Origin of the sequence: Stutzerimonas frequens (genome assembly GCF_024448335.1) — a bacterium.
In the GTDB taxonomy this organism is placed as follows: domain Bacteria; phylum Pseudomonadota; class Gammaproteobacteria; order Pseudomonadales; family Pseudomonadaceae; genus Stutzerimonas; species Stutzerimonas frequens.
Genome location: NZ_JAMOHM010000004.1, coordinates 345,088 through 402,758 on the forward strand (window position 1 = coordinate 345,088; position 57,671 = coordinate 402,758).

The 57,671-nt window shown below is 64.9% G+C and carries 45 protein-coding genes and 3 tRNA genes (1 of these 48 running past the window's edge); 21 read left to right on the forward strand and 27 right to left on the reverse strand.

The window, feature by feature from the left end; translation table 11 throughout:
* The 3 genes from NAO55_RS08490 to NAO55_RS08500 form a co-directional block, all read left to right on the forward strand.
* Positions 1-1,022, forward strand: the final stretch of a protein-coding gene (locus NAO55_RS08490; RefSeq protein WP_102838665.1) for a heavy metal translocating P-type ATPase. 1,357 nt of this gene lie to the left of the window's left edge; the window shows 1,022 of its 2,379 coding nt (coding positions 1,358-2,379); its start codon lies off the left edge, out of view; its stop codon occupies positions 1,020-1,022.
* Positions 1,023-1,035: 13 nt separating this feature from the next.
* The gene (gene cueR, locus NAO55_RS08495; RefSeq protein WP_102838666.1) at positions 1,036-1,476 is read left to right on the forward strand and encodes a Cu(I)-responsive transcriptional regulator; all 441 of its coding nucleotides are present in this window, start codon (positions 1,036-1,038) and stop codon (positions 1,474-1,476) included.
* A gap of 167 nt (positions 1,477-1,643) precedes the next feature.
* On the forward strand, positions 1,644-3,566 hold the full coding sequence (locus NAO55_RS08500) for a methyl-accepting chemotaxis protein (protein WP_102838667.1): 1,923 nt from the start codon (positions 1,644-1,646) through the stop codon (positions 3,564-3,566).
* Between the two features lie 52 nt (positions 3,567-3,618).
* Here NAO55_RS08500 and bfr read toward each other — a convergent pair whose 3' ends face one another.
* A complete protein-coding gene (gene bfr / locus NAO55_RS08505) occupies positions 3,619-4,086 on the reverse strand; it encodes a bacterioferritin (protein WP_063541945.1) in 468 nt (155 codons plus the stop codon).
* A gap of 244 nt (positions 4,087-4,330) precedes the next feature.
* On the opposite strand from bfr, the gene NAO55_RS08510 reads away from it, so the two are divergent.
* The 3 genes from NAO55_RS08510 to NAO55_RS08520 are packed head-to-tail and all read left to right on the forward strand — an operon-like array spanning position 4,331 to position 9,928.
* Positions 4,331-5,410 carry an efflux RND transporter periplasmic adaptor subunit gene (locus NAO55_RS08510; RefSeq protein ID WP_102838668.1) on the forward strand — a complete coding sequence of 360 codons (1,080 nt, stop codon included), beginning with the start codon at positions 4,331-4,333 and terminating at the stop codon, positions 5,408-5,410.
* A gap of 4 nt (positions 5,411-5,414) precedes the next feature.
* Positions 5,415-8,459 carry an efflux RND transporter permease subunit gene (locus tag NAO55_RS08515; protein ID WP_102838669.1) on the forward strand — a complete coding sequence of 1,015 codons (3,045 nt, stop codon included), beginning with the start codon at positions 5,415-5,417 and terminating at the stop codon, positions 8,457-8,459.
* Positions 8,456-9,928, forward strand: coding sequence for an efflux transporter outer membrane subunit (locus tag NAO55_RS08520; RefSeq protein ID WP_102838670.1), 1,473 nt, complete (start codon positions 8,456-8,458; stop codon positions 9,926-9,928). Before NAO55_RS08515 ends, NAO55_RS08520 begins: the two co-directional genes overlap by 4 nt.
* Before the next feature lie 86 nt (positions 9,929-10,014).
* On the opposite strand, the gene NAO55_RS08525 is transcribed toward NAO55_RS08520, so the two are convergent.
* Entirely contained in the window at positions 10,015-10,905 is an 891-nt protein-coding gene (locus NAO55_RS08525; RefSeq protein ID WP_102838671.1) for a PA4780 family RIO1-like protein kinase, read from the reverse strand.
* Between the two features lie 157 nt (positions 10,906-11,062).
* On the opposite strand from NAO55_RS08525, the gene ada reads away from it, so the two are divergent.
* The 3 genes from ada to NAO55_RS08540 are packed head-to-tail and all read left to right on the forward strand — an operon-like array spanning position 11,063 to position 13,226.
* Positions 11,063-12,103: a bifunctional DNA-binding transcriptional regulator/O6-methylguanine-DNA methyltransferase Ada gene (gene ada / locus NAO55_RS08530; protein ID WP_102838672.1), complete on the forward strand. Its 1,041-nt coding sequence runs from the start codon at positions 11,063-11,065 to the stop codon at positions 12,101-12,103.
* Positions 12,104-12,152: 49 nt separating this feature from the next.
* Entirely contained in the window at positions 12,153-12,395 is a 243-nt protein-coding gene (locus NAO55_RS08535; RefSeq protein WP_102838673.1) for a hypothetical protein, read from the forward strand.
* 51 nt (positions 12,396-12,446) lie between these two features.
* Positions 12,447-13,226 (forward strand): TatD family hydrolase, encoded by a 780-nt coding sequence (locus tag NAO55_RS08540; protein WP_102838674.1) that lies wholly within the window; start codon positions 12,447-12,449, stop codon positions 13,224-13,226.
* A 9-nt stretch (positions 13,227-13,235) separates the two neighbouring features.
* Here NAO55_RS08540 and NAO55_RS08545 read toward each other — a convergent pair whose 3' ends face one another.
* From NAO55_RS08545 to nfi, 4 genes are all read right to left on the reverse strand, one after another.
* Positions 13,236-15,266, reverse strand: a complete 2,031-nt coding sequence (locus NAO55_RS08545; protein WP_102838675.1) for a methyl-accepting chemotaxis protein — start codon at positions 15,264-15,266, stop codon at positions 13,236-13,238.
* Between the two features lie 266 nt (positions 15,267-15,532).
* Positions 15,533-16,369 carry a regulatory signaling modulator protein AmpE gene (gene ampE / locus NAO55_RS08550; RefSeq protein ID WP_102838676.1) on the reverse strand — a complete coding sequence of 279 codons (837 nt, stop codon included), beginning with the start codon at positions 16,367-16,369 and terminating at the stop codon, positions 15,533-15,535.
* A 15-nt stretch (positions 16,370-16,384) separates the two neighbouring features.
* Positions 16,385-16,936 carry a 1,6-anhydro-N-acetylmuramyl-L-alanine amidase AmpD gene (ampD, locus tag NAO55_RS08555; protein ID WP_102838677.1) on the reverse strand — a complete coding sequence of 184 codons (552 nt, stop codon included), beginning with the start codon at positions 16,934-16,936 and terminating at the stop codon, positions 16,385-16,387.
* A 102-nt stretch (positions 16,937-17,038) separates the two neighbouring features.
* Positions 17,039-17,767 carry a deoxyribonuclease V gene (gene nfi, locus NAO55_RS08560; protein ID WP_102838678.1) on the reverse strand — a complete coding sequence of 243 codons (729 nt, stop codon included), beginning with the start codon at positions 17,765-17,767 and terminating at the stop codon, positions 17,039-17,041.
* Positions 17,768-17,926: 159 nt separating this feature from the next.
* Between nfi and NAO55_RS08565 the strand changes: the two genes are divergently transcribed.
* Entirely contained in the window at positions 17,927-18,916 is a 990-nt protein-coding gene (locus NAO55_RS08565) for a GlxA family transcriptional regulator (RefSeq protein ID WP_102838679.1), read from the forward strand.
* A 145-nt stretch (positions 18,917-19,061) separates the two neighbouring features.
* Here NAO55_RS08565 and zapE read toward each other — a convergent pair whose 3' ends face one another.
* The 3 genes from zapE to NAO55_RS08580 all read right to left on the reverse strand — a co-directional run bounded on the left by zapE (position 19,062) and on the right by NAO55_RS08580 (position 22,356).
* Positions 19,062-20,156, reverse strand: coding sequence for a cell division protein ZapE (zapE, locus tag NAO55_RS08570; protein WP_063541919.1), 1,095 nt, complete (start codon positions 20,154-20,156; stop codon positions 19,062-19,064).
* 163 nt (positions 20,157-20,319) lie between these two features.
* On the reverse strand, positions 20,320-21,678 hold the full coding sequence (locus NAO55_RS08575) for a tryptophan--tRNA ligase (RefSeq protein ID WP_013984065.1): 1,359 nt from the start codon (positions 21,676-21,678) through the stop codon (positions 20,320-20,322).
* Between the two features lie 51 nt (positions 21,679-21,729).
* Positions 21,730-22,356 carry an alpha/beta hydrolase gene (locus NAO55_RS08580; protein ID WP_043942266.1) on the reverse strand — a complete coding sequence of 209 codons (627 nt, stop codon included), beginning with the start codon at positions 22,354-22,356 and terminating at the stop codon, positions 21,730-21,732.
* A gap of 138 nt (positions 22,357-22,494) precedes the next feature.
* On the opposite strand from NAO55_RS08580, the gene NAO55_RS08585 reads away from it, so the two are divergent.
* Positions 22,495-22,923, forward strand: a complete 429-nt coding sequence (locus NAO55_RS08585) for a Z-ring associated ZapG family protein (RefSeq protein ID WP_063541913.1) — start codon at positions 22,495-22,497, stop codon at positions 22,921-22,923.
* Positions 22,924-22,964: 41 nt separating this feature from the next.
* On the opposite strand, the gene nadC is transcribed toward NAO55_RS08585, so the two are convergent.
* Positions 22,965-23,813 carry a carboxylating nicotinate-nucleotide diphosphorylase gene (gene nadC / locus NAO55_RS08590; protein WP_102838680.1) on the reverse strand — a complete coding sequence of 283 codons (849 nt, stop codon included), beginning with the start codon at positions 23,811-23,813 and terminating at the stop codon, positions 22,965-22,967.
* Positions 23,814-24,227: 414 nt separating this feature from the next.
* Here nadC and NAO55_RS08595 point away from each other — a divergent pair, with 414 nt between their 5' ends.
* The 3 genes from NAO55_RS08595 (at position 24,228) to NAO55_RS08605 (ending at position 28,127) form a co-directional block, all read left to right on the forward strand.
* Positions 24,228-26,486 carry a DUF1631 domain-containing protein gene (locus NAO55_RS08595; protein WP_102838681.1) on the forward strand — a complete coding sequence of 753 codons (2,259 nt, stop codon included), beginning with the start codon at positions 24,228-24,230 and terminating at the stop codon, positions 26,484-26,486.
* 121 nt (positions 26,487-26,607) lie between these two features.
* Entirely contained in the window at positions 26,608-26,781 is a 174-nt protein-coding gene (locus NAO55_RS08600) for a DUF3094 family protein (protein ID WP_073865939.1), read from the forward strand.
* A gap of 50 nt (positions 26,782-26,831) precedes the next feature.
* Positions 26,832-28,127 carry an NAD(P)/FAD-dependent oxidoreductase gene (locus NAO55_RS08605; RefSeq protein WP_102838682.1) on the forward strand — a complete coding sequence of 432 codons (1,296 nt, stop codon included), beginning with the start codon at positions 26,832-26,834 and terminating at the stop codon, positions 28,125-28,127.
* 117 nt (positions 28,128-28,244) lie between these two features.
* Here NAO55_RS08605 and NAO55_RS08610 read toward each other — a convergent pair.
* The 6 genes from NAO55_RS08610 to rluD all read right to left on the reverse strand — a co-directional run bounded on the left by NAO55_RS08610 (position 28,245) and on the right by rluD (position 33,119).
* Positions 28,245-28,320, reverse strand: a tRNA-Lys gene (locus NAO55_RS08610).
* A gap of 5 nt (positions 28,321-28,325) precedes the next feature.
* A tRNA-Pro gene (locus NAO55_RS08615) sits at positions 28,326-28,402 on the reverse strand.
* Positions 28,403-28,411: 9 nt separating this feature from the next.
* A tRNA-Asn gene (locus NAO55_RS08620) sits at positions 28,412-28,487 on the reverse strand.
* A 186-nt stretch (positions 28,488-28,673) separates the two neighbouring features.
* Positions 28,674-31,238 (reverse strand): ATP-dependent chaperone ClpB, encoded by a 2,565-nt coding sequence (gene clpB / locus NAO55_RS08625; protein ID WP_020305930.1) that lies wholly within the window; start codon positions 31,236-31,238, stop codon positions 28,674-28,676.
* Positions 31,239-31,410: 172 nt separating this feature from the next.
* Positions 31,411-32,148, reverse strand: a complete 738-nt coding sequence (pgeF, locus tag NAO55_RS08630; RefSeq protein WP_102838683.1) for a peptidoglycan editing factor PgeF — start codon at positions 32,146-32,148, stop codon at positions 31,411-31,413.
* Complete coding sequence (gene rluD, locus NAO55_RS08635; RefSeq protein ID WP_063541901.1) at positions 32,145-33,119, reverse strand: 23S rRNA pseudouridine(1911/1915/1917) synthase RluD; 975 nt, start codon at positions 33,117-33,119, stop codon at positions 32,145-32,147. The genes pgeF and rluD overlap by 4 nt, the downstream gene beginning before the upstream one ends.
* A gap of 203 nt (positions 33,120-33,322) precedes the next feature.
* On the opposite strand from rluD, the gene NAO55_RS08640 reads away from it, so the two are divergent.
* The 4 genes from NAO55_RS08640 to NAO55_RS08655 all read left to right on the forward strand — a co-directional run bounded on the left by NAO55_RS08640 (position 33,323) and on the right by NAO55_RS08655 (position 37,716).
* Complete coding sequence (locus NAO55_RS08640) at positions 33,323-34,312, forward strand: outer membrane protein assembly factor BamD (RefSeq protein ID WP_102838684.1); 990 nt, start codon at positions 33,323-33,325, stop codon at positions 34,310-34,312.
* 120 nt (positions 34,313-34,432) lie between these two features.
* The gene (locus tag NAO55_RS08645) at positions 34,433-34,666 is read left to right on the forward strand and encodes a PP0621 family protein (protein WP_102838685.1); all 234 of its coding nucleotides are present in this window, start codon (positions 34,433-34,435) and stop codon (positions 34,664-34,666) included.
* The gene (locus NAO55_RS08650; RefSeq protein ID WP_063541895.1) at positions 34,656-36,251 is read left to right on the forward strand and encodes a sensor histidine kinase; all 1,596 of its coding nucleotides are present in this window, start codon (positions 34,656-34,658) and stop codon (positions 36,249-36,251) included. The genes NAO55_RS08645 and NAO55_RS08650 overlap by 11 nt, the downstream gene beginning before the upstream one ends.
* Before the next feature lie 127 nt (positions 36,252-36,378).
* Positions 36,379-37,716, forward strand: a complete 1,338-nt coding sequence (locus tag NAO55_RS08655) for a sigma-54-dependent transcriptional regulator (RefSeq protein ID WP_102838686.1) — start codon at positions 36,379-36,381, stop codon at positions 37,714-37,716.
* An 85-nt stretch (positions 37,717-37,801) separates the two neighbouring features.
* On the opposite strand, the gene NAO55_RS08660 is transcribed toward NAO55_RS08655, so the two are convergent.
* Positions 37,802-38,857, reverse strand: coding sequence for a DUF2333 family protein (locus tag NAO55_RS08660; RefSeq protein ID WP_063541891.1), 1,056 nt, complete (start codon positions 38,855-38,857; stop codon positions 37,802-37,804).
* Between the two features lie 214 nt (positions 38,858-39,071).
* Between NAO55_RS08660 and NAO55_RS08665 the strand changes: the two genes are divergently transcribed.
* Both NAO55_RS08665 and NAO55_RS08670 read left to right on the forward strand, forming a co-directional pair.
* The gene (locus NAO55_RS08665) at positions 39,072-40,667 is read left to right on the forward strand and encodes a response regulator (protein WP_102838687.1); all 1,596 of its coding nucleotides are present in this window, start codon (positions 39,072-39,074) and stop codon (positions 40,665-40,667) included.
* Between the two features lie 110 nt (positions 40,668-40,777).
* Entirely contained in the window at positions 40,778-42,739 is a 1,962-nt protein-coding gene (locus NAO55_RS08670) for a methyl-accepting chemotaxis protein (protein WP_102838688.1), read from the forward strand.
* Between the two features lie 53 nt (positions 42,740-42,792).
* On the opposite strand, the gene NAO55_RS08675 is transcribed toward NAO55_RS08670, so the two are convergent.
* On the reverse strand, positions 42,793-45,072 hold the full coding sequence (locus NAO55_RS08675) for a YgiQ family radical SAM protein (protein ID WP_102838689.1): 2,280 nt from the start codon (positions 45,070-45,072) through the stop codon (positions 42,793-42,795).
* Positions 45,073-45,240: 168 nt separating this feature from the next.
* Here NAO55_RS08675 and NAO55_RS08680 point away from each other — a divergent pair, with 168 nt between their 5' ends.
* Positions 45,241-47,100 carry a diguanylate cyclase domain-containing protein gene (locus NAO55_RS08680; RefSeq protein WP_102838690.1) on the forward strand — a complete coding sequence of 620 codons (1,860 nt, stop codon included), beginning with the start codon at positions 45,241-45,243 and terminating at the stop codon, positions 47,098-47,100.
* On the opposite strand, the gene alr is transcribed toward NAO55_RS08680, so the two are convergent.
* From alr to rnr, 9 genes are all read right to left on the reverse strand, one after another.
* Complete coding sequence (gene alr / locus NAO55_RS08685) at positions 47,088-48,164, reverse strand: alanine racemase (protein WP_102838691.1); 1,077 nt, start codon at positions 48,162-48,164, stop codon at positions 47,088-47,090. The two genes, NAO55_RS08680 and alr, sit on opposite strands and share 13 nt — an antisense overlap.
* A 124-nt stretch (positions 48,165-48,288) precedes the next feature.
* Entirely contained in the window at positions 48,289-49,683 is a 1,395-nt protein-coding gene (gene dnaB, locus NAO55_RS08690) for a replicative DNA helicase (RefSeq protein WP_102838692.1), read from the reverse strand.
* 104 nt (positions 49,684-49,787) lie between these two features.
* Positions 49,788-50,234 (reverse strand): 50S ribosomal protein L9, encoded by a 447-nt coding sequence (gene rplI, locus NAO55_RS08695; protein ID WP_011914672.1) that lies wholly within the window; start codon positions 50,232-50,234, stop codon positions 49,788-49,790.
* Positions 50,235-50,255: 21 nt separating this feature from the next.
* Positions 50,256-51,149: a hypothetical protein gene (locus tag NAO55_RS08700; protein WP_102838693.1), complete on the reverse strand. Its 894-nt coding sequence runs from the start codon at positions 51,147-51,149 to the stop codon at positions 50,256-50,258.
* Positions 51,150-51,183: 34 nt separating this feature from the next.
* Positions 51,184-51,414, reverse strand: a complete 231-nt coding sequence (rpsR, locus tag NAO55_RS08705; protein WP_003283112.1) for a 30S ribosomal protein S18 — start codon at positions 51,412-51,414, stop codon at positions 51,184-51,186.
* Positions 51,415-51,442: 28 nt separating this feature from the next.
* On the reverse strand, positions 51,443-51,862 hold the full coding sequence (rpsF, locus tag NAO55_RS08710; RefSeq protein WP_063541875.1) for a 30S ribosomal protein S6: 420 nt from the start codon (positions 51,860-51,862) through the stop codon (positions 51,443-51,445).
* Between the two features lie 179 nt (positions 51,863-52,041).
* Positions 52,042-54,180, reverse strand: coding sequence for a PAS domain-containing protein (locus NAO55_RS08715; RefSeq protein WP_102838694.1), 2,139 nt, complete (start codon positions 54,178-54,180; stop codon positions 52,042-52,044).
* 166 nt (positions 54,181-54,346) lie between these two features.
* Positions 54,347-55,102, reverse strand: coding sequence for a 23S rRNA (guanosine(2251)-2'-O)-methyltransferase RlmB (gene rlmB, locus NAO55_RS08720; RefSeq protein ID WP_063541871.1), 756 nt, complete (start codon positions 55,100-55,102; stop codon positions 54,347-54,349).
* Positions 55,099-57,600 (reverse strand): ribonuclease R, encoded by a 2,502-nt coding sequence (gene rnr, locus NAO55_RS08725; RefSeq protein ID WP_102838695.1) that lies wholly within the window; start codon positions 57,598-57,600, stop codon positions 55,099-55,101. Before rnr ends, rlmB begins: the two co-directional genes overlap by 4 nt.
* Positions 57,601-57,671: the final 71 nt, after the last annotated feature.

The following is a 57,671-nucleotide window of genomic DNA, read 5'->3' on the forward strand; positions in this document are numbered from 1 at the left end:
TGGCCGGCACTGGCGTGGCGGCACGCCACGGCATCCTGATCAAGGACGCCGAGGCGCTGGAAGTCGCCCATGCTGTGAATGCCGTGGCCTTCGACAAGACCGGCACGCTTACCTCGGGCAAGCCGCAGATCATCCACCTGCATGCCGTGGACGGCGACGAAGCGCGGATCCTGCGCCTGGCCGGCGCCCTGCAGCGCGGCAGTGAACACCCGCTGGCGCGTGCCGTGCTGGAGCGCTGCGAAGCCGACGGCATCACGGTGCCGGATGTGCAGAAGAGCCAGGCCCTGAGCGGCCGCGGCATCGCCGGCACGCTGGATGGCCAGCAGCTGGCGCTGGGCAACCGGCGCATGCTCGAAGAGTACGGCCTGCAGCCGGGCGAGCTGCTGGACACCGCCCAGTGCTGGGAAGCCGAGGGCCGCACCCTCTCCTGGCTGGTGGAACAAGCGCCCGAGCCGCGCATCCTCGGTCTGTTCGCTTTCGGTGACAGCCTCAAGGACGGCGCCGCCGCGGCGATTGCCGGGCTTGCGGCGCGGCATATCCGCAGCCACCTGATCACCGGCGACAACCGTGGCAGCGCGCGAGTGGTGGCCGAAGCGCTGCACATCGATGACGTGCATGCCGAGGTGCTGCCGGCGGACAAAGCGGCCACCGTGGCCGAGCTGAAGAAGGGCGGCGCCGTGGTGGCGATGGTCGGCGACGGCATCAACGATGCCCCGGCCCTGGCCGCGGCGGATGTCGGCATCGCCATGGGCGGCGGCACCGACGTGGCCATGCACGCCGCCGGCATCACCCTGATGCGCGGCGATCCGCGCCTGGTGCCGGCCGCGCTGGAGATCAGCCGGCGCACCTACCGCAAGATCCAGCAGAACCTGTTCTGGGCCTTCATCTACAACCTGGTGGGCATTCCGCTCGCCGCCTTCGGCTTTCTCAGCCCGGTGGTGGCCGGTGCGGCGATGGCCCTGTCGAGCGTCAGCGTGCTGAGCAACGCCCTGCTGCTGCGTTCTTGGAAACCGGAAGAATGATCGGGAGCACGCCATGAACATCGGTCAGGCCGCCAAGCACAGCGGCCTCACGGCGAAGATGATCCGCTACTACGAATCCATCGGCCTGCTCACGCCCGCCGGGCGCGGCGCCAATGGCTACCGACATTACAACGAGCGCGACCTGCACCAGCTGGCGTTCATCCGCCGCGCCCGTGACCTGGGCTTCTCGCTGGAAGAGGTCGGCAAGCTGTTGGCGCTGTGGCAGGACCGCCAGCGCGCCAGTGCCGACGTGAAGGCCCTGGCCGGCGCGCATATCGACGAGCTGAACCGCAAGATCGCCGAACTGGTCGGCCTGCGCGACACGCTGCAGGAGCTGGTCGACCACTGCCAGGGCGATGATCGCCCGGACTGCCCGATTCTGCAGGGCATCGAGAGCGGCTGCTGCGTCCGCCCTGAGCAGGCGCCGTCACCGCTCACGCGCAACAAGACCTGACCGATCGGACAGGTCTGGTTCGGCGTTGGGAAGCGTTCATCCGGCGCTACGACCGTTCCTCGCTTTACATTCAAGTTCGTATGCATCCGGCCGAAAGCGCTGCGGTATACGAGCCTCGCCCTGCGGCGTCGACTCGGACCGACTACTTCGCTTTCGCTTGGAGTGCCATGAACAACTGGTTTGCAAACATCGGGGTCAGCAGGAAGCTCACGCTGGGCTTCGCCACCGTCCTGATACTCACCATCGTCCTCGCCTGGAACGGCTGGGGCAGCCTGGACAGCGTCATCCAGCGCAGCGGACTGATGACCGAAATATCCCAGCTGAACAAGACCCTCACCGACCTGCGCATCGCCCGCCTGCAATTCATGCTGGCCAGTGGCGACAACGAGTCCACCAAGCGGCTGGACAACAACCTGGGCATCTACCTCTCCCAGCAGACCAAGCTGCTGGAGACCTTCGAGCACCCGGACGACGTCGCCCAGCTGAAGGAACAGGCCGGCTACAACGCCCAGTACCAGAACTCGCTGGACGACATGCGCAAGGGCTACGCCCAGGCCAACGCCGCGCGCACCACCATCGACGGCGCCGCCGCGCGCCTGGCTGAGCTGAACGCTGGGGTAACCCGCCAGGTGCTGCAGCTGGCGGAGTATGACGAAGGGCGCTTCGCGCAATACCAGGCTATCACCCGCATCGAAGATGACGTGCAGCGCGCCCAATACCTGCTGCGCGTCTACATGGCGACTCCCGGTGCCGAGGCGGCCAAGGCCGTCTACGCACAACTGGATGCTGCCCAGGCCACGCTGGATCGCCATGCCGCCGCGCTCGATGCCGACCACGCGGCGACGCTGCAGCAGATCCGTGCCGTGCTCGGCGAGTACCGCGACGCCATCGAATCGCTGGAGAAGGCCACCCTGGCAATCGCCAAGGCGCGCCAGGAGATGACCGATCAGCAGAAGGAAATCGTCCGCATCAGCGACTCGCTCTACCAGCTTCAGCTCGACCTGCTCGCCGTGGAAAGCGCCGCCGCGCGTACACGCCTGATCGTCAGCGCCTTGCTGGCGCTGGTGCTGGGCATACTGGCCGCCTGGCTGATCACCCGGCAGATCATCCTGCCGCTGCGTGCCACCCTGGCCGACGTCGAGCGCATCGCCTCCGGCGACCTCAGCGCCACCGCACAGATTCAGCGCCGCGACGAGCTGGGCGTGCTGCAGCGCGGCATCCAGCAGATGGGCGCGACCCTGCGCGAACTGATCGGCGGCATCCGCGATGGCGTCAGCCAGATCAGCGCTGCCGCCGAGGAGCTTTCGGCGGTCACCCAGCAGACCAGCGCCGGCGTGAACAGCCAGAAGGAAGAAACCGACCAGGTCGCTACCGCCATGCACGAGATGTCGGCCACCGTTCAGGAGGTGGCGCGCAATGCCGAGCAGGCCGCGCTGGCCGCCACCGAAGCGGATGGCGAAGCCCGCGAAGGCGATCGCGTGGTCACCGAGGTGGTCACGCAGATCGAACGCATGGCCAGCGCCGTGGTGCGCTCCAGCGAGGCGATGACGGCGCTACAGGAAGAAAGCGACAAGATCGGCAGTGTGATGAACGTGATCCGCGCCGTGGCCGAGCAGACCAACCTGCTGGCACTCAACGCCGCCATCGAGGCTGCCCGCGCCGGCGAGGCCGGTCGCGGCTTCGCCGTGGTCGCCGACGAGGTGCGCGGCCTGGCGCAGCGCACGCAGAAGTCCACCGAGGAAATCGAAGGGCTGGTCGCCGCGCTACAGAACGGCACCCAGCAGGTCGCCGCGATCATGCATACCAGCCGCGACCTGACCGACAGTGGCGTCGAGCTGGCGCGCCGTGCCGGTGCGTCGCTGGGCAGCATCACCCGCACCGTGTCGAACATCCAGGCGATGAACCAGCAGATCGCCGCGGCCGCCGAGGAGCAGAGCGCGGTGGCCGAGGAGATCAGCCGCAGCGTGGTGAACGTGCGCGATGTGTCGGAACACACCGCCGCCGCCAGCGAGGAAACCGCGGCGTCGAGCACCGAGCTGGCCCGTCTGGGTGGTCAGTTGCAGTCGATGGTGAGCCGCTTCCGGCTCTGACGGAACGCCGAAGCGCCCCGCGAGGCAGGCCCTGCCTCGCGGGGTGGAAGGCTCAGCTGGCCTGGGATTGCAGGTAGTTCTGCAGACCGATGCGGTCGATCAGGCCGAGCTGCTGCTCGAGCCAGTAGGCGTGGTCTTCCTCGGTGTCGTGCAGCTGCAGCGCCAGCATGTCACGGGTCGGGTAGTCACCGTGCTGTTCGGCCAGCGCGATGCCCTGGGCCAGCGCGGCGCGCACCTTGTACTCCAGCGCCAGGTCGTTGCGCAGCATGTCCGGCACGCTGTGCCCCGGGTTGATCGGTTCCGGCGTCATGTCCGGGGTGCCTTCGAGAAAGAGGATGCGCTTGAGCAGGGCATCGGCGTGCTGCGTCTCCTCCTCCATCTCGTGGTTGATGCGCTCGTAGAGCTTGCTGAAGCCCCAGTCGGCATACATCCGCGAATGCAGGAAATACTGATCGCGCGCCGCCAGTTCGCCGCGCAACAGCTCCTTCAGATAGTCGATTACCGGTGCCTGGCCTTGCATTGCGTATTCCCCATGAGTGATGCGCCTTCAACAGCGGGCAAGCATCCCCGCTGAGTTCACGACGGTCAAGCGCTGCAAAGACGCAGCCGCTCATGCGTCAGTGTGGCAGAGCATTGGCGAAAATCGACCACCCGGTCACCCCGTTGGCAACAATTTGCCGCCGAACTCCTGCGCCGACGCAGGGCTCTACTGTCAGTCCCAACGGGCGTCAGCGCGCCCGCAACGCGAGCAGCCAGGAGCCCCGATGACGTCAACACGAGCATTTCCAGTGACCCTGGCCTGGTTGACGATCTTCGCCTGCGCACTGCCACTGCTCGGCGGCTGTTCCTCGGAAGCCGAGCCAGCACCCCAGCCACCACGGGTGGCGCTGGTCGAGCCGCTGCAGGCAGCCGAGCCGCAAGCCGAGGCGCTGCGCTTCTCCGGCGTGGTGCAGAGCGTGACGTCCACGCAGCTGTCATTCGAGGTGGCCGGGCGTATCGAGCGCATCCTCGTCGACGAAGGTACCCGCGTGATCCGAGGACAGCCGCTGGCGCAGCTGGATCGCACCGACTACCGCCTGCAGCTGCGCGAAGCCGAGGCGCGCCTGCGTCAACTGGAAGCGGATCTGGCGCGCAAACGCACCCTGCTCGCCGAAGGCATCCTCGCGCCGGCCGCCATCGAAGCGCTGCAAGCCAACACGGTGGCGGCACGGGTGGCACGCGACAGCGCCCAGCGCGATCTCGATCAAAGCACGCTGAATGCACCGTTCGACGGCGTGGTGGCGCGCCGTCTGGCCGAGCCGGACATGGTGGTCGCGGTGGGCACGCCGGTCTTCGAGATGCAGGACAACGGTCACATCGAGGTCAGCGTCGACCTGCCGGAAACCGCCGCCTTGAGCATTCCGCTCGGCCCCGGTCTGCAGGCCGAAGGCGAGCTGGTGATCGCCGATGTACGCCTGCCGCTGCGCTACAAGGAACACAGCACGCAACCGCGTGAAGGCGCGCGGACCTACCGCCTGGTGCTGCAGGGCGAGCCGCCGGAGGAGTACAACCTGCTGCCGGGCATGGCCATGCGCGTCAGCATCGAACGTCCGCCGCAGCCGCAGAGGACCCGCGACGCCTTCCGCCTGCCGCTGTCGGCGCTGCAGACCGGCAGCGACGGCCAGCACTTCATCTGGCAGGCGGACGATGGCCGCGCGCGGCGGCAGCCGGTGCAGCTCGAGCGGGTCGATGGCGATCAGGCACTGATTCGCGGTGACGGCCTGCAGGCGCAGATGCCGATCATCGTCGCTGGCGGCAGCAAGCTGCACGAGGACCAGCCGATCGAAGCGCAGGAGCGGAACTGAGCCGATGGATTTCGCCCGCTACGCCATCACCCGGCCGGTCAACATCTGGATTCTGGTACTGATCTGCCTGCTCGGCGGCACCCTCGCCTTCTTCGAGATCGGCCGCCTGGAAGACCCGGAATTCACCATCAAGCAGGCCATCGTCAACGTGCAGTACCCCGGCGCCACAGCGCTGGAGGTCGAGCAACAGGTGACCGAACCGCTGGAGAGCGCGATCCAGCAGATGTCGCAGATCAAGGAGATCCGCTCGCGCTCGATGCCGGGCATCGCCGAGATTCGCGTGGAGATGCAGGACCGCTACGACGGCGATGCGCTGCCGCAGATCTGGGACGAGCTGCGCAACAAGATCAACGATGCCCAGGGCGACCTGCCGCCGGGGATCGAACCGCCGCAGGTCAACGATGATTTCGGCGACGTCTACGGCATCTTCTACGCGCTGACCGGCGACGGCCTGACGCTCAAGGAGCTGCACGAGACGGCCAAGGATCTGCGCCGCGCGCTGGTGGCCGCCGACGGCGTCGGCAAGGTCGAGATCGCCGGCGTGCAGGAAGAACGCATCCTCGTGGAAGTCGACCAGGCGCAGCTGGCCGCGATGGGCATCGCCCCCGAGGAGATCGCGGCGGCGCTGGCCGACACCGATGCCGCAGTGGATGCCGGCGGCGTGCATGCCGGCGAGTTTTTCGTGCGCCTGCGCCCGAGCGGCGCCTTCGATTCGCTCGACGAGCTGCGCGCATTGCCGGTCGGCCAGGGCCCGCAGCGGGTCGAGCTGGGCGCCATCGCCAAGCTGTCGCGCGACTACGCCGAGCGGCCGCGGCAGATCATCCGCCACAACGGCCAGGCGGCGCTGACTCTGGGTGTCAGCGGTGTCTCGGGCGCGAACATCGTCGAGGTCGGCCACAGCGTCGAGGCGGCGTTGCAGGCCATCGAACACCGCATGCCACTGGGCGCCGAACTGCATCCGCTGTACGAGCAGCACCGGATCGTCGATGAGTCGGTCAACAGCTTCGCGCTCAACGTGTTCCTCTCGGTGGCCATCGTGGTCGGCGTGCTGTGCATCGCCATGGGACTGCGCGCCGGCGTCATCATCGGCGCGGTGCTGTTTCTCACCGTGCTCGGCACGCTGCTGGTGATGTGGCTGGCGGGCATTGAGCTGGAGCGGATTTCCCTCGGCGCGCTGATCATCGCCATGGGCATGCTGGTCGACAATGCGGTGGTGGTCTGCGACGGCATGCTGGTACGCCAGCGCCAGGGCAAGAGCATCCTCGAAGCCTCGCAGGAAACGCTGCAACAGACGCAGTGGCCGCTGCTCGGCGCCACCATCATCGGCATCCTCGCCTTCGCCGGCATCGGTCTGTCCCAGGACACCACCGGCGAATTCCTCTTCTCGCTGTTTTTCGTCATCGCCGTGTCGCTGCTGCTCAGCTGGCTGCTGGCGCTGCTGCTGGTGCCGCTGTTCGGTCATTACCTGCTGCGCAATGCCAAGACCGACGAAGACCCCGACGCGGCGTACGACGGCCCCTGGTACAACCGCTACCGGCGACTGGCCGGCGGCGTGCTGCATCGGCCCTGGCTGACCATCGGCGTGCTGGTCGTGCTGACGGTGGTCAGCGCGGTGATCTTCACTCGCCTGCCGCAGAGTTTCTTCCCGCCTTCGAGCACGCCGCTGTTCTACGTCAACCTGTTCCTGCCGCAGGGCACGCACATTCGCGACACCGCAAAGACCGCCTCTGACGTGGAGGCGTATCTGGCGGAGCTGGAGGGCGTCAGCGAGGTGTCCAGCTTCATCGGCGCCGGCGCCTCGCGCTTCATGCTGACCTATATGCCGGAGCAGCCGAATTCGGCGCTGATGCACTTTCTCGTGCGCACCGAAGATGCCGAGCTGATCGCCGGGCTGGTGCGGCAGATCAACCAGCAGCTACCGCAACGCTATCCCTCGGCCGACGTCTCGGCCGCGCAGTTCATGTTTGGCCCCAATGCCGAAGCCAAGCTGGAAGCGCGCATCAGCGGCCCGGACATCGAGGTGCTGCGGGCCATTTCCGCCGAGGGACGCAAGCGGCTGCAGGCCGAAGGCAAGGTGTTCAACGTGCGCGATGACTGGCGCCAGCAGGTGCTGGTGCTGCGCCCGCAACTGGCACTGGATCGCCTCGCCGATGCCGGCCTGACCCGCCAGGCCGTGGCGCGTGCCCTGGCCGCCGGCAGCGAGGGCCAGCGGGTCAGCCTGCTGCGCGAGCGCGACGAGCTGATCCCGGTATTGCTGCGCGCCGCGCCGGAGGACCGCATCGATAGCGGCGAGCTGCTGCAACGGCTGATCTGGAGCCCCGCCGGCACCGGCTACGTGCCACTGGCGCAGGTCGCCGATGGCATCGAGCCGGTCAGCGAGGACAGCATCATCGTGCGCTACGACCGCGAGCGCACCATCTCCATCCGCGCCGAACCACGCGACGGCGAGAACACCAACGCAGCGCACGAGCGCATACGCCCGCTGATCGAGGGCATCGAACTGCCGGTCAACTACAGCCTGAAATGGGGCGGCGACTACGAACAGTCTTCCGAGGCCCAGCAGGCGCTGGCCAGCACGCTGGCGGTGCCCTACCTGGCAATGGTGCTGGTCACCGTGCTGCTGTTCGCCCGGGTGCGCCAACCGCTGATGATCTGGGCGGTGGTGCCCATGGCCATCTGCGGGGTGAGTTTCGGCCTACTGCTCACTGGCCAGGCGTTCGGCTTCATGGCACTGCTCGGCCTGCTCAGTCTCACCGGCATGCTGATCAAGAATGCCGTGGTGCTGGTGGACGAGATCGACCGGCAGATCGACGACGAGGTGCCACGCCTGACCGCCATCATCGAAGCCTCGGCGTCGCGCCTGCGCCCGGTGATGATGGCCGCCGGCACCACCGTGCTGGGCATGGTGCCGCTGCTGTTCGACCCGTTCTTCGCCAACATGGCAGTGACCATCATGGGCGGCCTGGGCTTCGCCACCCTGCTGACCCTGCTCGCCGTGCCCTGTCTGTATCTGCTGTTGATGAAAGTGCGCCAGGAGGAAACCGCATGAGCGCCAAGCCTCTGGCCGTCCCACTGCTGCTCGTTCTGGCCCTGGGCGCCTGCTCCAGCGCACCGCAGCACGCCGAACCTCAGCTGCCGGAGGCCTGGTTCAGTGCCGCCGGCAGCCACGCGGCGGATGCCGAGACATTGGCTGCCTGGTGGCGCCAGTTCGACGACCCGCAGCTCACCGCGCTGGTCCACCGCGCCATGCAGCAGAACCACGATGTTCGCCTGGCCATGGCGCGGGTCGACAGCGCCCGCGCGCAGCTGCGCCAGTCGCGCGCCGGCCTGCTGCCGAGCTTCGACCTGCCGGGCTCGGCCAGCCGCCAGTGGATCGAGAACGACCAGGACGCCGAACCCGGCAGCCCGCTGGCCGATTTCATCCCCGACGACGACGTGATCAGCTTCGATACCTGGGAGCTAGCGCTGCAGGCGACCTGGGAACTCGACCTGTTCGGCGCCACCCGCGCGCGGCGTGACAGTGCGGCCCAGCAGCTGCGCTCGGCCGAGGCACAGACGATCGCCGCGCGCTTGGCCGTGGCCTCGAATACCGCCCAGGGCTATCTGCAGCTGCGCGCGTTGCAGGGCCAGCGCGCGTTGCTGGTCGAAGGCATCGAAGTGGCGCGCGAGCTGGAGCGTATCGCCGGGCTGCTGTTCTACGCCGGCGAAGTGACCCGGCTGGACGTGGAGGCCACATCCGCCGAACGCGCATCGCTGGAAGCCGATCTGGACGAGCTGGACATCCACCTGGCCGAAGCGCAGCTGGCGCTGGATACCCTGCTCGCCGAGCCGCCGGGCAGCACCGCCACGCGGCTCGCCGCCAGCGCGCCGGTCCCGCTGGCGGAGCAGCGCATCGCTCCCGGCCAGCCCATCGACCTGCTGCGCCGCCGCCCGGACCTGATCGCCGAAGCCGCACGGCTGGACGCTGCCGAGCTGCAATCACTGGCCGCGCGCCGTGACCTGTTCCCCAAGCTGGCGGTGCAGGCCGCGGTGGGCCGCTCCGGCTTCGCTCTGGGAGACGCGATATCCGGCGCCTCCAACTTCGCCCGGGTCGGCGCGACCTTCGGCCTGCCGCTGTTGGACTATCCACGCCGCGGCGCCGCCATCGACCTGGCCGATGCCGAGGGCGAGACGGCTTACATCGCCTTCGAGCAGGCGCTGGCCCGCGCGCTGGAGGAAGTCGAACGGGGCCTGACGAGGATGGCCGGTCAGCAGCGCAGGCACGCATCCCTCAGCCGTACCCGCGAGCACCGTGAACGGGCGCATCGGCTGGCGCAGCGCAGCTACGAGCTGGGTGAGGCGAACCTGAGCGAGGTGCTGGACGCCCAGCGCGGTGCGCTACAGGCCCGCCAGCGCGCACTGGAAGGGCGGACCGCGCTGGCGACGGCGCAGGTGGCGTTGTATGTGGCGCTGGGAGGCGGCTGGCATGCTGAGTCCGCACATGCTGCGGACTCGTCTTCAGAGACAGCGACGCACTGAATACCTTTTTGGGTACGGGCGAGCCTCAAACGACGCGGTGAGTAAAACAGAGCCCACAGTCTCCGGCCCTCGCCGGAGACTGCCAATCAGCCCTTCATCCACGGCGGCACCGGCGGTTCATCCTGCGGCGCATCGTCCGCGCCCCGCATGGCCTCCCGCCGCGCCTGCTCGGCCAACGTCGCCTTGATCTCGCGCATCACCGCATCGATATCCGCGGCATCCTCCGGCTCGGCGAACTCCCCGGTCAGCTCCGTCTCGGGCGTCAGTTTGCCCTGCTCATATAGCGCCCACATTTCCTTGGCGTAACGGGTGAACTTGAGTTCCGGCGCGAAGCGGCCGAAATAGGCGGCCATGTTGCCGACGTCCCGCTCGAGCATTTCGAAGGCATGGTTGTTGCCCGCTGCATCCACCGCCTGCGGCAGATCGATGATCACCGGGCCATGCTCGTCGAGCAGCACGTTGAACTCGGACAGGTCGCCATGCACCAGCCCGGCGCAGAGCATCTTCACCACTTCATGGATCATGAACGCATGGAACTCGCGGGCATCGTCCGGATGCAGGTCGACGTCGTTCAGTCGCGGCGCGGCATCGCCATCCTCGCCGGCGATCATCTCCATCAGCAGCACGCCGTCGAGGAAATCGTAGGGCTTGGGCACCCGCACGCCGGCGTCGGCCAGGCGGAACAGGGCCGCGACCTCAGCGTTCTGCCAGTTCTCTTCCTTCTCCTTGCGCCCGTGCTTGGAGCCCTTGGCCATGGCGCGCGCATCGCGACTGCTGCGCACCTTGCGCCCCTCCTGGTATTTCACGGCCTGCCTGAAGCTGCGCTTGTTGGCTTCCTTGTAGACCTTGGCGCAGCGCAGCTCGTCGCCACAGCGCACCACATACACCGCTGCTTCCTTGCCGCTCATCAGCGGCCGCAGCACCTCGTCGATCAGGCCATCCTCGATCAGCGGTTCGAGTCGTTTAGGCGTTTTCATCAGCGGCTTGCAGGTCCTTCAGTGCGGGGCGGGGCTGCAGGTTACGGCAATCGCATAGCGGCTTCCATGCCTCCCATCGAGTTTGAAAGCACGCTTTGGCTTGGCGCACAGCACGCGCAAAGCCGACAATCGGACCATCATCTCTTGGAGCACCGCCATGCTCGATGAAGACCGTTACTGGCAGGCGCTGTGCGAGCGCGACGCCGCCTTCGATGGGCGTTTCGTTTTCGCCGTGCGCTCGACCGGTATTTTCTGCCGCCCCAGCTGCCCGGCACGGCGCCCGGCGCGTGAACGGGTGGCGTTCTACGCCGATGGCGAAGCAGCGCGAGTCGCCGGCTTTCGCCCGTGTCGACGCTGTTCGCCGCTGGGGCCGAGTCCGAGCCAGCAGCTGGACGCGCTGGTCGTCGCCGCCTGCCGCCTGCTCGATGACGCCGTAACGCCGCTGACGCTGCCGCAGCTGGCCGCACGCATCGGTCTGTCACCGGCGCACCTGTCACGCGCGTTCAAGGCGCGCACCGGCCTGACGCCGCATGCCTGGGCCGCCGCGCGCCGGCGTGAACGCCTCGACGCCCAGCTGCCGAAAGCCGATTCGGTACTCGATGCCGCCCTTGCCGTCGGCTACTCCGGCACCCGTGGGCCCTATGCCGAGGCGCAGGCGCTGAGCCCGGCGCAGCGGCGTCGAAAGGGCGCTGGCGAAACCCTGCGTTACGCTATGGCCTCCTGCCCGCTCGGCCTGCTGCTGATCGCCGCCAGCGACAAGGGTCTCTGCGCGCTGTTGTTCGGCGATGACGAGGCCGCGCTGGAACAGGAGCTGCGCTCACGCTTCGCCGCCGCCACGCTGCAGCGCGATCAGGCCGGGCTGGGCAATTGGTTGCAGGCGATCATCGGCCAGCTGGAGGAACCGCAGCGCGCCGCCCAGCTGCCCCTCGACCTGCGCGGCACGGCCTTCCAGCAGCGCGTCTGGCAGGCGTTGCAGCAGATTCCAGCAGGCCAGACACGCCGCTACGGCGAGCTGGCTGCAAGCCTCGGCAGCCACGCCCGAGCGGTGGCGCGCGCCTGCGCCAGCAACCCGGTCGGCCTGCTGGTGCCCTGTCACCGCGTGGTTGGTAGCCAGAACGCGCTGACCGGCTACCGCTGGGGGCTGGCGCGCAAGGCGGCATTGCTCGAGCGCGAAGGGCAAGGCGAATCGGGAGCCTGAGCGGATTTCGGCGGTCGGATACTGCAGTACCGACCGCAGGAAGCCTGCCATGACCGAACTGAAGCGTTACCGCATCCACTACCGCATCAACGGCGAGCCCGCTTCGCTGCTGATGAGCTCGTTCGAACTGCCCAGCCTGGAACAGGCCGAACTGGAGATTCTCCTGCACCATGTCCGCGAGCCGCGCGCCGCGGTCGATGCGCCCTGGGAGAACCCGGTGCACCCCAGCGAAGCCAGCCGACTGAGCGAACTGGGCGTCAGCGATGTTCAGATCGAAGAGGAAAACCGCTGACGAGGCTGTAGCATTGCCGCCCGTTCACCGCCGACCGTACGGAGTCTGCTCGTGCAGCTGATCGACACCCACACCCATCTCGATTTCGATCCGTTCGATGAGGACCGCGCCGCGGTGATCGCCCGCAGCCAGGCCGGCGGCGTCGAGCGCATCGTGGTACTCGGCGTACATGCCGCCAACTGGCAACGGGTTTGGCAGCTGGCCGGTGAGGAGCCATCGATATATGCGGCGCTGGGCCTGCACCCGGTGTTCCTCGACGAACATCAGGACGCCCATGTCGAACAGCTGCGCGACTGGCTGGAGCGCTTGCGCGGCGAGCCGAAGCTCTGCGCCATCGGTGAGATCGGCCTGGATTACTACATCGACAATCCGGACGTCGAGCGCCAACAGCAGCTGCTCGAAGCGCAGCTGGCGCTGGCCGCGGAGTTCTCGTTGCCGGTGTTGCTGCACGTGCGTCGTGCCCATGCGCCGATGATCGCCACGCTCAAGCGCTACAGGCTCGAACGTGCCGGCGTCGTGCACGCGTTCAGCGGCAGCTGGGAAGAGGCACAGGAGTATCTGCGGCTGGGCTTCAGACTCGGCCTCGGCGGCGCCGGCACCTGGCCACAGGCACAGCGGATGCATCGGGTCCTGCGACAGCTGCCGCTGGAGGCTATCGTACTGGAAACCGATGCGCCGGACATCCCGCCGGCCGGGCATGCCGGCGAGCGCAACAGCCCGGAATTGCTGCCGGAAATCTGCCAACGCCTGGCCGACCTCAAGGGCATCGCCCCCGAAGCGCTGGCCGCGGCCAGCTATCGCAACAGCTGCGAGCTGTTCGGCTGGCGCTGAACCGCCCCGTCAGACGCGGAAGGCGGCGATCAGCTGCTGCAGCTGGCCGACCAGCTGGCTCAGTTCGCGGCTCGCCTGCTCGGTATGCCCGGCGCCTTCGGCGGTTCGCTGCCCGGCCTCGTTGATGGCGACGATGTTGCGATCGATGTCATGCGCCACCGCCGTCTGCTGCTCGGCAGCCGCGGCGATCTGCTGGTTCTGATCGACGATCAGCCCCACCGCGCCAAGGATATTCTCCAGCGCCTGCTCCACCTGTGCCGACTGCCCGACCGTTTCCTCGGCCAGGGCATGACTGGCATGCATGGTCTTCACCGCCGCACCGACGCCGTTCTGCAGGCGCGAGATCATCTGCTCGATTTCTGCGGTGGACTTCTGCGTGCGTTGCGCCAGGCCACGCACCTCGTCGGCGACCACGGCGAACCCGCGGCCCTGCTCGCCGGCCCGCGCCGCTTCGATCGCGGCATTGAGGGCCAGCAGGTTGGTCTGTTCGGCGATCGCCTTGATCACGTCAAGGACCTGGCTGATCGCCTTGCTGTCGCCAGCCAGCTGGTTGATCACCTCTACCGATTGTTCGATCTCACTGGCCAACCGCTGGATGCCGCCGACCTGCGCGACCACCAGGGAACGGCCGCTGACGGTTTCCTCGTTAACGCTCTGCGCGCTGCCGACTGCGGCCTCGGCGCTGGTGGCGACCGCCTGGGCGGTGGCCGACATCTCGTTCATCGCGGTGGCCACCTGTTCGATCTGGCCACGCTGTTCGGATACCGTCTGGTTGCTCTCGCCGGATACGCTCTCCACCCGCCCGGCCTGGCGCTCCACCTCGGCAACGGTATGGCCGACGCGCTCGATCAGTTCACGGATCTGCGCCACTGTAGTGTTGAACACCTGGCCCAGCTCGCCGAGCTCATCGCGGCTCTGTACCTGATAGCGCGCGGTCATGTCGCCGGCGGCGACCTTGTCCATGATCCTGCCGAGACTGTGCAACGAGGCGCGCGTCGAAGCGTAGAAGCCGGCATACAGGTAGGCCACCAGACACAACACCACCGCCAGGGCCGAGAGCAGCAGCGTCATCAGCAGGCGCTTCTGTTCCAACCGTTCGGCGAGTTCCACATCGAGAAATGTCAGGATGGCGTCGTTCAGCTCGTAGGTCTTGGCCATCTCGGCGCTGATGCGCTCGTAGAACTGTTCCCATGGCTGGTCCAGCGCGTCGGCCATGATCACCTCGTCCTGCAGGATGTCGCTGCTCGCCTGCAGGGACTCGCGGCTGGCCGTAGCGAAAGCGTCGAGCCGGGCTCGCGCGGCCTGGCTCGCGCCGAGAGCGTCCTGCAACTGTGCGGCGTACTGCGCCTGCTGCTTTTCCAGTTCCAGCACGAGGTTGTCCAGCGTATTGCTGGCATCGGAGTTCAGGTAGCCCTGGCCGAAGGTGTAGGAGCCCACCGCACGTCCTTCGCCGAGCGATGCGCTGATGGCCGGGGTTACCGTGGTCAGCAGCTCGGCCAGCTGACGCACCTCACGCTCGAGATCCTGGCTGAGGCCGGACTGACCGGCGACGAGCTTGATCATCACCTGCGACTGACCCAGCAGCGTCTCGGCCATGGCCGCCTTGGACTGCAGCGATTGCTCGGCCTGGGCAGCCCGCAGACCAGCCACCAGTTCGTCGCGCCGGGCATTGAATTCGGCCACTTGCTCGGGCGCATCGCCAACAGGGGCCAGCGCCTGCAGCTGCGCCGTCAGCTCGCTTTCGACACGGTTCAGACGCGTCTGCAACGCCTCGACATTGCCGGTCTGGCCGATGATCGACTCGATGTGCACGAGGTCTTTCCAATCCTCCATGCTGCGCCGCACCTGCAGTGTCGAGCCGAGCAGCTCGAGACTCTGCAACTCGTTGCGGGTACCGACATACGCTCGGTACGAATCGCGCACCAGGTAGTAGTTGCTCAGCAGCATGGGAACGAAGAACAAGACGCTGACCAGGCTGAACTTCATGCCGAAGCTCAGGCGGTTCATGAACGCGATGGCGGGATACAACAGGCTATTCACACGACGTCTCCCAATTTTATTGGTATTGGCTTGCACGCAATTGCAACGCGCAGCAGGGCTCGTCAGAGAGTGGCATCTGCCCGGGTTATACGGGATATCGGTAGGGGCTTTTGTAACTTAAGGTAATGGCCAAATCATGGCCAGCAGTTCTGTATTGGATAGGCACCCGGCGAGGCGTCTGGCTCAAGGGTTCCAGCGATTCGACAGGCAAACCTCATACAGCGGCGTTATGGAGGTCCATCAGCGCCGCCGCTGGCGGATAAGGCTCAGACAAGGATCGTCCAGACCGCGATCACCGCGTACCAGAACACGCGTGTGCGCACCAGCAACGCCGCGATCCCGTCGAGCCGCGCGATGCCCGCCTCACCCTCGGTCGCAGGCGGCAGATCGGCGGCCAGCGGACCGGCATCGGCCAGCAGGCGCCGGGCCGACACATCCCAGCTCAACAGCTCATGCAGCAGCGCCCGGTTGACCGCAACGAAGTTGCCGACCAGGGCGAAACTGCCGAGCAATACGCGTACCGGCAACCAGTCGAAGGCATGCCGCAGCTGCTCGGCCCGCTCGCGCAGCCCTTCGAGTTCGGCGTGCTCGGCGCACAGCGCCAGCAGCCGATAGGCCAGTGCCGCCATCGGCCCGAGCAGCAGGTACCAGAAGATCACCGCAAAGAAACCCTCGTAGCTGCGCCACAGCAGCCAGGTTTGTACTGCCGATAACAGGCTCGGCGGGTCCTGCGCTTGCAGGCCGGCGTCACGCTCCGCCGCCAGCGCAGCGGCCTCCTCATCACCACGACGCCAGGCATCGCGGAACGCGCCGAGTTCAGCCTTGGCATGGCCGCGGCCGAGGCTGTAGAGCAGCACCAGCAAGTGCAGTGGCAGGCTCAACCAGCCGTAGGCCAATGGTTCCAGTGCGACCAACAGCAGGCCAAGCAGCAGCACGGGAATCAATACCAGCAAGGCCAGCGCCAGCCAGGGAGCGCCGCGCAAGCGCGGGCTGGCCTCGGCCTGGCGCAGGCGCGCCAGCCAGGGGCGGTCGTACTGCAGCCGTGGTCGCCAATCGGAGAATTTCTCCACCAGCAGCACGAGCAGAATCACCAGAAAGCTCATCGCCGTTTCCTTTCGTCAGCAGGTAATTGAGGCGGCACGCAAGCGCTGCCAGTCGAAGGCCGGTCCGGGATCGGTCTTGCGCCCCGGCGCGATGTCGCTGTGGCCGCAAACCCGCTCGGGGGTAATCGCTGGAAACGCGCTTTGCAGTGCCCGGCACAATCCGATCAGCGCCTGGTATTGCGCCTCGCTGAACGGCTGGTCGTCGGTCCCCTCCAGCTCGATGCCGATGGAGAAATCGTTGCAGCCCTCGCGACCGTCGAAGCAGGCCACCCCGGCATGCCAGGCCCGGTCCAGACAGGAGACGAACTGGGTAATCGAGCCATCACGCTCGATGAGAAAATGTGCCGAGACCTGCAGTTCGGCGATTTCCTCGAAGAAGGGGTGTTCGTCGCGCTGTAGGCAGTTCTGGAAGAACTTTTGGACCCTGCCGGTACCGAACTGGCCTGGCGGCAGGCTGATGTTGTGGATCACCAGCAGCGAAATCTCGCCGGCTGGCCGCTGGTTGAAGTTGGGTGACGGGCAATGGTGGACGCCATGGCACCAGCCGGTGGCGGTATCCAGATGCATCGTGAAGGTCCATGCTGACGGCAGGTCCGCAGGCTAGCGCTTGCGAGACAGGCGCTGCAAGCGCTGCCGCTGTCACCGGCATTCGCCGTTACAAACCATTCGTTACCCGGCCGTACCGCCCAGGCGCCGTGCCGCGGCTTTCTCTTCGCGACGGGAGGCAAGGCGGTCGGCCAGCCGTGTCGGTTCCGGCAGGCGGTAGCGGGTCACGTAGCGCATGACCAGCTCCGGTGCCGTGGCGATGCTGATCCGGTTGCCCGGCGAGACGATCAATGGGCGCACCTTGTCCTTGCTGCGCAGCACACAGCCAATCACCTCGCCGGTCTTCTTGTCGCGCAGCGCTACCCGGGCGCCGCGCTGCAGGTCGAGTTCGTGGTGTTCACCGGTGAGCAGCTTCTTCGCTACACCGATGGTCGGCAGCCCGGTTACCACGCCCAGGTGAGCAGCGATGCCCAGGCGCCGCGGATGGGCGATACCGTGCCCGTCGGAGAAGATCAGGTCGGGAACCGCCGGCAGCTCAGCCAACGCCTGCAGCACCGCCGGCAACTCGCGGAACGACAGCAGGCCGGGCACATAGGGCATGTTGGTCGGGATTCGCGCCAGGCTGCTGCCGACCAGCTCCAGTGTCTCGGCATCCAGCAGCACCGCCGCCGCCCGGGTGATGCTGCCGCCGTCCTCGAAGCCGACATCCACCCCGGCGATCAGGCGCAGCGCTGGGAAATCGTCCTGCAGCCGCACCTGCGCGGCCAGCGTCAGTTGCAGCGCTCGCGCCGCGGCCGGGCTGCCGTCCCAATCGCCAAAAGGATTCGCTGGAAAGTGGCTGGATTCGTTCATGCATGGCTCCATCGGTTTCTGCGTTTCGACGTGCTGTCGAACCCGGGGTTCAGCCGTCTCGACTCTTCGAGGGCTGGACAACACGGCACAAAACTAGGACGCTCCAGCCGCAAGACGGCAGTTTCGCCTTGTTCAGCCGCAACAATAATTAGAACGCTCATGCCCAACCTCGCCTCGATACAGCACATCAGCATACTGGCCACCGAAGGGGTTTTCGCCTCGACGCTCATGCAGGCCAAGGACTTCTTTCACATGGCCAGCCTGCGCTACGGCCGACAGCTCGGGATGGATCTGACGCCGGCGTTCGAAACTCGCCTGGTCAGCCCCGGCGGCCAGGCGGTGAGCACGTTCAGCGGAACCTCCATCGCGGTGGATGCCGCGCTGGACGCTGCCGACATGGTCATTCTGCCGGCGTTCTGGGGCGACTTCGACGCGCTCTGCGCACGGTACCCCGAAGTTGCGCCCTGGTTACGCGAACGGCACGCCGCCGGCGCAGTTATCTGCGGTGAAGCCACAGGGGCGTTCTGGATGGCTCAGGCGGGACTGCTGGATGGCCGGGAAGCGACCACCCATTGGCGCTTCGCAAACGAGTTCGTCGAGCGGTTTCCGGACGTACAGTTCAGCGCCGACAAGCATCTGACCGACAGCGACAACCTGTACTGCGCCGGTGGCACGACATCGGCCTGCGACCTCTACATGTATCTGGTGGAACGCTTCTGCGGTGCGCAGGTGGCGCAGGGCATGGCGCGTGATGTGCTGTTCGAGTTGCAGCGTAGCTACAGCCCCGGCCGGCTGGGCTTCGGCGGGCAGAAACTGCATCTGGATACCCGCATCCTGCAGATCCAGGAATGGCTGGAGACCAACTACGCGGAGAAATTTCGCTTCGAAGACGTGGCCCGCCAGCACGGCATGAGCATTCGCAACTTCATGCGGCGCTTTCAGGCCGCCACCGGCGACAAGCCGCTGCATTACCTGCAACGCCTGCGCATCGAGACGGCCAAGAGCCTGCTCGCCACAACCGGCAAGAGCATCAAGACGATCAGCTATGAAGTGGGCTACGACGATGCCAGCTTCTTCGCCCGGCTGTTCCGCCAGCACACGGAGCTATCGCCGAACCACTATCGGCAGAAGTACCGGCCGGCATCCTAGGGCAAACAGGGAAACAGCCATGGCGTGCTGAAGCGGGCAGCCGACTGCAGCGCGCGGCCTGGCAGGGAGACCGCTCCGACAACAGCGCAGTAATCGTGCGGGCGCCACCGGCCGCGAAGAACGGGTCTTCGCGACCGGTTCACGGTCAGGGCTTGTGCGGACGCGCCAGATACTCGTGGGACTGCATCTCCAGCAGCCGGCTCAGGGTGCGCTGGAATTCGAACTCCAGGCGGCCGCCGGTGTAGAGATCCTTCAGTTCCACTTCGGCGGAAATGATGAGCTTGACGTTGCGGTCGTAGAACTCGTCCACCAGGTTGATGAAGCGACGCGCCATGTCATCCTTGGCGACGTTCATCTGCTCGACGTTGGCCAGCAGGATGGCGCCGAAGATCTTGCCCAGCTCGATGTAGTCGTTCTGGCTGCGCGGTCCGTCGCAGAGCTCGCGGAACTCGAACCAGGCCACGTCGTTGCCGGTCTTCACCGCGCGGATTTCACGGTTTTCGATCATCAGTGCGTCGTTGTTCACGACCCGGCAGTTCTCCGGCAGCAGGCTCTTGAAGCTGCGTTCCAGGCTCTGTTCGGCCTCGGCATCGAGGGGGAAGTGGAACAGCTCGGCCTGCTCCAGCGCACGCAGGCGGTAGTCGATGCCGCTGTCGACGTTGACGATCTCGGTGTGCTTCTTCAGCAGGTCGATCGCCGGCAGGAAGCGCGCGCGCTGCAGACCGTCCTTGTACAGGCCGTCCGGCACGATGTTGGACGTCGCCACCAGGCTCACGCCGTTCTTGAACAGCTCGTCGAGCAGCGTGGCGAGGATCATCGCGTCGGTGATATCGGAGACGAAGAACTCGTCGAAGCAGATCACCCGGGCCTCGTCGGCGAAGCGCTTGCCGATGATGGTCAGCGGGTTCTTCTCGCCCTTGAGGGTCTTCATTTCCTCGTGCACGCGTTTCATGAAGCGGTGGAAGTGCGTGCGCATCTTCTGCTCGAAGGGCAGCGCGTCGAAGAAGGTATCCACCAGGTAGGTCTTGCCGCGGCCGACGCCGCCCCAGAAGTAGATGCCCTTGATGGGGCCCTGCTGCTTCTTGCCGAACAGCTTGCCGAGCAGGCCGCTCTTGTTGCGATCGTCGGCGACCAGGTCGTCGTACAGACGCTGCAGGTGACGCACCGCGTTTTCCTGGGCGGCATCGTGGAAGAAGTCAGGACGTTTCAGGTCGGCCTGATAGCGCTCAAGAGGAGTCATGGCGGAGTCTGGGTAGTGAAACGGGGCCGACACTTTAGCGGCGCCCTCGGTGGTTGGCAATTTACTCAGGTCGTTCAAGCGTCAGCCCTCCTGGGACAGCCGTACTTGGAAATCACCGCGTCGCCGAGCGCACCCATCGGCTGCGCCCGGCCTGCCAGCAGCGTTACTCGACAAGCGTGGCCAGCGCCTCGCGCACCCGCAACATGGCGGCGTCGAGCGCTTCGGCGCTCTCGTAGTGCGGGCTGTCGGCGATGCATTCGTCGTCCAGCCACAGGGTGAATTGATCGCCTTCGTCCTCGCGAAGTTCCAGGGCGTCGGGCCCGCCGGCGATCAGGCGCTGGGTCAGGCTGCCGATGGCCTTCGGATTGCTCAGCGGGCGGGACAGCAGCAGTTCCTCGCCGTCGGCGGCGAAGAAGCGGAAACGGAAGGCGCCATCGGCCTCGCGGAAGCTGGCAAAACGAGCGGTCTTGCTGGACTTCTTCTTGGTCGGCGCCGCGCTTTTCACTTCGCTGCTGAAGTTGCGCAGCCCCACCGCCTCGCGCAACTCGCCGAGGAATGGTGTGGCAATCCGGCGTGCCTTGGCCGCTCCCGCCTGCAGAATGTCTTCCAGCTCGGCCGGCTTGGCGATGAGCTGGTGATACAGCTCGCGCGCCTGGCCCAGTTCGTTGTCGAGCAGCTCGAACAGACGTTGCTTGGCATCGCCCCAGGCCAGGCCATCGAGCAGCTCCTGGCGGAAGTCAGCCTGCTGCTGCGCGGTGGCAAAGGCCTGGTAAAGCGTGAACAGGTGGGAGTTGTCCGGATCCTTCGGTTCGCCCGGCAGGCGCGAGTCGGTGACGATGCGTGCGATCGCTGCCTTCAGCTCCTTGGCACTGCCAAACAGCGGGATGGTGTTGTCGTAACTCTTGGACATCTTGCGCCCATCGAGCCCGGGCAGCGTGGCGACGCTCTCCTCGATCACCGCTTCGGGCAGGGTGAAGAACTCGCGGCCGTTGCCGAACAGATGATTGAAGCGCTGGGCAATGTCACGGGCCATTTCCACATGCTGGATCTGGTCGCGCCCCACCGGCACCTTGTGCGCGTTGAACATCAGGATGTCCGCCGCCATCAGCACCGGATAGCTGTACAGGCCCATGGTGACTCCGGCATCCGGGTCTTCGCCGTTCTCCACGTTCTTGTCCACCGACGCCTTGTAGGCATGGGCGCGGTTGAGCAGGCCCTTGGCGGTGACGCAGGTCAGCAGCCAGGTCAGTTCGGGAATCTCAGGCACATCCGACTGGCGGTAGAAGGTCACGCGCTCGGCATCAAGGCCGCAGGCCAGCCAGGTCGCGGCGATTTCCAGACGCGAGCGCTGGATGCGTAGCGGATCGTCGCACTTGATCAGCGCATGGTAGTCCGCGAGGAAGTAGAACGAATCGGCGGCCGCGTCGCGGCTGGCGAGGATGGCCGGGCGGATCGCTCCGGCGTAGTTGCCCAGATGCGGCGTACCGGTAGTGGTGATACCGGTCAGGATGCGGGTAGTCATGCAGTCATTCTCGAATCGTTGCAGCGCGACGGAGGGGATTGGCACGCAGCATCAAAGCCGCGGGACGACCAGTTCCTTCAGCTCCACCAGCTTGCCGTGAAAAAAGTGGCCGCATTCTGCCACTTTCAGCAGCTCGTGGGGGTGCTGCAGCTGCGCAGAAAAGGCATACACGGACTCGGCATCGATCACCTCGTCCTGCTCCGGCTGGATGATCGTCAGCTGGCAATCTTCAGCCAACGACAGCGCCGCAAGACGCGACACCGCCGGAGCCACCATCATCAACCGCTGCACCGTCACGCCCTCGGCGTTCAATCGGCCGGCGAGATTGCCGGCAACGAACCCACCGAAGGAGAACCCCAGCAGCATCAGCGGCAGCTCGGGGTTCTGCTGGCGCAGCCAGCGCAGCGCGGCCTCGGCATCATCCACCTCACCCTCGACCATGTCATGCGCGCCGGCACTGCCGCCGACGCCCCGGTAATTGAAGCGCAGCGTGCTATAGCCGGCATCCCGCGCGGTGCGCTGCAGAGTCGAGACCACCTTGTTCAGCATGGTGCCGCCCTTGACCGGGTTCGGATGGCAGATCAGCGCCAGGCCGCGGGCCTGCGGCTGATCGAAATACAGCGCTTCCAGCACCCCGCAGGGGCCGTCGATAGACAGGGGCTCTTCGCGTTTCAACAAAACAGGAACTCCGTGACCTTGGGACGAGTCGACTCGTCTTGCTAACTAGCTGCCGATAACCGCCGCCTCGCGTTGCGGTATACAGAGCAGGTACGAGACGTTAACGTAAGCACAGCCGTTTATATAGAGGAAGGACTCGTGGAACAGACCCTCGCGACCTGGTTGCTCCCGATCGTCGGCCTGATCGCCGGCATCGCCATCGGTTATCTGGTGGCGCGCAGCAGCGCACCCAACCGCACACAGCGTCAGGTCGACGACCTGCAAGAGCGCTTCGACACCTATCAGAGCGAAGTGGTCACCCACTTCAACACCACTGCCAGCCTGCTGCGCAAGCTCACCCAGAACTACCAGGACATCCAGGAACACCTGTCCGACGGCGCCAACCGCCTGGCCCTCGACGAGCCGACCCGCCAGCGCCTGATGGCCGCGCTGCACGAGGAGAACCATGGTTCGCGCGAGCGGCTGTCCTCACCGGCCTTCACCGAACCGCCGAAGGACTATGCCCCCAAAGGCGACGATACCCCTGGCACTCTGCACGAAAACTTCGGCCTTAAGAGCCGTCACTGATCCATCGCCTGGCGCAGCCGCTGCGCCAGGCTCTCCCCCTCTTACTGACGCAAGCGCATCGACAGGTCCACCGCCTGTATATGCTTGGTCAGCGCGCCGATCGAGATGTAGTCGACGCCCGTCTCCGCAACACTGCGCAACGTGTCGTCACTGATGCCGCCCGATGCCTCGAGCTTGGCCCGGCCCGCCGTGATCGCCACAGCCGTGCGCATGTCATCGAGCGTCAGCTCGTCGAGCATGACGATATCCGCGCCCGCATCCAGCGCCTGCTCGAGCTCTTCGAGGCTTTCCACTTCGATCTCCACCGGCTTGCCCGGCGCGATGCGATGCGCAGCGGCCACCGCTTCGGCGATCCCGCCACAGGCAGCAATGTGGTTTTCCTTGATCAGAAAGGCGTCGTACAGGCCGATCCGGTGGTTGTGGCAGCCGCCGCAGGTAACCGCGTACTTCTGCGCCAGGCGCAGCCCCGGAATGGTCTTGCGCGTATCCAGCAAGCGAACGCCGGTGCCCTCGACCATGTCGGCGTAGTGCCGGCAACGGCTGGCCACCCCAGAGAGCATCTGCAGAAAGTTCAGCGCGCTACGCTCGCCGGTCAGCAGCGCCCGTGCCGGCCCTTCGAGGTGGAAAAGGACCTTATCCGCCCCCACCCTGTCCCCGTCGGCAACCTGCCAGTGGACCGCGACACGCGGGTCCACCTGACGGAACACGGCATCGACCCAGGCGGTTCCGCTGATCACCGCATCCTCGCGGGTTATCACCGAGGCATGAGCCAGGCGCTCAGCAGGGATCAACTGGGCAGTAATGTCACCACTGCCGACATCTTCGGCGAGCGCGCGGCGTGCGTTGGCGTCGATTTCCGCCGACAGATCGGCAAGCGTGAGATTGGGCATGACGGGCTCCTCTGAATTGCCGGATTATAAAGACTCGGACCGCTGCACAGCGACAAGCGCACCCTCGATGACCGCCCCTCATCGAGCTTTCCTTACCTCCTGGCGGAAAAGCCGCGAGTATCTGTGAGCCAGATCATGTCCAACAAAATACCGGCCTTGGCATCGGCCTTAGATGCTTATAATGCCCCTGAAAATTGACGTCACGTAAATGGCGACATCCAGCTGACGGGACGTCGTTGTAAAACCGAAGCGCTCGGCTATGCTGCGGCTGGAATCCGGCTCGATACAAAAGTCTGCCCTAATGCGGGCTCACCGGTACCTTCGCCTTGCCCTGCCAACCTGGTTACCTTTATAAGACGCTGCTCAACATCTGGCGTGTGACCGCCTCAAACAGGCGACCGCAGGAGAGTCTCGATGCGAACCGATGCGAAAGTGGTGCACCTGAACAAGGCCGCCCCTGAGCACAAGCCTTCCTCGCCAGCCGGCCGCCTGCCGGTGGCGCTCATCAGCGTGCGCGACAAGGCCGCCCAGCAGCTGCGCCAGGCTCTGCAATCGCTGTTCGACAATGCCGACGACTCGCTCTTCGAAATTGCCGATCGCGCGACCAGCAACTCCGAACAGAACGCTTTCTTCGAGGCCATGCGCGACCTGCGCATGAAGCGCCGCAACATCGAGCGCGGCTTCCTGCAGCAGCTGTTCGAGGCTTTCTCCAAGCTGAACCAGTACGAGATCGGCAAGCCACCGGCGCCGGAAACCGTCTCCTTCGACAGCCTGTCGCTGGTACAGAATGACGAGCTGGAGGAGTCGGTCGCCGTCGACACCATGGTAGCGAAGGTCATGAGCCGGGCAGCGCAGCCGCTAGGCCATCTGACCACCCGCATGAATGCGCTGATCAGCAAGAAGCTCGACGACAAGAGCAACCCGCTCGGCCCGCACGCGCTTTGCGACTACTTCATCGAGGCGAGCAGCAGCCTGGGCGTCGAAATCAAGGTCAAGCTGATCATCTTCAAGCTATTCGAAAAATACGTACTCGGCGATCTCGACCAGCTCTACGCAGAAGCCAACCAGACACTGGTGGCAGCCGGTATCCTGCCCGAACTCCAATCGGCTCTGCCGCGACGCCAGCCGCGGCCAGGCGTCCCGGCCGGCAGCCATGCACCGGCCGCCCCGTCCGGACAGGCTGTCCAGGTCGACGAGGGCCTGCAGGAGGCCGCGTTCAGCGCCCTGCACAATCTACTTTCCGAGCTGCGTGGCAGCAGCATGCTGCCGGCTCGCAACGTTCCCAGCGATGCCATCCCGATCTCCAGCAGTGATCTGCTTCGCCTGCTGTCGCATATGCAGGCCCGCGCACCACAGACGGTCGATGATTTCGATCTGCAGGAGCAGCTCGGCAGCCTGCTGAGCCGGGTAAGCGCCAAGACCGGAAAATCGCGCGTGGTCGGCGAGATCGATGACGATGTCATCAACCTCGTCTCCATGCTCTTCGAGTTCATTCTCGACGATCGAACCCTGCCGGATTCGCTCAAGGCACTGATTGGCCGCCTGCAGATCCCGCTGCTGAAGGTCGCGGTACTGGACAAGACATTCTTCAGCCGCGGCAGCCACCCGGCACGCCGCCTGCTCAACGAGATCGCTTCGGCAGCGATGGGCTGGGGCGACCAGGACGAAGCCCAGCGCGACAGCCTGTATCAGAAGATCGAGCAGATCGTGGCTCGCCTGCTCAACGATTTCGTCGACGATCCAGCGATCTTCTCCGAGTTGCTGGCCGACTTCCTGGCATTCGTGGGCGACGAGCGCCGCCGCAGCGAGCTACTCGAGCAGCGCACCCGTGACGCTGAGGAAGGCCGCGCCAAGGCGGAGATTGCACGCCAGGAAGTGGAGTACGCGCTGAACCAGCGCCTGCTCGGCAAGACGCTTCCGGAAGTCGTGGTACGCCTGCTGCAAGAGGCCTGGAGCAAGGTGCTGCTGCTCACCTGCCTGAAGCATGGCACCCAGTCCGAGGAATGGCAGGCAGCGTTGGACACCATGGACGATCTGGTCTGGAGCGTGACCCCACACGAGGACGATGAGTCGCGGGCACGCCTGCTGGAACTGGTCCCCAGCCTTCTCAAGGCCTTGCGCGAGGGCCTGGTTAGCGCAGCATTCGACCCGTTCTCCACCGGAGACTTCTTCACCCAGCTCGAAGCGCTGCATGTCCAGACCCTACAGCGCATCCAGCAGCCGCAGCCTTCCCCGGACAACGCCGGGGCGGCGAGTGATGTTCCAGCGGAGCCTGCCGCGGCCGCGGTCGAAGACCGCGCACCGGCCATGGTCGAGGTGGTCGATGAGATCGTTCTGCTGGCACCTGGCGAAAGCCGCGAGCAGGAGCCCGAGGTCAGCCTTCCGGACAACGATGAAGCGCTGATCAAGGTCGACAATCTTCGGGTCGGCAGCTGGGTCGAGTTCCAGGAGGACGAAGAGCACAAGCTGCGCTGCAAGCTGGCCGCGGTGATCAAGCCCACCGGCAAGTACATCTTCGTCAACCGTACTGGCATGAAGGTCCTGGAAAAGACCCGCATGGGGCTGGCGAGCGAGTTTCAGCGCGGCGCCATTCGCCTGCTCAATGACACCCTGCTCTTCGACCGCGCCCTCGAATCGGTTATCGGCAACCTGCGCAAGCTGAAGAACACCTGATCGTTCCAACGGGCATGCCGCCCGGCATGCCTGCGATCCCTCCGCGCGGCAAAGCGCCGCACTTCGCGCTTGGCTTTTGACCCTGCACAGCTAGAATGCCTGCATTCTATTCGAGGTGCCCATGCCCAGCCGCCTTAACCCCGAAGACCAGCAGCGCGTCGATGACTACCTCCGCGCACCGCAGCATCAGGTCGAACGCCGGCCGTTTCGCCCCTGGCTCCTGTTGCTCGTCGTGCTGGCCATCGTAATAGGCCTTGGGCTGTTGAGCCGCCTCCTGAGTCGCCTGGTGCTTTGAGCACACACCGGCGCACCGCCCCGATTTCCTTGCAGCTATGAGTCATTCCCATGTCACATCGAATCGTAATCGTCGGCGGCGGTGCCGGCGGGCTAGAGCTTGCTACCCGCCTGGGCAGGACCCTGGGCAAGCGCGGCAAAGCCCGGGTCACCCTGGTCGACGCGAATCTCACCCACATCTGGAAGCCGCTGCTGCATGAAGTGGCAGCCGGCTCGCTGAACTCATCGGCCGACGAGCTCAACTATGTGGCGCAAGCCAAGTGGAATCACTTCGAATTCCAGATGGGTCGCATGGCCGGTCTGGATCGCGCAAACAAGTGCATTCGCCTGGAAGCCACGCGCGACGAATTCGGCGTGGAGTTGGTGCCCTCGCGCGCACTGAACTACGACACCCTGGTGATCGCGGTCGGCAGCACGACCAATGATTTCGGCACGCCGGGGGCCGCGGAGCACTGCATCTTCCTCGATACCCGCGAACAGGCCGAGCGCTTCCACCGTCAGTTGCTCAGCCACTACATGAAGGCGCATGCCGGCGAAAGCGGGCCGCGCGGCATCAACATGGCAATCGTCGGCGCCGGCGCCACCGGCGTCGAACTCGCCGCCGAGTTGCTGCATGCGGCCAAGGAACTGGCCGCCTACGGCCTCGATGGAATCAAGCCGGAAGACGTGAAGATCACCCTGATCGAGGCCGGACCGAAAGTTCTGCCGGCGCTGCCCGAGCGGATCAGCCAGCCCGTGCACCAGACGCTGCTGGACCTGGGCGTCACGGTGCTTACCGGCGCAGCGGTCAGCGAAGTCACCGCCGACGGCCTGCACACCAAGCAGGGCGAGTTCGTTCCAGCCAGCCTGAAGGTGTGGGCAGCCGGCATCAAGGCACCGGCCTTCCTGCACGAGCTCGATGGCCTGGAAACCAACCGCATCAATCAGCTGGTGGTCGACCCGACCCTGCAGAGCACCCGCGACGAGAACATCTTCGCCTTTGGCGACTGCGCCGCCTGCCCGCAGCCGGACAGCGACCGCAATGTGCCGCCTCGCGCGCAGGCGGCTCACCAGCAGGCTTCAATGCTGGCGCGATCGATCCGCAATCGACTGGAAGGCAAGCCGCTACCGAGCTACCGCTACAAGGATTACGGTTCGCTGATATCGCTCTCGACCTTCTCGGCCGTGGGCAATCTGATGGGCAATCTGACGGGCAACGTCATGCTCGAGGGCTGGCTGGCAAGGATGTTCTACATCTCGCTGTACCGCATGCACCAGATCGCGCTGTACGGTATGCCTCGTACGCTGCTGATGATGCTGGGCGACAAGCTCAGCCGCAGTACCGAACCTCGTCTGAAACTCCATTGACGCATTGATGGCGCACCCGCGTGGTGCGCCATCTGGCGAGCTTTAAACTGCAGGCAATAAAAAAGCCGGATGCCCGTGCGGACATCCAGCTTTTCATGCTTGCCAGGCAAGCTCGTATGGTGGGTCGTGTAGGATTCGAACCTACGACCAATTGGTTAAAAGCCAACTGCTCTACCAACTGAGCTAACGACCCAAAAATGGTCGGGGTAGGGGGATTCGAACTCCCGACATCCTGCTCCCAAAGCAGGCGCGCTACCGGACTGCGCTATACCCCGATTGGAATTTGGCTCCGCGACCTGGACTCGAACCAGGGACCCAATGATTAACAGTCATTTGCTCTACCGACTGAGCTATCGCGGAACAACTACATTCCAGCTCCTTGGCGTTACGTTCCCGCCTCAGAGGCGCGCCATTTTACGGTTCCATACCCAGCTGTCAACCCTAAAAATGCGATTCATGACAACAGTTTGCGTCCGGCTAGCGGGCGCGATCGGCTGAGTGGACAACCGCATGGCATTCGCGATGCCATGCGGATTGCCCTTGGCCTCAATCGAAGACGATCTGCTCGCCCTCTACCCGCGCCTTGACGCTGCTGCCCGGAGCGAACTGCCCGGCCAGGATCTGCTGCGCCAGCGGGTTCTCGATCCAGCGCTGAATGGCGCGCTTGAGCGGCCGCGCGCCGTAAACCGGGTCGTAGCCGACGGCGATCAGCTTGTCCATCGCCTCCTGGCTCAGTTCCAGGCTCAGCTCGCGCTCGGCCAGACGCTTGCGCAACCGGCCCAACTGGATCTCGGCAATGCCGGCGATCTGCTCGCGACCGAGCGGATCGAATACCACCACCTCGTCGATACGGTTGATGAACTCCGGACGGAAATGGTGCGCCACCGCATCCATCACCGCGGCCCGCTGCGCATCGGGATCGCCGACCAGCTCCTGGATCTGCGCCGAGCCCAGGTTCGAGGTCATCACGATCACGGTGTTCTTGAAGTCCACGGTCCGCCCATGGCTGTCGGTCAGACGACCATCCTCGAGTACCTGCAGCAGCACGTTGAACACGTCCGGATGGGCCTTCTCCACCTCGTCCATCAGCACCACGGAATAGGGCTTGCGACGCACCGCTTCGGTCAGGTAGCCGCCCTCCTCGTAGCCGACGTAGCCCGGCGGTGCTCCGATCAGGCGCGCGACCGAATGTTTCTCCATGAACTCGGACATGTCGATGCGGATCATCGCCTCCTCGGTATCGAAGAGGAATTCGGCCAGCGCCTTGCACAGCTCGGTCTTGCCTACCCCGGTCGGACCGAGGAAGAGGAAGGAGCCGCTCGGCCGGTTCGGGTCAGCCAATCCGGCGCGCGAGCGGCGCACGGCGTTGGCCACCGCCACAACCGCCTCGTGCTGGCCGATGACACGGGTGTGCAGCATGTCTTCCATGCGCAGCAGCTTGTCGCGCTCGCCTTCGAGCATCTTCGACACAGGAATGCCGGTCCACTTGGAGACCACCTCGGCGATCTCCTCGTCGGTCACCTTGTTGCGCAGCAGCTGGTTTTCCTTCTTGCCGTGCTGGTCGACCATTTCCAGGCTGCGCTCGAGGTCTGGGATGATGCCGTACTGCAGCTCGGCCATGCGCGCCAGGTCGCCCTTGCGCCGCGCCGCCTCGAGGTCGGCCTTGGCCTGCTCGATCTTCTGCTGGATCTGCGCGGAGCCCTGGACCTCAGCCTTTTCCGACTTCCAGATCTCCTCCAGATCCGAGTATTCCTTCTCCAGCTTGGCGATATCGTCCTCGAGCTTGGCCAGGCGCTTCTTGGTGGCCTCGTCGTCCTCCTTCTTCAGCGCCTCGCGCTCGATCTTCAGCTGGATCAGCCGGCGGTCGAGACGATCCAGCTCTTCCGGCTTGGAATCGATCTCCATGCGGATGCGGCTGGCGGCCTCGTCGATCAGGTCGATGGCCTTGTCCGGCAGCTGACGATCCGTGATGTAGCGATGGCTGAGCTTGGCCGCGGCGATGATGGCGCCATCGGTGATGGTCACGCCGTGGTGCACCTCGTAGCGCTCCTTGAGGCCGCGCAGGATGGCAATGGTGTCCTCCTCGCTCGGCTCGTCCACCAGAACCTTCTGGAAGCGGCGCTCCAGCGCGGCATCCTTCTCGATGTACTGACGATACTCGTCGAGGGTGGTGGCGCCGACACAGTGCAACTCACCCCGGGCAAGAGCGGGCTTGAGCATGTTGCCGGCATCCATGGCGCCCTCGGCCTTGCCGGCACCGACCATCGTGTGCAGCTCGTCGATGAACAGGATGACTCGGCCTTCCTGCTTGGACAGCTCGTTGAGCACGGCCTTGAGACGCTCCTCGAACTCGCCGCGGAACTTGGCACCGGCGATCAGCGAGCCCATGTCCAGCGCCAGCAGACGCTTGTCCTTCAGGCCATCCGGCACCTCGCCATTGACGATGCGCTGGGCCAGCCCTTCGACGATGGCGGTCTTGCCGACACCGGGCTCGCCGATCAGCACCGGGTTGTTCTTGGTGCGCCGTTGCAGGACCTGAATGGTGCGGCGGATCTCGTCGTCACGGCCGATCACCGGATCGAGCTTGCCCTCCTCGGCACGCTTGGTCATGTCGACGGTGTACTTGTCCAGCGCCTGACGCGACTCCTCGGCATTGGGGTCGTTGACCGCCGCGCCACCGCGCAGGTTGCTGATGGCGTTCTCCAGGGCCTTCTTGCTCACGCCCTGGGCCAGCAGCAGCTTGCCCAAACGGGTGTTGTTGTCCAGCGCGGCAAGCAGTACCAGTTCGCTGGAGATGTACTGGTCGCCCTTCTGCTGGGCGAGGCGATCGGCCTGGTTGAGCAGACGCGCCAGATCCTGCGACAGGTTCATGTCACCGGTGGGGTTCTGCAGCTTGGGCAGCTGGTCCAGCTCCTTGGTCAGGGCCTGGCGCAGCGCGTTGATGTCGAAGCCGACCTGCATCAACAAGGGCTTGATCGAACCGCCCTGCTGCTCCAGCAGGGCCTGCATCAGGTGCAACGGCTCGATGGAGGGGTGATCCAGGCCAACGGCAATGGATTGGGCATCGGAGAGCGCAAGCTGAAGCTTGCTGGTCAATCGATCGATACGCATGGATGTTCATCCTCAGGTAAAGCGGGCCGGCACCATGAATCGCGCCTTACAAATAGCCCGCGAGATGGAGCATAGATGAGGATGATTGTTGGAGATTCAAGGCGGATGACATTGATGCAGGTCATGCCGGGACCGCGGAGTCACGCCCCCTGTCGAACCACCAAGCGCAGGCTTAAGGCTCCAGCCAGATCAGGCTGGCGAAGCGCCCCGTGCGTGAGGCGCGACGATAGGAATAGAAACGCGGATCGCTGAAGGTGCACAAGCCACCGCCATAGACGGCTTCGACTCCGACCGCGGCCAGGCGAATGCGCGCGAGCTGATACAGATCGGCCATGAAGCGCCCCTCGTTGCGGCTCGGCAGGAATGCCACCGCAGCCGCGGGATGCTGCGCGATGAATGCCTCGCGCACCTCGACGCCCACTTCGAAGGCAGCGGGCCCGATCGCCGGCCCCAGCCAGACCAGTACCTCTTCAGGGCGAAGCGCCAGCGCCTCGAGTGTTGCTTCCAGCACGCCACCAGCCAGCCCGCGCCAGCCCGCGTGCGCCGCCGCGACACGACTGGCGGCGCGGTCGCAGAACAGCACCGGCAGACAGTCTGCGGTGAGCACCGCGCACGCCTCGCCAGGCGCCTCGCTCCAGCTGGCATCGGCGGTGGCGCAAGCACCAGGCGCAGCCCTGACCGCCACGCTGGAATGCACCTGCTCCAGCCAGAGCGGCTGACAGCCCAGCGCATCGCGCAGGTGCTGGCGATTCCAGGCCACCGCCGCCGGGTCATCGCCGACATGATCGCCGAGATTGAAACTGTCGAACGGCGCCGCGCTGACGCCACCCTGGCGCGTCGTCACGCAGGCGCGAACGCGGGCCGGTGCCGGCCAGTCAGGCAGCAGCCAATCCGCGTTCCAGCTGGTCACCCGACGAAGGCCTCGCGATCCTGCTGCAGCAGCGTCAGCAGCCAGACGAAGTCGTCCGGCAATGGCGACTCCCACTTCATGCGCTGCCCGGTTACCGGATGATCCAGCTCGAGGAAACGGGCATGCAGCGCCTGCCGCGGGAACTCGCGCAGCGTCTGCACCAGCGTCGGATTGGCCGCCGGCGGAATACGGAAACGCCCGGCGTACAGCGGATCGCCAACCAGCGGATAGCCGAGGTGGGTCATGTGCACACGAATCTGGTGGGTGCGTCCGGTTTCCAGCTTGACCCGCACATGAGTGTGCGAACGGAAGCGCTCAAGTACGCGATAGTGACTGATCGCCGGCTTGCCCCCCTCCACCACCGCCATGCGCTGGCGCTGCTGGCCGTGACGACCTATCGGCGCATCGACCGTGCCGCCGGTGATGATCACGCCGATGACGATGGCCTCGTAGATTCGACTCACACTGCGCGCCTGCAGCTGCTCAACCAGTCGGGTCTGTGCCTGCAGCGTCTTGGCCACCACCATCAGCCCGGTGGTGTCCTTGTCCAGACGATGCACGATGCCGGCGCGCGGCACGTTGATCAGATCTGGCACGTGATGCAGCAGCGCATTGAGCAGCGTGCCGTCGGCATGCCCGGCTGCGGGGTGCACCACCAGCCCGGCCGGCTTGTCGATCACCAGAATTTGGTCGTCTTCATAGACGATGTCGAGCGGAATGTCCTGCGCCACCCATTCGCCCTGCGCCTGCTGTTCGGCGCTCAGCTCGAGCACCGCACCGGCATGCACGGTGTCGCGGGGGCGCAGCACGGCGCCATCCACCGTCAGCAGGCCGTCCTTGATCCAGGCCGCAAGGCGTGAACGCGAATGTTCGGAAAAGAGCTGCGCCGCGACCTGATCGAGACGTTGTCCGCCCAGGTCGAACGGCACCTCGGCGCGGAGTTGGATGGCCTGTTTGGAGATCGTGGACATACGGCGAGATAGATTCGTCAGAGAGAGGCGAGCGGCATCCGCTGCTGATGGATGCCTGGGGACCGCCGATGGCGGCGCGGCCTTTGGTTTCGGCTACACGCTTGTGTTTAAATACGGCGTCTTTGTCCCGGCGCACCGGGGCGCCCATCATAACAGGACGGCTCCGCGCGAGACAGCCAGCCGTCACAGGGACGCAAGCCGCCATGCAAGTGAAACACCTGCTGCTGATCGCCATTTTCGCCCTTACCGCCGCCTGTTCATCCAACGAAACCGTCGACGAAAACCTGGGCGAGGTCGAGCTGTACCAGCAAGCACAGGCCGACCTGGACAACAAGAGCTATACCAGCGCAATCAGCAAGCTCAAGGCGTTGGAGTCGCGCTATCCCTTCGGCCGCTTCGCCGAGCAGGCACAGCTCGAGCTTATCTACGCCTACTACCGCAACGTCGAGCCGGAGGCCGCGCGCTCGGCAGCAGAGCGCTTCATCCGCCTGCACCCGCAGCATCCGAATGTGGATTACGCCTACTACCTCAAGGGCCTGGCCTCATTCGATCAGGATCGTGGCCTGCTAGCCCGCTTCCTGCCGCTGGACATGACCAAGCGCGACCCAGGTGCTGCGCGTGATTCGTTCAACGAGTTCGCCCAGCTCACCAGCCGCTACCCCAACAGTCGCTACTCCCCCGACGCTAAGGCGCGCATGGTCTATCTGCGCAACCTGCTGGCGGCCAATGAAATCCATGTCGCGCATTACTACCTCAAGCGTCAGGCTTATGTAGCGGCGGCCAACCGCGGCCGCTACGTAGTGGAGAACTTCCAGGGGACGCCCGCGGTGGCCGACGGCCTGGCAGTGATGACCGAGGCGTACCAGCGCCTGGGCCTGGATGACCTCGCCGAGTCCAGCCTGAAAACCCTGCAACTTAATTACCCCGATCACGCCACTCTGGAAGACGGCAAGTTCACTCCCGTCGAGCGCGAAGAAGACACTCGCAGCTGGCTGAGCAAGGCCACACTCGGCCTGATCGAAGGCGAAGCGCCGCGCCCCGACACTTCCCGCGCCAACCGCGACGTGTTGCGCCAGTACGAGAACGCCGCACGTGACCTGCCCGATGAGCTGCGTCCCGTGCTCAAGGAAGTGGAGCAGCAGGAGCCGAAGCGCTCCTGGCGGAGCCGCCTGACTTTCGGCCTGTTCGACTGACTGGACTGACCTGGCGCCGCCCCGACGAGCCCCGCGCACGTCACCGGCGGCGCAAAGGGCCTGGATCGGCCCTGGCTCGAACGATCGCCGGTCGTCACGCTTAAAGGGGAAGGAAACGATATGGGGCTGTTTCGACTGCTGTTCTGGATCGCACTGATCGCCGCCGCCTTCTGGCTCTGGCGGCGCCTGACCCAGAAGAAGGCATCCACCACACAGCAACAGGGCAGCCTGCCAATGGTCCGCTGCGCCCAGTGCGGCGTGCACGTACCGCAGGATCAGGCGCTGCAGTCCCAGGGACGCTGGTACTGCAGCCAGGCCCACCTGGAGCAGGACAGCACGCCTGGTGGGCACTGAGAACCTCGCTTTTCTCGGCGATCAGGGGCGACGCATCCTCCGCCTGTATCACCTCTATCGCCTGACAATCGGCCTGGCACTGGTGCTGCTGATAAGCAGTGACCTGCACAACGACCTGCTGCAGATGAGCAATCCGCAGCTGTTCCAGTACGGTGCCTGGCTTTATCTGATCCTGAACATCGTGGTCGCCGTGCTGGTGCAGAACCCTGCGCGTGACCTGCCTGTGCTCGGCCTGGCACTGATGGACGTGATCCTGCTGTCCGGCCTGTTCTATTTCGGTGGAGGCACGCCGAGTGGAATCGGCAATCTGCTGATCATTGCCGTCGCCATCGCCAACATCCTGCTGCGCGGGCGCATCGGGTTCTTCGTTGCCGCCGTGGCAGCGATTGGCCTGATCTACCTGACCTTCTATCTCAGCATCAGCCGGCCTGAAGCCAGCAGTCAGTATGTCCAGGCCGCCGCGCTCGGCACCCTCTGTTTCGCTGCCGCGTTTCTCGTGCAAGGCCTCACGCGGCGCCTGCAGGCGAGCGAAAATCTGGCACGCCAGCGCGCCGAGGACGTCGCCAACCTCGAAGCACTCAACGCGCTTATCCTGCAGCGCATGCGCACCGGCATCATGGTGCTGGGCCCCCAGGAACGCGTGCTGCTGGCCAACCAGGGCGCGCTGCAGCTACTCGGCCAGGACGAGTCGCTGACCGGCGAGCGTCTTGCCCCGCGCTGCCCGGAGTTGCTCAAAGCCCTGCAACAATGGCGCGGCAATCCCACCCTGCGCCCGCAGAATCTCAAGGCAACGCCGGGGGGCCCGACGCTCCAGCCGAGCTTCGCCGCCCTGCAACACGGCAACAAGCTCGACACCCTGGTCTTTCTCGAGGACATCTCGCAGATCGCGCAGAAAGCGCAGCAGCTCAAGCTCGCATCTCTCGGACGACTCACCGCCAGCATTGCCCACGAGATACGCAACCCGCTGGGCGCCATCAGCCATGCCGCACAGCTGCTTCAGGAGTCCGAGGAGCTGGACGGCCCGGACCGCCGCCTGGCGCAGATCATTCAGGACCACTCTCGGCGCATGAACCTGGTCATCGAGAACGTCCTGCAACTCTCGCGACGCCGACAGGCCGAGCCACAGTTGCTGGACCTCAAGTACTGGCTGCATCGCTTCGCGAGCGAGTTCCGCCAAGGCCTGACCCCACAACAGACGGTGCATGTGGAAACGATCGGCAGTTCGCTGCAGACCCGCATGGACCCCAATCAGCTGACCCAGGTGCTGACCAACCTGGTGCAGAACGGCCTGCGCTACAGTGGGCAGCAGCATTCGCAGGCGCAGGTCTGGCTGCGACTTTTCCGCGACGAGCAGAGCGATCTGCCGATCGTCGAGGTGCTCGATGACGGTCCCGGCATTGCTGCCGACCAACTGCACAACGTGTTCGAGCCGTTCTTCACCACCGAGAGCAAGGGCACCGGCCTGGGGCTTTACATCTCGCGAGAACTTTGCGAAAGCAATCAGGCTCGACTGGATTATCGCGAACGGCCCGAAGGCGGTAGCTGCTTCCGCATCGTCTTCGCCCACCCGCGTAAGCTGAGTTGAGCTCGCCGCTTGCCGGCAGCGCATCACACATCGACCAAAGCGACAGCCACGGCGACCCTCGCGGGGTTAACATGCTGCCCTGCCCCTTAGCCGGGGGATACCCGCTTCACGAATCAAGAGCAAGACCATGACCGCGCGCCAGAAAGCACTGATCATCGATGACGAGCCCGATATCCGCGAGTTGCTGGAGATCACCCTCGGGCGCATGAAGCTCGATACCCGCAGCGCCCGCAACCTCAAGGAAGCGCGCGAGTGCCTGGCACGCGAGCACTATGATCTGTGCCTGACCGACATGCGCCTGCCCGACGGCAGCGGCTTGGATCTGGTGCAGTACATCCAGCAGCAGCATCCACAACTGCCGGTCGCGATGATCACCGCCTATGGCAGTCTCGACACAGCCATTGGCGCCCTGAAGGCCGGCGCTTTCGATTTTCTGACCAAGCCTGTGGACCTCAACCGCCTTCGCGAACTCGTCAGCACCGCCTTACGGCTGCGCGCACCGGCGGCCGAATCGCCAGTGGACAATCGCCTGCTCGGCAGTTCGCCGCCGATGAAGGTCCTGCGCAAGCAGATCGGCAAGCTCGCCCGCAGCCAGGCACCGGTCTATATCAGCGGCGAATCGGGCAGCGGCAAGGAACTGGTGGCCCGCCTGATCCACGAACAGGGCCCACGCAGCGACAAGCCCTTCGTCCCGGTCAACTGCGGCGCGATCCCTTCGGAACTGATGGAAAGCGAATTCTTCGGCCACAAGAAGGGCAGCTTCAGTGGCGCCATCGAGGACAAACCCGGACTGTTCCAGGCGGCCAATGGCGGCACGCTGTTCCTCGACGAAGTGGCCGACCTGCCGCTGCCGATGCAGGTCAAGCTGCTGCGCGCCATCCAGGAAAAGGCCGTACGCGCGGTCGGCGGTGCGCAGGAAGTAATGGTAGACGTCCGCATCCTCTGTGCCACCCACAAGGATCTGGCCAGCGAAGTGGCCGCAGGCCGCTTCCGCCAGGACCTGTATTACCGACTGAACGTCATCGAACTGCGTGTGCCGCCACTACGCGAGCGCCGTGAAGACATCGGCCTGCTCGCCGATGCCATGCTGCGCCGGCTGGCACAGGAATGCGGCGACAGCAGTGCCCGGCTGCATCCTGATGCCCTGGCGAAGCTGGAAAACTATCGTTTCCCGGGCAACGTGCGCGAACTGGAGAACATGCTCGAGCGGGCTTACACGCTCTGTGAAGACGACGAGATCAAGGCCGGCGACCTGCGTCTAGCCGACAGCCCGGGTCTGTCGGAGAACGGCGAAGCCAGTCTGGCGCAGATCGCTAACCTGGAAGACCACCTGGAAGAGATCGAGCGCAAGCTGATCATGCAGGCCCTTGAGGAAACCCGCTGGAACCGCACCGCGGCAGCCCAGCGGCTTGGCCTGACCTTCCGCTCGATGCGCTACCGGCTGAAAAAGCTCGGCCTGGATTGAACCCAAGCCCAAGTCAGCGTCGAATCAGTCAGACACGACGCTCACCTGAAGCTTGCCGCTTACCGCTTACCGCTTGTAGCTCACCTTACCCCTGCGACAGCAGGTTGCGCAGATCGATGATCGCCGCGTTGGCGCGGGAGATGTAGTTGGCCATCACCAGCGAGTGATTGGCCAGCACGCCGTAGCCGCTGCCATTTAGCACCATCGGACTCCACAGCGGCTCCTGCGCCGCCTCCAGCTCGCGAATGATCTGCCGTACGCTGATCGTGGCGTTCTTCTTGGCCAGTACGTCGGCGAAATCCACCTCGATCGCCCGCAGCAGATGCGAAAGCGCCCAGGCCTGGCCGCGCGCCTCGAAGAAGACGTTATCGATCTGCATCCAGGGGGTCTCCACCACCTGTTCCTTGACCTGCGGCACGATGCCGGCCCGCTCCTGTTCCGGTGCGATATCGGTGTCCAGCCGCACGCGGCCGACGGAAGCCGAGAGACGTTGGGACAGCGAGCCCAGTCGCGTCGCCGCGTCGCCCAGCCAGTTGTTCAGATTATCGGCGCGGGTATAGAACAAGGCCTTTGGCGCCGGATCGCTCAGCCGTGCCAGATAGCGATCGAGCGCGCGAATGCCGTTGCGGTACTCGGATTCCGACGCCGGCAGCGTCCAGCTGCGGTTGTCGAAATTGAACAGCGGCTCGGCCTTGGCCAGGTCCGGATCCTCGGTCGACTGCGATTGCGAGCGAGCGAAGTCCTTGCGCAACGCACGCGCCAGGTCGCGAACCTGCACCAGCACGCCGTACTCCCAGCTCGGCATGTTGTCCAGCCACAGTCCAGGCGGCGCAATATCGTTGCTCAGATAACCGCCGGGCTTGTCCAGCAACGTGCTGGCCACCCGCTTGAGCGTTTCGACCGTGGTGTAGCCGCTGACCAGCTGCAGCTGTGCCGCCTCGGCGCTCTGGCGCGCATGCTGCTGTACAGGGAACAGGTCGGGCTCGCGGCTCCAGTACCAGCCCACGAGCAAGGTCACCAGCAAGTAGAGGCCCACCAGAGCGGCGAGGACCAGTAGAAGCGGGTTACCACCCTGACGGGCGGTCCCGGCCGAGCCGTTCGTGCGACCGATACGGGCGAAGCGATTCTTCCAGTCCAACATGTGTTATGTGTCCTTCTCGCGGATTCGGGAGTTCGACCGCAGGTAGCCGGGGGCGTTGCGGAGAGTTTTCTTACTATAACGCAGCGTCCCGCCGTGCTCAGTGTCAAATTGAGAACCACTACCGCGCGCCGCACTTCCAAAGCGCACGGGCGGTGATAGCATGCCGCCACTACAAAGCACCGAGGCAGCGCACCGGGTGCACAGGAATTTCGTCATGTCGGATCAGGAAGAACTCAAGCAGCACTTTGCCCAACGGGTCATTCATCAGGCTCGCGAGGTGCTCGAAGTCTGGCAGCAACTGCAGCGCAGCGAATGGAACGATGGCTACCATACGGCCCTTACCGAAGCGACCTCCCGCCTTCGGCGATTTGCCGACCGCTTCGAGCAGACCGAGCATGCCGAGCTGGCGCTGAACATCGAGGATTGCCTCGGCGACATCAGGGACAACCGCGGCCGCCTGTCCAGCAGCACCATTTCTACGCTCAGCCAGCTGATCTACCGCCTGGCGCGGACCGGCCTGCGCCATAACGACCCGCACAACCAGTCCTTCCTGCCACCCTTGAGCAAACCGGTGTACATCGCACTGCAGGATCAGGAGCGCGCTGAGCATCTGGTGCGTCAGCTGGACTTCTTCAGTATGTCTGCGCAGGCGTTCGGCAATGTCGCGGCGTTTCGCGCCGCCATGCATCGCCGCCACCCTTCCGCCATCGTCATGGAAGTCGATTTCAACGGCCCAGGCGAAGGCCTGCGGCTGGCCGAGCAAATCCAGCAGGGACTCGAGGCGAAGCTGCCGTTGCTGTTCTTCAGCCACTGCGAAACGGATACGCCGACCCGGCTCGCCGCCGTTCGTGCCGGCGGTCTGGAGTTCTTCACCGGCACCCTGGATGCCAGCAGTCTGCTGGAGAAGATCGAGATATTCACCCGCACGGCACATTACGAACCGATCCGCGTATTGATCGTCGACGATTCCCGAGCCCAGGCAACGCATACCGAGCGCGTACTGAACAACGCTGGCATCGTCACCCACACCCTGCTGGAGCCGATCCAGGCGATTGGCGCGTTGGCCGAGTTCCAGCCCGACCTGATCATTCTCGACATGTACATGCCCGAATGCCTGGGTACCGAACTGGCCAAGGTGATTCGCCAGCATGAGCGCTATGTCAGCGTCCCGATCATCTACCTGTCCGCCGAGGACGATCTGGACAAGCAGCTCGACGCCATGGGCGAAGGCGGCGACGACTTTCTCACCAAGCCGATCAAGCCAAGCCACTTGATCGCTACCGTGCGCACCCGCGCCACCCGCGCGCGAAGCCTGAAGGCACGCATCGTGCGCGACAGCCTGACCGGCCTGTACAACCACACCCACAGCTTGCAACTGCTCGAGGACGCGCGTTTCCGCGCCCGGCGCGACGACCGTCCGCTCAGTTTCGCGATGCTCGACATCGATCACTTCAAGCGCGTCAACGACACCTTCGGCCACCCCATGGGCGACCGTGTCATCAAGAGCCTCGCGCTGTTTCTCAAGCAACGCCTGCGCAAGACCGATCACATCGGTCGTTACGGTGGTGAGGAGTTCGCCGTTGTGCTGCCCGACACGCCCGCCAGCGCGGCCTGCAAGGTACTCGACGATATCCGCCAGCGCTTCGCCGAGATCCACTTCCCCGCGCAACCGGAGGACCTGAGCTGCACTTTCAGCTGCGGCGTGACCGAGCTGACCGCGGATGCCGAGGTCAAGACACTCACTCAGCAGGCGGACGAAGCGCTCTATCGAGCCAAGCACGGTGGTCGCAACCGCGTCGAACGCTACTGAGACAGGGCTCGCCGGCAACACCCGGGGGAGTGGCCCGGGTAACGCTGTCACAAGACTGACATTAAATTGCCATACCTTTCAGGCCTCTCGATCCAGTATGCGAGGCGAGGATGCGCCTGAAGTCGCTCACTACTCTCAATACCCTGTTGCTTGTAGCAGTCTGCCTGGCGCTCGGAGCCACGCTCTGGTGGTCGGAGCGAGCGCTGGAGCGTCCCTACCTGCTGATGGCGCGCTACCTGGGGCTGTCCCAGCAGTTCCAGCATCAGGTCGCGGAGAACATCCACGCCTACCTCGGCAGCGGCGACGCCCTGCGCCATGCCCAGGCGCAGCAGGCCCTCGTCGAGCTGGAGCAGGACATCGGCCAACTGCCCGGCGAACTGGCAGATCAGCTTCGCCCCGGCCTAGAGGAACTGAACCGCTTCAGTGCCGATGACCTGCTTGCAGCCGGCAAGCTGGCAGGCGACCCGCAAGGCCTGCTATTGCAGGCGGAACGGGAGCTGAGCGGTGTCCTTTCGCAGCTGGACGAATACCGGAGCCAGGCCAGCCATCCGAGCGCACAGGCGTATCAGGGCCCGCTGTTCGCAGCCGCCCAACAGCTGCAGCGCCTGGGGCACGCCCGGGGCAAGCTGGTGAGCAGCGGTCGCGATGATCTGGCTGGCGAGGTGGAGCAGGTGCTGCACAACCTGGAGCAGGAAGCCGCAAAGCTCGAGGCCCTGCCCTTGCTGGGCGTCGAGGCCGCTACGCAGTCGGCCGCCAGCAGTTTCGCCGCACTGCTGGAGCTGGGCGGGGCCGCGGACCAACACAGCGAAGACCGTGGCATCGCCCTCAAGCGCGAGCTCGCAAGCTTGATCAAGCGCTACCCTGCCGAGCTGCAACGCACCCGCGAGTTGATCCGCCAACGCCGCGCGTTGCTCGACAGCAGCACGCAGAAGATCGCCAGCGTCGAGCAGGCACTGGCCGAACTGGAGCCCGCCGTGCGCGCCGAGCACAGCCGCATCCAGGGCGAGGTGCGCCTGATACAGGTGGGCATCATCGCGCTGATACTGCTTATCGCCCTGGCGATCGACCGCCTGCAACGCCAGCTGACCCGCGCCCTTGGCCAACTGGTGCCGGCCCTCTCCAGCTGGGCGAAGGGCGACTTCGCCAGCGCGGTGCGCATCGAGACGAAAATAACTGAAATCACCGACATCGAGACCTCGCTCAACCGCCTGCGCAGCTACCTGCTGGAGCTGGTTGGAACGCTGCGCCAGCAGGCGACCCAGGTTGCAGCCAGCAGCCGCAACCTCGATGAGATGAGCAGCGATCTGCATGACGGAGCCCAGCGCCAGACCGGCGATACGGCGCAGATTCGCGATTCGCTGGGCGAGCTGGAAGCGACCATCCAACAGGTGGCCGATGGCGCTGGAGAAGCGGCTGAAGCGAGTCGCGCCGCCGCCCGGGCGGTGCAGCACGGCCAGCAGGTGATCGGCCAGAGCCTGACCGGCCTGCATGGTCTGGTCAGCGAAGTGCAGGACAATGCCGCTGCCATCGAGCGCCTCGCCGACGAGACCACCACCATCGGCAACGTGCTGACGGTGATCCGCGCCATCGCCGAGCAGACCAATCTGCTCGCGCTGAACGCTGCTATCGAGGCCGCCCGCGCCGGCGGGCATGGCCGCGGATTCGCAGTGGTGGCCGACGAGGTTCGCTCGCTGGCGCAGCGCACCAGCGGCGCCACCGAGGAGATCCAACAGCTGATCGGCCGCCTGCAGCAGGCCGCACGGCAATCGGTCGAGGCGATGCGCAGCCAGGTCGAGCATGCCGAAAGCACCGCGAGTCTCGCCCAGAGTGCCGATCAGGCGCTGGACGAGATCGTTTCGACCATCGCCACCATCAGTCGCATGGCCGAACAGATCGCCCAGGCGACCGCGCAACAGGGCGAGGCGGTGGGCGAGATTCGCGGGCACAGCGAACGCATCCACCAACTGGGCGACGCCAACCTGAACCACATCAGCCGGGGCCGTGAGCAGAGTGCGCAGATGCTACAGCTGGGCAGCGAACTGGATCGTGCGACCCAGGCGTTCAGGTTCTAAAAAAGAAAACGGAGCCTGGCGCTCCGTTTTCCTATGCCGAAGAACCGCTACCGCTAACGGGGTGCAACCGGGCGCTGCGGCTTGCCACCCTTGCCAGCCGGTTTGCCGCTCTTCTGCGCCTTGCGCCGGGCCTCGGCGGCGGCCTTGGCCTGCTCGCGCTTGTCCCAGGCGTTGCCGTCGTGGCTGCGCGGCGGCAAGCCGTTGTGCTGGGTGAGGATCTTGCCGCCCTGCCCGGCCTTCTTGCTGCCGACCGGCGTGGAGTTCTTGCGTCGCGCGCTCTGGTAACCCTCGGTGGCTGGCTGGTGTGCCGGGATCAGCTGGTGCTTGCCGCTGCCAATCAGGTCGGCGCGGCCCATGCGGATCAGCGCCTCGCGCAAGAGCGGCCAGCCCTTCGGATCGTGATAACGCAGGAAAGCCTTGTGCAGACGACGCTGCTCCTCGCTCTTGACCACGGTGACGCCTTCGCTCTTGTAGGTCACCTTGCGCAGCGGGTTCTTGCCGGTGTGGTACATGGCGGTGGCCGAGGCCATCGGCGACGGGTAGAACGCCTGTACCTGATCGGCGCGGAAGCCGTTGGCCTTGAGCCACAGGGCCAGGTTGAGCATGTCCTCGTCGGTGGTGCCCGGATGCGCGGCAATGAAGTACGGGATCAGGTACTGCTCCTTGCCCGCCTCTTTCGAGTACTTCTCGAACATGCGCTTGAAGCGGTCATAGGTGCCGATGCCCGGCTTCATCATCTTGTCCAGCGGACCACGCTCGGTGTGCTCCGGCGCAATCTTCAGGTAACCGCCGACATGGTGGGTGACCAGCTCCTTAACGTACTCCGGCGACTCCACGGCGAGGTCGTAGCGCAGGCCGGAGGCGATCAGGATCTTCTTCACGCCCGGCAGTGCACGTGCCTTGCGGTACAGCTCGATCAGCGAGCTGTGGTCGGTATCGAGGTTCTCGCAGATGCCGGGGAACACGCAGGATGGCTTGCGGCAGTGCTTCTCGATGTCGTGGCTCTTGCAGGCCAGGCGGTACATGTTGGCGGTCGGCCCGCCGAGATCGGAGACCACGCCGGTGAAGCCCGGCACGTTCTTCATCTCCTCGATCTCGTGCAGGATCGACTCGTGGGAACGGCTCTGGATGATGCGCCCCTCGTGCTCGGTGATCGAGCAGAAGGTGCAGCCACCGAAGCAGCCGCGCATGATGTTTACCGAGAAACGAATCATCTCGTAGGCGGGGATCTTCGCCCCGTTGTACGCCGGGTGCGGCACGCGCGCGTAGGGCGCGGCGAACACGTAGTCCATTTCCTCGGTGGTCAGCGGGATCGGCGGCGGGTTGAGCCACAGCTCGCGATCATCGTGGCGCTGCACCAGCGCGCGGGCGTTACCAGGATTGGTTTCCAGGTGCAGCACCCGGTTGGCGTGGGCATACAGCGCCGGATCGTTGCGGACCTTCTCGAAGGACGGCAGGCGGATGACGGTACGGTCGCGTTCCAGCTTCGGATGCGGCAGCAGCTCGACCGGCTTGGCCTCGTTCGGGTCGTCCTGCGGGCCCTTTTCCTTCTCGATGGCGCAGGCAGAAAGGTCCTGGGTATTGACGTAGGGGTTGATGATCTTGTCGATCTTGCCCGGCCGGTCAATGCGCGTGGAATCGATCTCGAACCAGCCTTCGGGCGTGTCCTTGCGGATAAACGCGGTGCCGCGCACATCGGTAATGGCCTCGATCGACTCGCCACGGGCCAGACGCTGCGCCACCTCGACGATGGCCCGCTCGGCGTTGCCGTAGAGCAGGATGTCGGCCGTGGCATCCATCAGAATCGAGCGGCGCACCTTGTCCGACCAGTAGTCGTAATGGGCGATACGGCGCAGCGAGGCCTCGATGCCGCCAAGCACCACCGGCACGTGCTTGTAGGCCTCCTTGCAGCGCTGGCTGTAGACCAGGCTGGCGCGATCCGGACGCTTACCGGCCAGGCCGCCCGCGGTATAGGCGTCGTCGGAACGCACCTTGCGATCGGCGGTGTAGCGATTGATCATCGAGTCCATATTGCCGGCAGCGACGCCAAAGAACAGATTCGGCTCGCCGAGCTTCATGAAGTCGTCTTTGCTCTGCCAGTCAGGCTGGCTGATGATGCCGACGCGAAAGCCCTGGGCCTCGAGCAAACGGCCGATGATCGCCATGCCGAAGGACGGGTGGTCGACATAGGCATCACCGGTGACGATGATGATGTCGCACGAGTCCCAGCCGAGCTGATCCATCTCCTCCCTGCTCATCGGCAGGAACGGCGCCGGACCGAAACACTCGGCCCAGTACTTGGGATAGTCGAACAGTGGCTTGACGGCGTGCATGGCGGAAAACCGGGGCAACGAAAACGGGCGCGGAATATAGCACAAAAAATAACCAAGCCCGACCACTGTGCAGGGTCTTTATCGGCCTTGCCGACAGGCGCGCGCTGCGCTTTCGTCTCCCGCTATACTCGCGCCACCCGATCCACGTATCGAGCCCGGGAGATCCTGGTGCACGTCCTCCTCGCCCTGCTGCTGTGCCTTGGCACGCTCTTGCCCGCCCATGCCGATACAGCCGTGATCGGCGCGCATGACAGCGGCCGAAGTCTGAATGCCCATGTGGAATTGCTGATGGACCCCGGCGCCGAGCTACAGGTGACCGATCTGCAGCGCGCCGAAGTACTGGCGCGCTTTCAGCCGGCGCAAGGCAAGGCCAGCGTCGGCCAGAGTCCGCACCCCTGGTGGGTCAAGGTCACGCTACAGCGGACCAGCGACGCGCCGGCGCATTGGTGGCTGGAGGTCGGCTCGGTAACGCTGAAGGACCTGCGCCTATATTTGCCGGACGGTGAGGGTGGCTGGCACGAGCGCCAGTCCGGCGAGCTGGTCGGCTTCCATGAAGGGCGCGACCATCCCTACCGGCGCATGCTGTTCCGCCTTCCCGACCTGAGCGACCAGCGCCCGCTGACCTTTTACCTGCGCAGCTACGACCCGGCCGGCAACTCCTTTCCGCTCAAGGTTTGGCAGCTCGACGCCTTGCAGGAGCAGGCAGTGGGCGAGAACCTGTTTCTCGGCCTGATCTATGGCCTGATCCTGGCCATGCTGCTATACAACCTGTTCATCTTCCTCAGCCTGCGCGATACCGCCTATTTCTGGTACGTGATGACCACCAGCGGCGCGCTGCTGATGATTCTGGGCATGACCGGACATGGCTTTCAGTACCTCTGGCCGAACGGACCGGTGCCCTTCTGGCTGGATCGCATCAGCATCCCGGCGCTCTGGGGTTTCAGCGCCTGCCGCTTCACCCAGACCCTGCTGCAGACCCGCCGTTTCGTGCCCTGGGCCCACCGCCTGCTGACCTTTGCCTTGTGCCTCTATATCACGGCCGTACTGCTCAACTTCTCCGGGTTGCGTGCGTTCGGCGCCTGGGTCTTCGTCGTGCTGGCTCTGACTGCGATCCCGGCGTCGCTGTGGGCCTCGTTCCGCCGCTGGCGCCAGGGCTACTTTCCCGCCCTGCTCTACCTCTGCGGCTTCGGCGTGATCCTGGGCAGCGTCAACCTGCTGTTGTTGCGCGCCACCGGCGTGATCCAACCGGCGGCCTGGAGCGGCTACGTCTTTCCGCTGGCGGTGGCGGCCGAGTCCATCCTGTTCTCTTTCGCCCTGGCCTCGCGCATCCAGATACTCAAGCAGGAGCGCGCGGCGGCACTGGAACACGCCGACCGGGAGAAGTCCGCCCGGCTGAAGCAGGTCCAGGCCAGCGCCGAACAACTCAGCCTGGCGGTGGAGGCGCGTACCGCCGAGCTGGCGCAGGCCAACCGCGACCTCAGCGAACGGGAAATCGAACTCAAACGGGCCGCCTTCCACGACCCGCTGACCGAGCTGCCCAACCGGCGCTACCTCATCGAGCGGGTCGAAGCGGCCATGGCCGAGGCAGCGCGGCGCGGTGAGTCGATCGCTCTGCTGCTGATCGATCTGGATCACTTCAAGCCGATCAACGACGGTCACGGCCATGATGCCGGTGATCTTCTGTTGCGCACGCTGGGCCAGCGACTGCGCGGCCTGGTGCGCAGCAGCGACATGGCGGCCCGGCTGGGTGGGGATGAGTTCGCAATACTGCTGACCGGGCCGAACGTCGAGCAGGACGCCGGCCAGGTCGCCGAACGGCTGCTGCACGAGCTGTCGCTACCGGTGCGCTACCGGGGCACCAGCCTGGCGGTGACCGTGAGCGTCGGTGCCGCGTTCTTTCCGCAGCATGCCGACGAATTCGCCCGACTCTACAAGGCCGCTGACGAGGCGCTCTATCGCGCCAAGCAGCAGGGCCGAGCGAGCTGGGTCCAGCAGGACGGGCGCACGCCGGCCGATCAGCCGATATAGCGGCGCGGCACGCGCCCGGTCACCTTGGTCAGCAGCTCGTAGCCGATGGTGCCGCAGGCCTGGGCGAGCTCGTCAATGGGCATCTGCGTCCCCCACAGCTCCACCGCGTCGCCAAGCTGCGCCTGCGGCAAGTCGGTCAGGTCCACGGCGAGCATGTCCATCGACACCCGCCCGGCCAGCGGCACGCGCTGCCCATGGATCACCACCGAGGTGCCGGAAGGCGCGGTACGCGGATAACCATCGGCATAGCCGCAGCTGACGGTGCCGATACGCGAAGGACGCTGCGCCACCCAGCTCGCACCGTAGCCAACGCTTTCACCCACCGGCACGTCGCGCACCGCGATCAGCGCGCCGGTCAGCGTCATCACAGGTTTCAGTCCAAGCTCCCGGGCGCTCAGCTCGGCGAACGGCGTCGCACCGTAGAGCATGATGCCAGGCCGGATCCAGGCCATATGCGCCTGCGGCAGGGTCAGTACGGCGGCGGAATTGGCCAGCGAGCAGTTGTCGAACGAGAGCTCCAGCAGCTCTGCGTAGCGCTCCAGCTGGGTGTCGGTCAGGGCGTGGCCACGCTCGTCGGCACAGGCGAAGTGACTGATCAGATTGAGTTCGCCGACCTGGGCCGCGCCCTTGAGCCGCGCGTGACACTCGCGCAGGCCGTCCACGCCGAAGCCCAGCCGGTGCATGCCCGAGTCCAGCTTGAGCCAGACGTTCAGCGGGCGCACCAGCTCGGCAGCCAGCAGCCAGTCGGCCTGGCGCTCGTCCTGAACAGCGATGTCCAGCCCCAGCTCAGCCGCTCGTTGGTACTCGGATGGCTCGAAGCAGCCCTCCAGCAGCAGGATGCGCGCGTCGGGTGCGCAGCCACGGATCACCTCTGCCTCTTCCAGGCAGGCCACGGCGAAACCATCGGCAATTTCGCGCAATGCCGCCACCGCCTCCGGTGCGCCATGCCCATAGGCGTTGGCCTTGACCACGGCGAAGGCCTTGCGCTGTGGTGCGCATTGCTTGGCGAGCAGATAGTTGTGGCGAAGCGCGGTCAGATCGACCGTGGCAACCAGCGGACGCATGGGGCTGTTCCTGTACAACGGCGGGTGAGGCAGGAATCTTACTCCGCTCGGCACGACCTTGCAGAGCGGAGCTTGGCGAGGGGCATGGACGACGCCCTCCGCCGCCGCTTGGCGAGACGGCCGACTACTCGTCGTCGAACTGATAGCTGCCCGGCGCGAGGTTCTCGAAGCGCGAGTACTTGCCGAGGAACGCCAGCCGGGTGGTGCCGATCGGACCGTTCCGTTGCTTGCCGATGATGATCTCGGCGACGCCCTTGTACTCGGTTTCCGGGTGATACACCTCGTCGCGGTAGACGAACATGATGATGTCCGCGTCCTGCTCGATTGCCCCCGATTCACGAAGGTCGGAGTTCACCGGGCGCTTGTTGGGTCGCTGCTCCAGCGAGCGGTTGAGCTGAGACAGGGCGATCACCGGGCAATTGAACTCCTTCGCCAGGCCTTTCAGCGAGCGCGAGATCTCGGAAATCTCGTTGACCCGGCTGTCACCGCTGGAGCCAGGAATCTGCATCAGCTGCAGGTAGTCGACCATGATCATGGCGATCTCACCGTGCTCGCGAGCCAGGCGCCGTGTGCGCGCACGCATCTCCGATGGGCTGATGCCGGCGGTATCGTCGATGAACAGCTTGCGGTCATTGAGCAGATTCACCGCCGAGGTCAGCCGCGGCCAGTCGTCATCATCGAGCTTACCGGCCCGCACCTTGGTCTGGTCGATGCGCCCGAGCGAAGCGAGCATACGAATGACGATGGAGTCGGCGGGCATCTCCAGCGAGAACACCAGCACCGCCTTGTCGGTACGCAGCACGGCATTCTCCACCAGGTTCATGGCGAAGGTGGTCTTGCCCATCGACGGACGGCCGGCAACGATGATCAGGTCGGCCGGCTGCAGGCCGCTGGTGGCTTCATCCAGATCGGTGAAGCCGGTGGACAGGCCTGTGATCGCCTCGCCGGCGTTGAACAGCGTGTCGATGCGATCGATGGCCTTGACCAGGATGTCGTTGATGCCGACCGGGCCGCCGGTCTTCGGACGCGCTTCGGCGATCTGGAAGATCAGCCGCTCGGCTTCATCGAGGATTTCCTCGCCGGTGCGGCCCTGCGGAGCATAGGCGCTGTCAGCGATTTCGTTGCTGATGCCGATCAGCTGGCGCAGCGTGGCGCGCTCGCGAATGATCTGCGCGTAGGCCTTGATGTTCGCCACCGACGGCGTGTTCTTCGCCAGCTCGCCAAGATAGGCCAGACCGCCGACCTGGGACAGGTGCCCCTCCTTGTCCAGCTGCTCGGACAGGGTGACCACGTCAAACGGCGAGTTGCGTTCGGCCAGGGCGAAGATGGCGCGGAAGATGAGGCGATGATCGTGACGATAGAAATCACCGTCGGAGACCTGGTCGAGCACGCGCTCCCAGGCATTGTTGTCCAGCATCAGACCGCCAAGCACCGCCTGCTCAGCCTCGATGGAGTGTGGCGGCACCTTGAGCGCGGCGGTTTCCAGATCGTATTGCTGGGGGACACTGATGTCGTTCATGGCACTCGAAATTCGAAACTACGGAAAAAACAAAGGGCACGTTCCACTCGCGCGGAAACGTGCCCGATGTTACTCGTCAGGCACCAGCGGTGCCAGACGACGGCTTAGCCGGCTACGACGATCAGCTTGACGGTCGCTTCGACGTCGGTGTGCAGGTGCACAGCCACGTCGTATTCGCCGGTCTGGCGAATGGTGCCGTTCGGCAGACGAACTTCGCTCTTGGCCACTTCGACGCCGGAGGCGGTCAGGGCATCGGCGATGTCGGCAGTGCCGATGGAACCGAACAGCTTGCCCTCATCGCCCGCGGTAGCGGTGATGGTGACTTCCAGTTCGGCCAGCTGAGCAGCGCGAGTTTCGGCAGAAGCCTTCTTCTCGGCAGCCGCTTTTTCCAGCTCGGCGCGGCGGGCTTCGAACTCGGCGATGTTGGCCGGGGTCGCAGCGGTAGCCTTGCCTTGCGGCAGCAGGTAGTTACGGCCGTAACCGGCCTTGACGTTTACCTTGTCGCCCAGGTTGCCCAGGTTGGCGATCTTTTCCAGCAGGATGACTTCCATTTGAGTCTTACCTCTTAACTTTTAACCTTCACCGTTCGCAGGTCCCGCGCCGTTCTTGCCGGCCGCGCGACCACGAAAATCAAACAGACTGTCGACAATGGCCAAAACGGCCAGTAGCGGATAAATCAACTGCATGAACAGCACCAGCGTGACGTACAGCCCCACCAGCCAGAACCGCGGCAAGCGCCCTTGAGCGACCAACCCGTGCATCAGTGCGAGACCGGCAAACACCAGCGGCACGCTGCACAGGGGCGTCAGTACGGCCAACTGCGCACCGAGATTCGGCCCCAGCAGCATGCCCAGCAACAGCAGTGTCGCCAGTAGCGGCGGAAACCGCAGCGCTCGAAACTCGCTGCCGAAACCGCCCGGGTTGTACAGCGCGGCTTGCCAGTAGCGCCCAAGCATCAGGCTCAGCAGGGTGACGATTTGCAGCAGCGCAGCCAGCAGGCCGGTCAGCACCGGTATCAGCAGCGCCTCAAACCGACCACGCTCTTCCACCGACAGCTGCTCGTAGGCACCCGACAACGCATCGGGCAATACCTTCTGCAGCTCACCAGCCAACGCCGCGATCGGCTCGCCGAATACCGCACCGAGCGCCCAGACATACAGCAGTCCCAGGCCCACGCTGCTTAACATCACCCGCACCCATGACGCCTGACCGCGCAGTACCAGGGCCAAGCCCAGCGTACCCAGCAATACCAGCAGGGTCCGCGGATCGCCGAAGTACCACCAGGCCAGGGCCGGTATCACGGCCCACACCAGCACACTCAATGCATCGTTCAGACCGCGCCGCAACAGCACGAGACTGCCCGCGGCAGCACTCAGCCAGAACAGCATGGGCAGTGCCGCTGCACCGGCCACCACGAAGATGGCCTGCATGCGGCCGCGCATGATGAACTCAGCCAGGGCGCGCATGCGATCTATCCTTTACTTCTGTCGACCAGCCGGATCAACGGCCGTGGCTGTCGGTGTAGGGCAGCAGGGCCAGGTAGCGGGCGCGCTTGATAGCGGTGGCCAGCTGACGCTGATAACGTGCCTTGGTTCCGGTGATACGGCTAGGAACGATCTTGCCGGTCTCGGAGATGTAGGCCTTCAGGGTGTTGAGATCCTTGTAATCGATCTCTTTCACGCCTTCGGCGGTGAAACGGCAGAACTTACGACGACGGAAAAAACGTGCCATGAAATAGGCTCCTCAATAGATCCGTGGATTACTCGTCAGCGTTGTTATCGCTGCTGTCACTGTCGCTCTCGTTGGAGCCGTCAGTGTTTTCAGGGCGATCACGACGCTCGCGGCGCTCGCTACGGTTTTCCTCGGCCTTGAGCATTTCGGACTGCTCGGTCACGGCCTCGTCGCGACGAATGATCAGGTTGCGGATGACAGCGTCGTTGTAGCGGAAGTTGTCTTCCAGCTCGGCCAGAGCCTTGCCGCTGCACTCGACGTTCAGCATCACGTAGTGAGCCTTGTGCACGTTGTTGATGGCATAAGCCAGCTGACGACGGCCCCAGTCTTCCAGGCGATGGATCTTGCCACCGTCTTCTTCGATCAGCTTGGTGTAACGCTCCACCATGCCGCCGACCTGCTCGCTCTGGTCCGGGTGAACCAGAAAGATGATTTCGTAATGACGCATAACTGCTCCTTACGGGTTGCAGCCTGCCGACGATGCGGTCAGGCAAGGAGTGAATGACTTGTTTTCTTGCCTGTAGAAAGGCGCGCAAACGCCTGCCATCCAGGCAAGGGGCGCCATTCTAGAGAAGGGCCGGCGGTGGCGCAAGGCAAGCTGGTGATTATTTGACCAGCCCGAGCAGGTTAGCGGCTTGCCGCAGCCCTTTCGCTACGAATCGCGTCGAGCAGCTCGCGAACCTGATGGATATCGTAGGGCTTGATCATCGTGCGCAGTCGATCGATCCCCACCTCGGCAGGACTGACGGCATACCCCGAGGCAATCACCAGCGCAAGCTCAGGATGACGGGCGCCAGCCTGGCGCGCGAGGTCGATTCCACTCATTCCTGCCAAACCGACATCGGTAAGCAGCACATCGAACGGCTGCCGATCCAGGAATCCCAGCGCCTCCTCAGCCGTCTCGCTGACCTCGACCCGATGGCCAAGCTCCGTCAAGACCTCCCCGGTCAGCATGCGCAACGTGGGATCGTCCTCGACGAACAGAATCCTCAGTCCTGCATCGTCGACGGTCAACGAGCCGTCCGACTCCGGCTGCGCGGGCTCGCGCTCGCGCTCGCTGACGGCGTCGGACTCTGCGTTCTCGCCCGCACTGCGCGGCAGATGAACATGCACCGCCGCACCACCGTTGTCACCGCTGCCCAGCGTCACGAAACCGCCACTCTGCTTGACGAATCCGTAGACCATGCTCAAGCCGAGACCCGACGCGTTGCTCTCCTGCTTGGTGGTAAAAAAGGGCTCGAACGCCCGGGCTCGAACCTCGTCACTCATACCACTGCCCTGGTCGATGACGCTGAGCAGTACATAATCCCCAGGCTGCTCCAACGCTTCGTCATTCAGCGAGCGATTCTCAAGACGCAGCACCAACCGGCCGCGCCCGGCCATCGCGTCACGCGCGTTGGCCGCCAGGTTCAGCACCACGCTCTGCAGGTTTCCGACATCGACAAAGACCGGCCAGGGCCGACCTACGACATCCAATTCAACCTGCACCGCAGACCCGAGAGCGCCATCGAGCAACTCATGCATCTGCTCCAGCAGATCGGGCAGATACACCTGCCGGGGCAGCAGCGGCTGGCGGCTGGCGAATGCCAGCAGCTGCGAGGCAAGGCGCGCGCCCTTCTCGACCCCACTGACCGCCGAGTTCAGACGTCTTGCAGCCGTTTCATCGTTGCCGAGGCTGCGACGCAAAAGCTGCAGGTTGCCTCCGATGATCTGCAGCATGTTGTTGAAGTCATGGGCGATACCGCCTGTCAGCTTGCCCACCGCCTCAAGGCGCTGAGCCTGTTGCAGGGCCTGTTCGGCGACCTGCCGCTCCGCCTCGCTCTGCTCGAGCGCCTGGGTCCGCTCGCGTACCAGCTCCTCGAGATGCTCACGATAGCGCTGCAATTCCGTTTCGTTGCGCTGCTGCTCGGTTACATCCTGCCCCTGCACGAAGATGCCGGTGACGTTGCCCTCGTTCTCGATGATCGGCTGCAGCACGAAGTCCAGGATCGTCTCTTCCGGCTCCCGGTCCGCTTGGCGCTTGAGAAACAGCGACACGCGCTTGCCGATGTAGGATCGACCCGTGCGGTAGACCTCGTCCAGCAGGTCGATCAGCCCCTGGTCGACAACTTCGGGCAGGCCCTCGCGAACCGCCTTACCCAGCAGCTGGCGATGCCCGGTCACATCTCGGTAAGCATCGTTGACCAGTTCGTAGACGTGATTCGGCCCGCGCAGGAAACAGACGAATCCAGGCGCCTGGGCGAAGAGCCGCCGCAACTGCTCGCCCTCGGATTGCAGCAGCCTGGCGCGGGACATGACGCCTTGTTCGAGCTGCTGCACAGGCTGATGCCCGGCAACCTGCTTCAGCGAATCCTTCATGGCCTGCAGCTCGGTGATGTCGGAGGTGTGCTGCAGTATGGCCACGACTTCACCCTGCTCATCGAGGATCGGAGTGTGCGTGGCACTCCAGTAGCGATCCTCGTAGACGGGGCCAAGCGGCGTATGGCGTGCAATGGAATAACGGATAACCGGCAGCGTATCGACCGCCTTGCGGCTGAGCACACGAGCAAAGGAGTCGAGCAGCTCCTGCACACGAGTCGTCTCGGGGCTGAGCGGGTCTGCTGCGAACGCTTCGTGAAGGCGCTGCCCCTGGATCTCCTCCAGCCTGCGGCCGGTCAGGGCCAGGTAAGCCGCGTTGGCATCGAGGATGACCAGATCGCGATCGAGCAGAACATAGGCGTTCGGCGACAGCCGGAACAGACTCTCGAAAGACGGGCGCTGCTGCATACAACCTCCATGGTACGAGCCTGACGCCGCGTAACGAACTCAGCGAGACCCCGGCAGCACTCCGGGGCTCTCAAGCGAAAAAATCGAACAGCCGCTATCCGGCGGGCCTGGGACAGCGATTGACCACAAAAAGACCGATCGGTTTCAGTACATGCGTCGCCTGGCGCTAACGAGCCGGTTGGCCAAGGCCGCGCTGACGCAGCGCCTCGAACAGGCAGACGCCGGTGGCAACCGAGACATTCAGACTGCTGACGCTACCCGCCATCGGCAGACGCACCAGATAGTCGCAGTGCTCGCGGGTCAACCGGCGCATGCCGCGACCTTCCGCCCCCATGACCAGGACGATTGGACCGGTGAGATCCTGCTCGTAGAGTGACTGCTCGGCTTCGCCGGCGGTGCCCACGATCCAAAGGCCCTTTTGCTGCAGCTTCTCCAGAGTCCGCGCCAGATTGGTCACCGCCACCAGCGGAATGACCTCGGCAGCACCGCAGGCGACCTTACGCACCGTGGCATTGAGAGTGGCGGACTTGTCCTTCGGCACGATCACCGCCAGCGCACCGGCCGCATCGGCCGTACGCAGGCAGGCGCCGAGGTTGTGCGGGTCGGTCACCCCATCGAGCACCAGCAACAGGGGCGGCCCCTCGGCGCGATCGAGCAGCTCGTCGAGCATCGCCTCACCCCACACCTGGCTGGGGCTGACCTCGGCCACCACACCCTGGTGCACGCCCTCGACCCAGGCATCCATCTCGCGACGCTCGCATTGGCCGACACTGACGCGCGCCTGCGCGGCCAGCTCGATCAGCACCTGAGCACGGGGATCGCCCCGGCCTTCAGCCAGCCAGACCTGCTTGACGCGCTTGGGATGATGCCGCAGCAACGCCTCCACGGCGTGCAGGCCATAGATCTTTTCCAGCTGACTCATGACTTGGCCTTGCGCTTTCGGGAACCACTGCTGGAGGCTGAAGGCTTGCTCGTCGACTTCGCAGCGGATTTTGCCTTGGATGTGCCGGACCGGGACTTGCTGCCGCCTGCCTTGTCGGACTTGCCCTTCCTGCCACCAACCTTGGCTTCGGCAATCAATGCCTTCTTCAGCTCGCGGCTCTTGCGAATGTCGGCGTTGCCCGGTTCGCGGCCACGCTCTGCGCCGTCACGCTGGCCGGAGGCCTTGGTGCCGCCAGCGGTCAGCTCGAAATCGATCTTGCGCTCGTCCAGATCGACGCGCATAACGCGAACCTCGACGCTATCGCCAAGGCGGAAACTGCGCCCGCTGCGCTCGCCGGAGAGGCGATGATGCAGCGGGTCGAAGTGGTAGTAGTCGCCCGGCATCGCCGTGACGTGCACCAGCCCTTCCACGTAGATGTCGGTCAGCTCGACGAACAGGCCGAAGCCGGTCACCGCGGTGATCACACCCGGGAAGGTCTCGCCGACGCGATCCTTCATGAACTCGCACTTGAGCCAGTTGACCACGTCGCGGGTGGCCTCGTCGGCGCGCCGCTCGGTCATCGAACACTGTTCGCCCAGTTGCTCCAGCGCCGCCTCGTCATACGGGTAGATGCGCGCCTTGGGCATGCTCGGGGCGCCTTCACGCCGCACGTGCGGTGTGTCGCGCCGGGACCGGATGACGCTGCGGATGGCGCGATGCACCAGCAGGTCCGGATAGCGCCGGATCGGCGAAGTGAAGTGTGCGTAGGCTTCGTAGTTCAGACCGAAGTGACCATGGTTCTCGGCACTGTAGACCGCCTGGCTCAGCGAACGCAGCATTACCGTCTGGATCACATGAAAATCCGGGCGCCCCTGGATCTTCTCCAGCAGCGCCTGGTAATCCTTGGGCGTCGGCCCCTCCTTGCCCTTGTGCAGGGAAAGCCCCAGCTCACCGAGGAAGGCGCGCAGCTTCTCCTGACGCTCCAGCGGCGGTGCGTCGTGCACGCGATACAGCGCCGGAATCTCATGCTTCTGCAGGAACGCCGCGGTGGCGACGTTGGCGCAGAGCATGCACTCCTCGATCAGCTTGTGCGCATCGTTGCGCTCGGTGGGCTTGATCTCGGCGATCTTGCGATCGGCACCGAAGACGATGCGGGTTTCCTGAGTCTCGAAATCGATCGCACCGCGGGTATGGCGCGCCTTGAGCAGCACCTTATAAAGCGAATAGAGCTGCTTGAGGTGCGGTAGCACTTCGGCGCACTCGGCGCTCAGCCGCTTGCCTTCGGCAGACTTGGGCTGCTCCAGCATCGCGCTGACCTTGTTGTAGGTCAGCCGTGCATGGGAGTGGATCACCGCTTCGTAGAACTGGTAGTCGGTCATCTTCCCCGACTTGCTCAGGGTGATCTCGCAGACCATGGCCAGACGATCGACATGGGGATTCAGCGAGCAGAGGCCGTTGGACAGCTCCTCGGGCAGCATCGGCACCACGCGCTCGGGGAAGTACACCGAGTTGCCGCGGACCACAGCTTCCTTGTCGAGCGCCGAGTCCACCTTCACATAGTGCGACACATCGGCAATGGCCACATACAGACGGAACCCGCCGGTCAGCAGCTTCCAGCCGCCCGGCTTCTCGCAGTAGACCGCATCGTCGAAGTCGCGAGCATCCTCGCCGTCGATGGTGACGAACGGCAGATGGCGCAGGTCGACGCGCTTGTGCTTGTCCTTTTCCTCCACCTCGGGCTTGAGCCGCGCAGCCTCCTTGAGCACCGCCTCGGGCCATACGTGCGGAATATCGAAGCTGCGCAGCGCGACGTCGATCTCCATGCCCGGCGCCATGTAGTTGCCGATCACCTCGACGATATCGCCCTGCGGCTGGAAGCGCTGCGTCGGCCAGTGAGTGATCTTCACCTCGACGAACTGACCCGGCTTGGCATCCAGTGCCCGCCCGGGCGTGACCAGCACTTCCTGCTGAATCTTGGGGTTGTCCGGAACGACGAAACCGACATCGCTCTCGATGTGATAACGGCCCACGATGCTCTCGTGCGCGCGGCTGATCACCTCGACGATGGCGCCTTCGCGGCGCCCACGGCGATCGAGGCCCGCGACACGCGCCAGGCAGCGGTCACCATCGAACACCAGGCGCATCTGCGCCGGGCTGAGGAACAGGTCGTCGCTGCCATCATCGGGGATGAGGAAACCAAAACCGTCACGATGGCCGCTGACGCGCCCGCAGACCAGGTCCAGCTTGTCCACCGGGGCATAGGTGCCGCGCCGGGTGTAGATCAGCTGGCCGTCTCGCTCCATCGCACGCAGGCGGCGACGCAGCGCTTCGATATCTTCGTCGGACTCCAGCCCGAACTCTTCCACCAGCTCTTCACGGGCAGCTGGCGAGCCACGTTCGCCGAGATGCTGAAGAATCAGCTCACGGCTGGGAATAGGGTTTTCGTACTTTTCCGCTTCACGAGCGGCCTCGGGATCGAGGGATTGCCAATCGGCCATTAAGAGATGTCACCTTTCATTCATTTATAGAGGCAGAACGCCCTTTTTCTATTGAAGCGCGAATCGCTGCC

Coding starts and splice junctions, on each gene's coding strand:
- cueR (WP_102838666.1), top strand. CDS start 1,036: ATGAACATCGGTCAGGCCGCCAAGCACAGCGGCCTCACGGCGAAGATG.
- NAO55_RS08500 (WP_102838667.1), top strand. CDS start 1,644: ATGAACAACTGGTTTGCAAACATCGGGGTCAGCAGGAAGCTCACGCTG.
- bfr (WP_063541945.1), bottom strand. CDS start 4,086: ATGCAAGGCCAGGCACCGGTAATCGACTATCTGAAGGAGCTGTTGCGC.
- NAO55_RS08510 (WP_102838668.1), top strand. CDS start 4,331: ATGACGTCAACACGAGCATTTCCAGTGACCCTGGCCTGGTTGACGATC.
- NAO55_RS08515 (WP_102838669.1), top strand. CDS start 5,415: ATGGATTTCGCCCGCTACGCCATCACCCGGCCGGTCAACATCTGGATT.
- NAO55_RS08520 (WP_102838670.1), top strand. CDS start 8,456: ATGAGCGCCAAGCCTCTGGCCGTCCCACTGCTGCTCGTTCTGGCCCTG.
- NAO55_RS08525 (WP_102838671.1), bottom strand. CDS start 10,905: ATGAAAACGCCTAAACGACTCGAACCGCTGATCGAGGATGGCCTGATC.
- ada (WP_102838672.1), top strand. CDS start 11,063: ATGCTCGATGAAGACCGTTACTGGCAGGCGCTGTGCGAGCGCGACGCC.
- NAO55_RS08535 (WP_102838673.1), top strand. CDS start 12,153: ATGACCGAACTGAAGCGTTACCGCATCCACTACCGCATCAACGGCGAG.
- ampE (WP_102838676.1), bottom strand. CDS start 16,369: ATGAGCTTTCTGGTGATTCTGCTCGTGCTGCTGGTGGAGAAATTCTCC.
- ampD (WP_102838677.1), bottom strand. CDS start 16,936: ATGCATCTGGATACCGCCACCGGCTGGTGCCATGGCGTCCACCATTGC.
- nfi (WP_102838678.1), bottom strand. CDS start 17,767: ATGAACGAATCCAGCCACTTTCCAGCGAATCCTTTTGGCGATTGGGAC.
- NAO55_RS08565 (WP_102838679.1), top strand. CDS start 17,927: ATGCCCAACCTCGCCTCGATACAGCACATCAGCATACTGGCCACCGAA.
- zapE (WP_063541919.1), bottom strand. CDS start 20,156: ATGACTCCTCTTGAGCGCTATCAGGCCGACCTGAAACGTCCTGACTTC.
- NAO55_RS08575 (WP_013984065.1), bottom strand. CDS start 21,678: ATGACTACCCGCATCCTGACCGGTATCACCACTACCGGTACGCCGCAT.
- nadC (WP_102838680.1), bottom strand. CDS start 23,813: ATGCCCAATCTCACGCTTGCCGATCTGTCGGCGGAAATCGACGCCAAC.
- NAO55_RS08595 (WP_102838681.1), top strand. CDS start 24,228: ATGCGAACCGATGCGAAAGTGGTGCACCTGAACAAGGCCGCCCCTGAG.
- NAO55_RS08600 (WP_073865939.1), top strand. CDS start 26,608: ATGCCCAGCCGCCTTAACCCCGAAGACCAGCAGCGCGTCGATGACTAC.
- NAO55_RS08605 (WP_102838682.1), top strand. CDS start 26,832: ATGTCACATCGAATCGTAATCGTCGGCGGCGGTGCCGGCGGGCTAGAG.
- clpB (WP_020305930.1), bottom strand. CDS start 31,238: ATGCGTATCGATCGATTGACCAGCAAGCTTCAGCTTGCGCTCTCCGAT.
- rluD (WP_063541901.1), bottom strand. CDS start 33,119: ATGTCCACGATCTCCAAACAGGCCATCCAACTCCGCGCCGAGGTGCCG.
- NAO55_RS08640 (WP_102838684.1), top strand. CDS start 33,323: ATGCAAGTGAAACACCTGCTGCTGATCGCCATTTTCGCCCTTACCGCC.
- NAO55_RS08645 (WP_102838685.1), top strand. CDS start 34,433: ATGGGGCTGTTTCGACTGCTGTTCTGGATCGCACTGATCGCCGCCGCC.
- NAO55_RS08655 (WP_102838686.1), top strand. CDS start 36,379: ATGACCGCGCGCCAGAAAGCACTGATCATCGATGACGAGCCCGATATC.
- NAO55_RS08660 (WP_063541891.1), bottom strand. CDS start 38,857: ATGTTGGACTGGAAGAATCGCTTCGCCCGTATCGGTCGCACGAACGGC.
- NAO55_RS08665 (WP_102838687.1), top strand. CDS start 39,072: ATGTCGGATCAGGAAGAACTCAAGCAGCACTTTGCCCAACGGGTCATT.
- NAO55_RS08670 (WP_102838688.1), top strand. CDS start 40,778: ATGCGCCTGAAGTCGCTCACTACTCTCAATACCCTGTTGCTTGTAGCA.
- NAO55_RS08675 (WP_102838689.1), bottom strand. CDS start 45,072: ATGCACGCCGTCAAGCCACTGTTCGACTATCCCAAGTACTGGGCCGAG.
- alr (WP_102838691.1), bottom strand. CDS start 48,164: ATGCGTCCGCTGGTTGCCACGGTCGATCTGACCGCGCTTCGCCACAAC.
- dnaB (WP_102838692.1), bottom strand. CDS start 49,683: ATGAACGACATCAGTGTCCCCCAGCAATACGATCTGGAAACCGCCGCG.
- rplI (WP_011914672.1), bottom strand. CDS start 50,234: ATGGAAGTCATCCTGCTGGAAAAGATCGCCAACCTGGGCAACCTGGGC.
- NAO55_RS08700 (WP_102838693.1), bottom strand. CDS start 51,149: ATGCGCGCCCTGGCTGAGTTCATCATGCGCGGCCGCATGCAGGCCATC.
- rpsR (WP_003283112.1), bottom strand. CDS start 51,414: ATGGCACGTTTTTTCCGTCGTCGTAAGTTCTGCCGTTTCACCGCCGAA.
- rpsF (WP_063541875.1), bottom strand. CDS start 51,862: ATGCGTCATTACGAAATCATCTTTCTGGTTCACCCGGACCAGAGCGAG.
- NAO55_RS08715 (WP_102838694.1), bottom strand. CDS start 54,180: ATGCAGCAGCGCCCGTCTTTCGAGAGTCTGTTCCGGCTGTCGCCGAAC.
- rlmB (WP_063541871.1), bottom strand. CDS start 55,102: ATGAGTCAGCTGGAAAAGATCTATGGCCTGCACGCCGTGGAGGCGTTG.
- rnr (WP_102838695.1), bottom strand. CDS start 57,600: ATGGCCGATTGGCAATCCCTCGATCCCGAGGCCGCTCGTGAAGCGGAA.